Annotated in this window: 42 protein-coding genes and 1 tRNA gene (1 of these 43 running past the window's edge); 19 read left to right on the top strand and 24 right to left on the bottom strand. The window is 44.7% G+C overall.

All coding sequences use genetic code 11. The features are described from left to right. Positions 1–217: hypothetical protein (locus BMX95_RS35300; RefSeq protein ID WP_218149827.1), on the bottom strand; the 217-nt coding region annotated here is incomplete at its 3' end. 13 nt (positions 218–230) lie between these two features. On the opposite strand from BMX95_RS35300, the gene BMX95_RS11470 reads away from it, so the two are divergent. From BMX95_RS11470 to BMX95_RS11485, 4 genes are all read left to right on the top strand, one after another. Further along, positions 231–980 (top strand): hypothetical protein, encoded by a 750-nt coding sequence (locus BMX95_RS11470; RefSeq protein WP_133053912.1) that lies wholly within the window; start codon positions 231–233, stop codon positions 978–980. A gap of 82 nt (positions 981–1062) precedes the next feature. After that, complete coding sequence (locus tag BMX95_RS11475) at positions 1063–1314, top strand: hypothetical protein (RefSeq protein WP_081200540.1); 252 nt, start codon at positions 1063–1065, stop codon at positions 1312–1314. A gap of 268 nt (positions 1315–1582) precedes the next feature. Then, on the top strand, positions 1583–1843 hold the full coding sequence (locus BMX95_RS35830; RefSeq protein WP_081200641.1) for a GIY-YIG nuclease family protein: 261 nt from the start codon (positions 1583–1585) through the stop codon (positions 1841–1843). Further along, a tRNA-Val gene (locus BMX95_RS11485) sits at positions 1837–1910 on the top strand. Before BMX95_RS35830 ends, BMX95_RS11485 begins: the two co-directional genes overlap by 7 nt. A 36-nt stretch (positions 1911–1946) precedes the next feature. Here the strand turns inward: BMX95_RS11485 and BMX95_RS11490 are convergent. The 3 genes from BMX95_RS11490 to BMX95_RS11500 form a co-directional block, all read right to left on the bottom strand. Further along, the gene (locus BMX95_RS11490; protein WP_081200541.1) at positions 1947–3083 is read right to left on the bottom strand and encodes a tetratricopeptide repeat protein; all 1137 of its coding nucleotides are present in this window, start codon (positions 3081–3083) and stop codon (positions 1947–1949) included. A gap of 118 nt (positions 3084–3201) precedes the next feature. Then, positions 3202–5994 (bottom strand): bifunctional aconitate hydratase 2/2-methylisocitrate dehydratase, encoded by a 2793-nt coding sequence (locus tag BMX95_RS11495; protein ID WP_081200642.1) that lies wholly within the window; start codon positions 5992–5994, stop codon positions 3202–3204. A 214-nt stretch (positions 5995–6208) separates the two neighbouring features. Further along, a complete protein-coding gene (locus BMX95_RS11500) occupies positions 6209–7759 on the bottom strand; it encodes an alpha/beta hydrolase-fold protein (RefSeq protein WP_165758921.1) in 1551 nt (516 codons plus the stop codon). A 134-nt stretch (positions 7760–7893) separates the two neighbouring features. Between BMX95_RS11500 and BMX95_RS11505 the strand changes: the two genes are divergently transcribed. Beyond that, positions 7894–9420 carry an ArnT family glycosyltransferase gene (locus BMX95_RS11505; RefSeq protein WP_081200543.1) on the top strand — a complete coding sequence of 509 codons (1527 nt, stop codon included), beginning with the start codon at positions 7894–7896 and terminating at the stop codon, positions 9418–9420. A 49-nt stretch (positions 9421–9469) separates the two neighbouring features. Here the strand turns inward: BMX95_RS11505 and BMX95_RS11510 are convergent, their stop codons facing one another. The 9 genes from BMX95_RS11510 to BMX95_RS11550 all read right to left on the bottom strand — a co-directional run bounded on the left by BMX95_RS11510 (position 9470) and on the right by BMX95_RS11550 (position 24242). Continuing rightward, a complete protein-coding gene (locus tag BMX95_RS11510; RefSeq protein WP_081200544.1) occupies positions 9470–10006 on the bottom strand; it encodes a hypothetical protein in 537 nt (178 codons plus the stop codon). A gap of 40 nt (positions 10007–10046) precedes the next feature. Beyond that, positions 10047–10394 (bottom strand): hypothetical protein, encoded by a 348-nt coding sequence (locus tag BMX95_RS11515; RefSeq protein WP_081200545.1) that lies wholly within the window; start codon positions 10392–10394, stop codon positions 10047–10049. A gap of 142 nt (positions 10395–10536) precedes the next feature. Beyond that, a complete protein-coding gene (locus tag BMX95_RS11520) occupies positions 10537–11124 on the bottom strand; it encodes a hypothetical protein (protein ID WP_081200546.1) in 588 nt (195 codons plus the stop codon). Between the two features lie 213 nt (positions 11125–11337). After that, complete coding sequence (locus tag BMX95_RS11525) at positions 11338–11895, bottom strand: hypothetical protein (RefSeq protein ID WP_081200547.1); 558 nt, start codon at positions 11893–11895, stop codon at positions 11338–11340. 14 nt (positions 11896–11909) lie between these two features. Then, complete coding sequence (locus BMX95_RS11530) at positions 11910–16523, bottom strand: DUF6443 domain-containing protein (protein WP_218149828.1); 4614 nt, start codon at positions 16521–16523, stop codon at positions 11910–11912. Positions 16524–16646: 123 nt separating this feature from the next. Then, positions 16647–17693 carry a hypothetical protein gene (locus BMX95_RS11535; RefSeq protein ID WP_081200549.1) on the bottom strand — a complete coding sequence of 349 codons (1047 nt, stop codon included), beginning with the start codon at positions 17691–17693 and terminating at the stop codon, positions 16647–16649. Positions 17694–17699: 6 nt separating this feature from the next. Continuing rightward, on the bottom strand, positions 17700–21566 hold the full coding sequence (locus tag BMX95_RS11540) for a hypothetical protein (RefSeq protein ID WP_081200550.1): 3867 nt from the start codon (positions 21564–21566) through the stop codon (positions 17700–17702). A gap of 34 nt (positions 21567–21600) precedes the next feature. Further along, entirely contained in the window at positions 21601–23094 is a 1494-nt protein-coding gene (locus BMX95_RS11545) for a coiled-coil domain-containing protein (RefSeq protein ID WP_081200551.1), read from the bottom strand. Positions 23095–23906: 812 nt separating this feature from the next. After that, complete coding sequence (locus BMX95_RS11550; protein WP_081200552.1) at positions 23907–24242, bottom strand: YkvA family protein; 336 nt, start codon at positions 24240–24242, stop codon at positions 23907–23909. A gap of 233 nt (positions 24243–24475) precedes the next feature. Here BMX95_RS11550 and BMX95_RS11555 point away from each other — a divergent pair, with 233 nt between their 5' ends. From BMX95_RS11555 to BMX95_RS11565, 3 genes are all read left to right on the top strand, one after another. After that, complete coding sequence (locus tag BMX95_RS11555) at positions 24476–26941, top strand: glutaminase family protein (protein WP_081200553.1); 2466 nt, start codon at positions 24476–24478, stop codon at positions 26939–26941. A gap of 118 nt (positions 26942–27059) precedes the next feature. After that, the gene (locus BMX95_RS11560) at positions 27060–27614 is read left to right on the top strand and encodes a DUF1877 family protein (RefSeq protein WP_081200554.1); all 555 of its coding nucleotides are present in this window, start codon (positions 27060–27062) and stop codon (positions 27612–27614) included. Positions 27615–27800: 186 nt separating this feature from the next. Continuing rightward, positions 27801–28841 carry a LacI family DNA-binding transcriptional regulator gene (locus tag BMX95_RS11565; protein WP_081200555.1) on the top strand — a complete coding sequence of 347 codons (1041 nt, stop codon included), beginning with the start codon at positions 27801–27803 and terminating at the stop codon, positions 28839–28841. A 153-nt stretch (positions 28842–28994) separates the two neighbouring features. Here the strand turns inward: BMX95_RS11565 and BMX95_RS11570 are convergent, their stop codons facing one another. From BMX95_RS11570 to BMX95_RS11605, 8 genes are all read right to left on the bottom strand, one after another. After that, the gene (locus tag BMX95_RS11570) at positions 28995–30992 is read right to left on the bottom strand and encodes a RagB/SusD family nutrient uptake outer membrane protein (protein WP_081200556.1); all 1998 of its coding nucleotides are present in this window, start codon (positions 30990–30992) and stop codon (positions 28995–28997) included. 12 nt (positions 30993–31004) lie between these two features. Next, entirely contained in the window at positions 31005–34130 is a 3126-nt protein-coding gene (locus tag BMX95_RS11575) for a SusC/RagA family TonB-linked outer membrane protein (RefSeq protein WP_081200557.1), read from the bottom strand. A 920-nt stretch (positions 34131–35050) separates the two neighbouring features. Further along, on the bottom strand, positions 35051–35497 hold the full coding sequence (locus tag BMX95_RS11580; RefSeq protein WP_081200558.1) for an SRPBCC family protein: 447 nt from the start codon (positions 35495–35497) through the stop codon (positions 35051–35053). Positions 35498–35562: 65 nt separating this feature from the next. Next, the gene (locus BMX95_RS11585; protein ID WP_081200559.1) at positions 35563–36393 is read right to left on the bottom strand and encodes a helix-turn-helix domain-containing protein; all 831 of its coding nucleotides are present in this window, start codon (positions 36391–36393) and stop codon (positions 35563–35565) included. Positions 36394–36461: 68 nt separating this feature from the next. After that, positions 36462–37274, bottom strand: coding sequence for a universal stress protein (locus tag BMX95_RS11590; protein ID WP_081200643.1), 813 nt, complete (start codon positions 37272–37274; stop codon positions 36462–36464). Between the two features lie 188 nt (positions 37275–37462). Further along, positions 37463–37897, bottom strand: coding sequence for a carboxymuconolactone decarboxylase family protein (locus BMX95_RS11595; protein WP_081200560.1), 435 nt, complete (start codon positions 37895–37897; stop codon positions 37463–37465). 12 nt (positions 37898–37909) lie between these two features. Further along, complete coding sequence (locus tag BMX95_RS11600) at positions 37910–38797, bottom strand: EamA family transporter (RefSeq protein WP_081200561.1); 888 nt, start codon at positions 38795–38797, stop codon at positions 37910–37912. Continuing rightward, positions 38794–39438, bottom strand: coding sequence for an FMN-dependent NADH-azoreductase (locus BMX95_RS11605; protein WP_081200562.1), 645 nt, complete (start codon positions 39436–39438; stop codon positions 38794–38796). The genes BMX95_RS11600 and BMX95_RS11605 overlap by 4 nt, the downstream gene beginning before the upstream one ends. 76 nt (positions 39439–39514) lie before the next feature. Here BMX95_RS11605 and pdxR point away from each other — a divergent pair, with 76 nt between their 5' ends. Next, the gene (pdxR, locus tag BMX95_RS11610; RefSeq protein ID WP_081200563.1) at positions 39515–40975 is read left to right on the top strand and encodes a MocR-like pyridoxine biosynthesis transcription factor PdxR; all 1461 of its coding nucleotides are present in this window, start codon (positions 39515–39517) and stop codon (positions 40973–40975) included. 144 nt (positions 40976–41119) lie between these two features. Further along, entirely contained in the window at positions 41120–41596 is a 477-nt protein-coding gene (locus BMX95_RS11615) for a hypothetical protein (RefSeq protein ID WP_081200564.1), read from the top strand. Positions 41597–41601: 5 nt separating this feature from the next. On the opposite strand, the gene BMX95_RS11620 is transcribed toward BMX95_RS11615, so the two are convergent. Beyond that, positions 41602–42354 carry a helix-turn-helix domain-containing protein gene (locus tag BMX95_RS11620; RefSeq protein WP_165758924.1) on the bottom strand — a complete coding sequence of 251 codons (753 nt, stop codon included), beginning with the start codon at positions 42352–42354 and terminating at the stop codon, positions 41602–41604. A gap of 72 nt (positions 42355–42426) precedes the next feature. Here BMX95_RS11620 and BMX95_RS11625 point away from each other — a divergent pair, with 72 nt between their 5' ends. The 7 genes from BMX95_RS11625 to BMX95_RS11655 all read left to right on the top strand — a co-directional run bounded on the left by BMX95_RS11625 (position 42427) and on the right by BMX95_RS11655 (position 52027). Continuing rightward, positions 42427–43047 (top strand): hypothetical protein, encoded by a 621-nt coding sequence (locus BMX95_RS11625; protein ID WP_081200566.1) that lies wholly within the window; start codon positions 42427–42429, stop codon positions 43045–43047. A gap of 102 nt (positions 43048–43149) precedes the next feature. Next, a complete protein-coding gene (locus tag BMX95_RS11630; protein ID WP_081200567.1) occupies positions 43150–44091 on the top strand; it encodes an alpha/beta hydrolase in 942 nt (313 codons plus the stop codon). A gap of 52 nt (positions 44092–44143) precedes the next feature. Beyond that, positions 44144–45061: a helix-turn-helix domain-containing protein gene (locus BMX95_RS11635; protein WP_165758925.1), complete on the top strand. Its 918-nt coding sequence runs from the start codon at positions 44144–44146 to the stop codon at positions 45059–45061. A 315-nt stretch (positions 45062–45376) separates the two neighbouring features. After that, the gene (locus BMX95_RS11640) at positions 45377–46441 is read left to right on the top strand and encodes a FecR family protein (protein ID WP_165758926.1); all 1065 of its coding nucleotides are present in this window, start codon (positions 45377–45379) and stop codon (positions 46439–46441) included. Between the two features lie 28 nt (positions 46442–46469). Next, positions 46470–49835 carry a SusC/RagA family TonB-linked outer membrane protein gene (locus tag BMX95_RS11645; protein ID WP_165758927.1) on the top strand — a complete coding sequence of 1122 codons (3366 nt, stop codon included), beginning with the start codon at positions 46470–46472 and terminating at the stop codon, positions 49833–49835. Between the two features lie 23 nt (positions 49836–49858). Beyond that, a complete protein-coding gene (locus tag BMX95_RS11650; RefSeq protein WP_081200570.1) occupies positions 49859–51229 on the top strand; it encodes a RagB/SusD family nutrient uptake outer membrane protein in 1371 nt (456 codons plus the stop codon). A gap of 42 nt (positions 51230–51271) precedes the next feature. Beyond that, complete coding sequence (locus BMX95_RS11655; protein ID WP_081200571.1) at positions 51272–52027, top strand: class I SAM-dependent methyltransferase; 756 nt, start codon at positions 51272–51274, stop codon at positions 52025–52027. Here the strand turns inward: BMX95_RS11655 and BMX95_RS11660 are convergent. Beyond that, positions 52001–54190 (bottom strand): pectate lyase, encoded by a 2190-nt coding sequence (locus tag BMX95_RS11660; RefSeq protein WP_165758928.1) that lies wholly within the window; start codon positions 54188–54190, stop codon positions 52001–52003. The two genes, BMX95_RS11655 and BMX95_RS11660, sit on opposite strands and share 27 nt — an antisense overlap. 374 nt (positions 54191–54564) lie before the next feature. After that, entirely contained in the window at positions 54565–56571 is a 2007-nt protein-coding gene (locus BMX95_RS11665; protein ID WP_081200573.1) for a S41 family peptidase, read from the bottom strand. A gap of 620 nt (positions 56572–57191) precedes the next feature. Between BMX95_RS11665 and BMX95_RS11670 the strand changes: the two genes are divergently transcribed. Both BMX95_RS11670 and BMX95_RS11675 read left to right on the top strand, forming a co-directional pair. Beyond that, entirely contained in the window at positions 57192–57569 is a 378-nt protein-coding gene (locus tag BMX95_RS11670) for a DNA-directed RNA polymerase subunit alpha C-terminal domain-containing protein (RefSeq protein WP_081200574.1), read from the top strand. A 60-nt stretch (positions 57570–57629) separates the two neighbouring features. Further along, positions 57630–57671 carry the beginning of a helix-turn-helix domain-containing protein gene (locus BMX95_RS11675; RefSeq protein ID WP_081200575.1) on the top strand. It continues 330 nt past the right edge of the window, so 42 of the gene's 372 nt are visible here — the first part of the coding sequence; its start codon is at positions 57630–57632; the stop codon falls past the right edge of the window.

The raw sequence follows: 57671 nt of genomic DNA on the forward strand, positions 1-57671 counted from the left end.
AATTCTTTTTCCTGATCCTTTTCCAATGTTTCTCGTCCGTTTTATTGGCTGCAAAACAACGACTTTCTCCTAATTCCCCCAACTTTTCAATCTGATCCGATGTTTCATTAACTGTTGTAGTTGAAAATAATTTTCTATTTTGTCGGCGGATAAATCTAAAGGAGGAAAAAGCCTGGTGGATTTTGGCAAGCGATTGATTGATCGTTGTTAGGAACAAATAAATTTCATGTATGAAAATTTGTCCGGTAATATTATCCTTTTTCTATGCTGGAACTGTTTTTTCACAAACAGATTATAAATTCACATCTGATTATTTTATATCAAATAATATTTCTCTAAATGTTCTACGACCACCAAAGGGCTATTCGGTTTATTATAACTGCGATTCGATGCTTTTTGTAAGAGGAGATTTTTCAGATACGATAAAGATTTGGACACCAGGGCTTGAATGGGCCCATAGTCTTGAACAATTCAAGGGGGTAATGACTAATCCTGAGTATGGAAAAAGCATTTTTGCAAAATCTATTTTATCGGATGGAAGGATTCTGGTTGATACTTATATAGAGACTAAGTTCATTTTTAAAAGCGATTCTCTATTTGAATTAGAAGACACAATATCTAAGCCATCAGAATATTTTGACTTAACAGTTAAGCACGTACAAGGCCTGATTGACGATGCAACTTATAAAGAAAAAAAGGACAGTATCGAATTAGTCTACAATGGCAAGCATGCATATATAGCAAAACTGATTTTTGCGAAGAACATGTTTAAGCCAGGTAAGAAAAAAGTGAAACTGCCGCGGAAAGTGAATTATCTGAAAGACGAAATCCAACTTGAAAAGCAATGGATAGAGGATGGAAAGAATTGTTATCTAATCCGGATTAACAACATAGAAAATGGTGATAAAACAACATATGCCTATGCCATTGATGAAGACTTGAAATTTGTTTGGTGGCAGGGATGTAAAAGCAGGCATTAAGATCCAATATCTTTGGTTATGTTAAGAAGGCGGTTAGAAAAGTCACAATCTGTAACACTGGGGCAAGCAATAAATTAAACCAATGACAGGGAATTGGCATGAATCAATTTATTCATATTTAAAAGATGGTAAATCATATATAGATTTTCGAACTATTCTATTCAAGATGAAAGAAGAAGGGATGTCTGCGCAGGATGCTTTCCTGATTTTTGAAGAAATCTGGAAAAAATTGGATAGCGAAGCAAATGAAAAGGACCGTGATGTAATTGCAGAAGTTACAGATATTATTGTAGGCTATTGTTACCCACGTTGGTATGTTTGGGACAAGAAATAATGGCATTAACAGTAGCGGTTATATCATTTTTTAATACCTGCGCGGATGTAACTGGTGGAAAGCCAAAGGCATCCCGGTCACAAATTCGGTCACAATGAGCGATTTACCAAGTGATATATAAGTTCTTGTTAAGTTATAAGACACTGTTAAGCAGCTAGGTGATAAAATGATCCTTTGTGGCATCTGCCTTACAAGCAGAGGGTCGGCGGTTCGAGCCCGTCAACTCCCACAGAAGGTTAAAGGTTCACTGATTAGTGAGCCTTTTTTTATGCCTTTCTACGTTTACATATTACGCTCTCCATCGTTAGATCGTTACTATATAGGTCACACAGGTGATGATTTGTCGCAACGACTACGAAAGCACAATTCCAATCACAAAGGATTTACTGGCAAAGTCGATGATTGGACGATCGTCTATACTAAAATGTATCCAACAAAAACAGCCGCATACCAGGCTGAGCGACAAATAAAGGCATGGAAAAGCCGTAAAATGATAGAACAGTTAATTGCTGGAAATAAAGAAATTTAGCTCAGTTAATTCAGAGCATCCCGACCTACGGTCGGGAGGGTCGGCGGTTCGAGCCCGTCAACTCCCACAGAAGGTTAAAGGTTCAATGATTAGTGAGCCGATGTTATTTGCCGCCAAAATTTGATGATGCAGCTGCGTTCATTTTACCATCCAGCACAAGTTTTACTACTTTTTCCAGGTCGTCAAGAGGAATAGCGTCTGTTGACCAACCATAAGGATAGGTGATGTGCCCGCCTGTTTTTTTGTCCTCTTCGCATAGTAGATATGCTGCGCCATCTTTTTCAATTTGAATTGCTTTTTCAACTATAAATCGCCTTTCGACCTTGTCACCAGCTTTGCTTAGAAGGAATACTTTGTATGAAATATCTAAAGTTTTTTTAGTGTCGATAAGTGACCTTCTTATTACCGCAGTTTGTCCTTTCCAATCAAATTGAGCAATGGCAAGCGTTTTTATTTCCATGTCCTGTTTAGGCAGCTTTCCATTTTCAAAGGCAGTTTTCAAAACGCCAAACAGGCTGTCTGCTTTTGCATACTCTTTTGCCGCGTTGTACGACTTCATTAGTTTGTAATAAAGCTCATAGTTGTCCTTTTCAAAATTTACGGCCTGTACGTATGCGTTTGCAGATTTCAGATAGTTTTTTGTATGCGAGTATTCAAGTTGGCCAATGCTTTTAAGTGCCTCCACGTAATAACTGTTTTGTTGGGGTACACTGTCCAGTGCTTTGTAATATAATTCCAGTGCTTTATCGAAATTCTGTTTTCCATGGTAAATATATGCCACCCAGTAAAACGGTTCACCGTAGGTATTGGGCAGTTTTGTAGCTTCTTCGAAACATGCCAACGCTTTATCTTCCTGCCCCTGATATTTATAGATCAGGGCCTTTTGGTTCATAAATTCCTGGCTGGAAGGGTTCTTTGTTAATGAGATCTCCACTTCTTTTAACGCTTCATCATATTTCTTTAGATAACAGAGGGAGAGTCCTTTATAAAAATGAACGAAACCGCTGTCAAGTCCTCTTGCCAATGCTTTATCGTAACACTCAATTGCTTTATTGTCGTTCCCGAGCTGAAAAAAAGCGTAGCCCACCTTATATAATTCGTCAGGTGTTAATTTGTCTGCTTTCTTTTCAAGTTTAATAAGTTCTTTATAGTTTCTGCTGTTGTAGAGGTCTGTTGCTGTCTGTCCGTATGAGAATGAATAGATCAGGGTCATCAGCATGAAGGGCAGGGTTATTTTCATAGTTGTTTTTTAAGGGTTGCACATATTTTTAGCGATCGTGCCGGGTCCAAACAAAAAATGCTGCAGGAGTTTTCTCCCGCAGCATAAATATAATAAATCCGTTTTACGGATTATAATACTAATAAGTAAGACTGTCTTTGCTTGTAGTTAAGTTCTTCAGCGGCGGTGCGAACTTGGTCAGATCGATACCTGTTACTGCAGCTTTGTATTCGTTCATATTTGGAATTCTTCCAAGGATTGCAGAAAGCACGACCACTGGTGTAGAGGCAAGAAGAGATTCTCCTTTTTTGCGCTCAGAATCTTCAACTACTCTTCCCTGGAAAAGGCGGGTAGAGGTTGCCATAACCGTATCGCCTTTAGCTGCTTTTTCCTGGTTACCCATACAAAGGTTACAACCCGGACGCTCGAGGTACATCATATTTTCGTATTCAGTACGTGCTGCGCCTTTGGGAGCATTGTCATTGAATTCAAAACCAGAATACTTCTGCAGTATTTCCCAGTCGCCTTCGGCCTGAAGTTCATCAATGATATTGTAAGTTGGAGCTGCTACCACAAGCGGAGCACGGAACTCAACTTTACCTTGTTGTTTTTCCAGGTTTTTGAGCATTTGGGAAACGATCTTCAGATCACCCTTGTGTACCATGCAGGAGCCAACGAAACCAAGGTCCACTTTTTTCTCGCCACCATAGTAAGAGAGTGCGCGAATGGTATCGTGGGTATATCTTTTAGAAACGTCTGCGTTATTAACGTCAGGGTCAGCGATCATTGGTTCAGCGATCACATCCAGGTCAATTACCACTTCAGCATAATATTTAGCATTTGCATCTGGTGTTAACGCAGGTTTTTCACCTGATTTAATCTCTGCGATCCTTTTATCTGCTCTATTGATCAAACCCTGAAGAACCTGCCGGCTGTTATCCATGCCCTTGTCAATCATGATCTGGATCCTGCCTTTCGCAATTTCCAGTGATTGGATCAGGGTGTCGTCTTCAGAAATACAGATAGAAGCTTTTGCTTTCATCTCTGCCGTCCAGTCTGTAAAGGTAAATGCCTGATCAGCAGGAAGTGTTCCGATGTGCACTTCAATGATACGGCCCTGGAAAACGTTCTCACCACCAAATTTCTGCAGCATTTGCGCCTGCGTAGCGTGTACTACATCCCGGAAATCCATGTGATCCTTCATTTCTCCTTGGAAGGTTACTTTCACTGACTCCGGAATAGGCATAGATGCTTCACCGGTTGCCAGTGCCAGCGCAACGGTACCCGAGTCAGCGCCAAACGCAACACCTTTCGACATCCTTGTGTGTGAGTCACCACCAATGATGATAGCCCACTCATCAACCGTAATATCGTTGAGTACTTTGTGAATTACATCGGTCATGGAATGATATTCGCCTTTGGGGTCACGGGCAGTAATAAGTCCAAACTCATTCATGAACTTCATGAGTTTTGGAATATTTGCCTGCGCTTTCTTATCCCAAACCGAAGCGGTATGACAACCTGATTGGTAAGCACCATCAACAATTGGTGAAATAACAGTGGCTGCCATAGATTCCAGTTCCTGAGCAGTCATCAGACCGGTGGTATCCTGAGAACCTACGATGTTCACTTCTACGCGAACATCTGAACCAGCGTGTAATATTTTACCTGGGGTGGTACCAACAGCATTTCTGTTAAATATCTTCTCAACAGCTGTAAGGCCCTGCCCTTCGTGAGAAATTTCTTTTGAAGGAGCAAATACCGCGGGAATATCAATGCCGAGCAGTTTAGCCGAAATGGTCTGGATCTTTTTACCGAATACGATAGCATATGATCCGCCAGCTTTGATGAACTCCATTTTCTGCGGCGTAAGCGCCTTGGAAATATCGATCAGTTCTTTATCGCCATTATAAAGTTTCTTCTTCTTTGTGTTGATCGTAAGCACGGTGCCGGTAGCAACGGAATAAACCTGCTCAAGAACAGGTTCGTTATTTTCATTGCGAACGATCTTCCCATTGGCGTCTGTCTTTTTCACCCAGTTTTTGAGGTCAATACCAATTCCGCCGGTAACATCAACTGTAGTAAGGAAAATGGGAGAAATTCCGTTAGTACCGCCAACAATAGGGGCTATATTTACAAATGGAACATAGGGACTTGCCTGTTTGCCCGTCCAAAGCGCCACGTTATTAACGCCAGACATTCTTGATGAACCCACACCCATGGTGCCTTTCTCAGAAATCAGCATCACGCTTTTGTCGGGATGTTGTGCCTGTAGCGCCCTGATCTCGGCCTGGGCCTGAGGGGTAATCATACATTTACCATGCAATTCACGGTCTGAACGTGAGTGCGCCTGGTTGCCCGGAGAAAGCAAATCAGTAGAAATATCACCTTCGCCGGCAATAAAAGTCACTATTTTAATTTCTTCAGGCACATCGGGCAGTTTTGTGAAAAACTCAGCCTGCGCGTAACTTTCAAGTATATCTTTAGCTATTTTATTTTCGTTTTTGAATGCCTCTTTCAGGCGGTCTGTATCAGCATCATAGAGGAATACCTGTGTTTTAAGAACTTTTGCTGCTTCTTTCGCAATAGAAGCGTCATTTCCCAGCGCCAGATCGAGCAACACCTCAATTGAAGTACCACCCTTCATGTGTGATAACAGCTCAAAAGCAAAAGCAGGGGTAATTTCTTCAACTGTGGCTGTGCCAAGAATGATTTCCTTTAAAAACTTAGCTTTTACGCCTGCAGCACTCGTAGTTCCGGGCAACACATTGTAAATAAACGTATTGAGAGAATCTTTTCTGTGTACATTTTTGAGATCTCTAATTTGCGCGATGATTTCACTTAGTAATTCGCCGCTATCGATCGGCTTCGGATGAAGATCCTGACTTTTTCTTTCTTCAATTTCCTTAAGGTACTCATTATAACGACTCATATGATTTTCTTTTTCGGGAAGCAAATTAACCGATGATGCCGAGATTACAGCTTCTTTTTTTCTTATATTTTTTTGAGACAACAGTTTGCTTGTTGTCTAATCCTGAAAAAGGCGACCAGGTTCCCACCTTTAATTTCTATTTTTGTTACAAGTATTTATCCACCAACAACTTACGTTTTAAATGCGCATAAGCAGTCCCTTAAATTGACATTGTTCATTTATCACTATACAACATCTCTACAGGAATAGCTAAATCCTCTTTTCCTTCCGCCTTCAGGTAAATGGGTACCAGCCCGGCTTCTCCCCTTTTATGAAAGTATTCAATTCGAAATGGATAAAATCCCACCTGTAAAGGAAGCAAATACATCTCGCCTTCTTCACGAATAAAATGGTTGCCTAATACTTTTTGGTTATTTACGTAAACTCTTGAGTGATCATTTCCACCACCCATTTCCAAAATATAATATCCTGCCTGTTCTATCTTAATGTAGCCGGTCAGGATACAAACAAAATTCTTATCGGTGGCCAACTTGTTTACATCAAAATCTTTATCCGCAATCCCCTGCTTTACCGGCTTGCTTTTTTTAAGATCAGGAAAGGAATCCCAGGTGCCCTGGTAGCAGGTATAATACAGCCCCCCCTGTTTTACCTTTTTGGGTTCGGCAATCGCCTTTAGGGTGTCGCCAACAACAAAACTGGCACTGTCCTGCTTATCATAGGCTGATCTTACCCCTATAGATTTCACTATAATTTTTGAGTCCCGAACAAGCGAAATCCGCGTTTCATCTCCGTCAAGGGTAGGTGAAGATAAAGTGGGTTCTGTGCCGTTGGTAGTAAAATGCAGGTACCTGTTGGCCATCAGGTTGAAACAGGTCAGGCTGAAGGGAACATTTTTCAGTACGATACCTCCTTTGGGTTTGATGGTAATCTTTCTGGAAGTAGCGTACCCCCCTGTTGAGGCATAAAAGCCGCCGTAGGAAAATTTTAGTCCGTCCCAGAATCCTTTGAAGTTTGCAGAATAGTGTGTCTCATTACGATAGGCAACGCATGTCCAGTCGAGCCCTTTGGGTGCTTTTCTGCGAAGCACACTATCCATTGCAGCTACTCCCATCTCCTGATAAGCGTTCCCTTCTCTTCCGGCAATATAAAGAGTGTTGCGAAGCACTTTATTGCTGTCCAATTTGCCAGCAGCTGTTTGGGTTAGCAAAAAATCGTTCCACCATAAACTGGGGTCAATCGCTATGTACGAGGTAAAAAGGTCGGGATCATTTAAAAAAGCGTGTATCACAAACAGTCCACCCAGCGAACCGCCATACAGTACATTTCCATCGTTTGAACCATTATATTTCTTATTAATGTATGGAATTAATTCTTTTTTAATAAACGAAAGAAAGCTCGTCGCACCTCCGGTATTTTCCCGGGTTTTTGTGGGTGTAAAATCCCTGTCGCGCATATTCACCCCGTTTGGTTTAGGATTGGTAATGCCCACCAGGATCATATTTTTGGGTATAAATCCTTCCCATTGTAGCATACCCCACTCCAATGTAATAAACCCGGTTATATCATCCAGACAGTACAATATTTCATATTTATCAGTGGAGGCGGGGTTGTAATTTTTAGGAAAGACTATGTGTAACAGCCGCTGCTCCTGTAAAATTTGGGAGTAAAGCGAATCAACTTGTGTTACCTGGTCTTGAGCCTTAGCCTGTATGTTTACAAGAAAATGCAGGGAGAAAGCCAGCATAAGAACCCTTAAGTTTTTCATTGGCAAATCAGCTTTTTGATAATTCATTCCCTTTCAATATCCCACTTTTTTCTAAAAAGTTGAAAGACTTTGCGTATGAAATTTCCTAAGCATATATATAATTCAGAATTTCTTCAAGTTTGAAAGTTTATTTTATGAGTCCACCTTTTTTGATTTTAGACGAATACTACGACTCATTGATCACTAAAAACATAAGTAAGAAGGAACTGGTTATTTTTTCAATACTCTTGTTTCTTTTTATTATAAGATTGGCCTTAATTGGTTTTATGGGGCTTATGCCTCAGGACGCCTATTATAGTTTTTATAGTGAACATTTGGATCTCTCCTACTATGACCACCCTTCGGGAGTGGCATGGATGTTATGGCTTTTTACTTCCTTGTTTGGGAAAAAAGTCTTTGTTGTAAAGCTTGCTTCAACTATCGTTACCTTAATAACGCAAGCTGCTTTTGCGACCCTGGCAACTTGTTTTCTCGATATTAAACGCGTTCTGCTGGCTGTTATATTTTTGTTTTCAACGGTAATGATATCGGTATTATCCCTGATAGCAACACCCGATGTTCCATTATTGCTTTTCTGGACGCTTTCACTTATCGCCTTATTTTTAGCTATTTTCAGAAATTATAAGAAATTGTGGTTAATAGCGGGTGTTTTAATGGGACTGGCATTTAACAGTAAGTACACCGCTGTCTTTCTACCGGCTGGGTTAATTATGTTTCTTGTTTTAAGTCCGGATTACAGAAAATTACTTAAGTCTTATTGGCTTTATGCCTGCCTGCTGCTTTTTATTATAACCGCAATGCCTGTTGTTATTTGGAATTACGATCATGGGTTTGCTTCATTTAAATTCCAGTCGGTTAGCAGAATGTCGGAACCCCGTAGTAGTTATTTTAGTATAACAGATTTTTTAGGTGTTATTGGCCATCAGGCATTTTTACTTATTCCAATATTATTCTTTTCTCTAATGGCAATATTCTGGTTGCTTTTTAAAAAGTACCGATTAAAGATAAGCGCCATTCCTGCAGAACAGCTATTTCTATTATCCTTCTTCGCCCCTGTTTTTTTATCTTTTTTGTTTGTTTCTTTTTTTTATTGGGTAAAAATCAACTGGCTGATGCCTGCTTATATCAGTGGAATAATATTGGTCGTCATCTATTTAAAACAAAAATGGGTGATGTACCAGCTTTATTGCTCCTTTGCTATTCATCTTGTAATGGCTGTTGAAATCATCTTCTACCCGGTTAAAGTCAAATCAGACGATACCTGGGTTGGCTGGAATGAGCTGGCCGCAAACGTAAACAGCATTAAGAAACAGTATCCCGGCTATTTTGTCTTTTCAGCTGACGACTATAAGACATCAGCCGTATTAAATTTTTATTTCGATGAAATGGTTTACAGCAAAAATATAATTGGCGAACATGCATTACAGTTTGATTATGTAAATACAAATATTCAGGCGTTAAAAGGAAAAAATGCGCTTTTTATTGATTCTCATCCTGACTTATCAAACTGCGGGGAGCATCCCTCCGTTTTGAACAAATACTTTGACCATATTACTCCTCTGCAACCAATCATCGTAAGGAAGAAAGGAGAAGTGATCAGGGTATTTTGTGTATATGCATGTATGAAATATAATCCTTCAGGAGTTCTGAAAGGCAGCTAATAGGTGTTCTTTTGGAAACGAAAGTCGGCGGGTATAAAATGCAATAGAACTATGGATAATAAAAGCAAATGATCTGACGAATATCCCCAGAGATCCGGCTGGCCATGAAGAAGGGCCGGCCACGAGGTGCTCCCAGCGCCGAGCCTTGGCGTGCAAACGTTACGTTATCCCAGTTTTGAAAGGTGGATACAATCGTCTCCGTTGTATCGGATAGCTGAGCCAGCGTGCGTTGGTGAACGGTAAGTTTCTGATCGGTGGCATATTGAAACTCGTAATAGGGTTCGCTTGGACCATCAGGCCAGATTACACCAGTTAAATCACCTCCAGGTAAAAATTCTTCAAGCATATTCCAGTTCCCGTTAAAGTTTACGGCGGGATATGTTTTTTTAATCTCCGCCAATACTTTTGCATGAGCGATATGGGCCATGTGGATTTGGGCCATATAGGCTGCCCGGCGATCAGGAGCCATGACGGTAGCAACATAGTGCTTTTGAGCAGCAAAAAGAGCGGACCAATTAGAAGCTTCCTGGGCATAGCCCCAAATCGACGCCAGTAATAGTGTAATAACAGAAAGTACTTTTTTCATCGGCTTTTTATTAAAAAATAACTACTTGATACTTAAAATCTCAATTGGGCTTATATGAAGGTATAGCTGCAGCTCCGGGAGGTAAAGAATGCAGCCAATCGTTATAGGCTTCTTCATTTGTAATATCAAGCCTGATTTCATTTTTTTCTGCGGAACTCCTATTTATAAAGTTCTCAGTTAAATATCGAATATTAATAGTAACATCTCTTCCAATTTTTATAATTTGTTCTTCCAAATCCTCGCCAATATGATTTACTAAAATGTGGGGATAATAATCACATTTATATTCTTGGAGAAGAATACTATAGATTAAACCCAACGCTTGTTCACTACCGAAATCGCCCTCTGCGGTACTAACAGACACAAATCGAAAAATATGTAGTTTCATAGTCTAAAAATTAAAGGGTTCCGGTTCGGTCTTTGTTCCATTTGGTAAAACGCTATTGATAACCAGGATTTTTAACTCCCGTCCAAAGGCCGTAATTTCAGCATCCCTAAGGCATTCGGAACGGACGCCCCAACCAACACAATTAATAAGCTCCATGAACTACAAGTCCTAAATTCTTCCAACCTTCACTCGTATAGTGAAAAATTTGAACACCGAAGCCGGATTTAGCAACATGGTATTGCATAATGGCATACTTGCAGGAGCTATCAAATACAGGCCTGGAATATGAAATAATTAACCTTTTCGGTGGCGGAGTGTGGTGGTATTTTTTAACTAAACGTTTGAAATACTTAATATCCCTTTTCGTGTAGCTCCGTTTCCCAGTCAGCACACTATCGACATTCAGTTGTCCATTTTTGGATCTGACAATTATGGTACTATCAAACTGCTGTTGCTTCCATGTAGCATTGTGCAATTTGCTAATGTTCTCGATAATAGAAAAAAAGACAGATGTATCCACATGCTCTTTTAATTCATTTAAATATCCACTAGTTTGTTGAATAATATCCCATCTATCTAACGAAATAGAATTTAATGGCTTAATAAAAAGAAATTTCTCCGGAATTGCAATAGTAAGTAGATCTCTTTCAGATTGGCAGTATGAGTTAACGTGAACCCACAAAAAAATGAAGGAAACAAAGAAATTTATTTTTGAATTTAAATGTGTCATTATTATTAATTTGGGACTATTTTAATTCTACTATTCGTACCAGGATCTTTACCGCTTTGCCTTCCTCCTGATCATTCATTACTTCCTCAGGGCCTCCATGGTTCCGCCCTAAATTGGTGACCTTTTTCATGAAGACGTGGGCTTTGGTTTTGTGTAAGGGCATTTAAAATAAAAAAAAGAAGATCCTCTGTACCTTTTTAGACAGCACCTAAATCAAACAACCCATCTGACCAAAACACCGAGTTCATGCCACTGATTGTTTACAAAGTGGAATATCATAGCTCCCCACTGCCCCCTCGATCTATAAGCTATTACAGCGTAATTGCCGCTTTTATCAAAGACCGGTCTACTATAGGCCACAATATTTCTTTTTTCAAAAGGAAGACTGTTGAAGTGTTTCAAATTAGGTGTTCGAGATGGCGGAACTTTTTTTAATACGTTTTTTACCGTCCGCTTTGATATCTTGTCGTTTTCCTTTTCAATTAAAATTACATTTTCAATTTCGGCCTCGGACCAATCCGAAGTATCCATGTGAGCACTGTTAGCAATAATCTCTAATATTACTCCTGTATCTACTATCTCTTTTAACTCTTGTATATTTGAACTATAACTCCACATGTCATCTTTAAATAGATACAATGTTTTTAACGGATTCCTGAAAACTATCTTTCCTGGGGCCATGGCTAATTCAACCAATCCCTTATATTTTTGTTGGCAATATGATTGAATGGAAAAAAAAGTCCCGAATAATACTATTAGAAGTTCTTTCATGTTATCTGTTTTAATTATTCAATCGCAGATACCTTTTTTAATCTGCCTACCGTTCCTTTTTTTTCTTCGTTACGTTCAGCGTTATGCACCCTTTCTGTTTCTTTATCGGACAAGTAATTCGATTCCATAGTAAAGGCAGGCATATTAATTCTCCCTATCATTGCTCTTATACCGTTATTGTCTACTTTAGAAAGTGTAAATATATATACACCAGACTTTTGCCGTTCTGCATATTGATCGTTCATAATTGTTCCTGGATCCCCGTGTACTCCTGTAAGATTATGGCCGATTTCATGCAAACTGGATGCCTCATATACTTGCTTTTCGTCAATTCCCAATTGGGCAAAAGCTTCTGTTTTCTTGGTATCGAGTGTGATTTTCCTATCGTTTGATGATGCCAAGCCTGTGCTTTTTCCGGACTCACCGGCTGTAACAATATTTCCATAACTATGTAATTTTCCGTCTTCGTTTACCTGATTCTCCGATGCACGATCACCCGCTTCCTGGGCATTATCTACTCCTGTTGCGGTAAGGTTAAATTTTACATGAATCACACCTTGTTTCGTTTGTATTTCAAAGGCCTTGCCTCCATTATTGTATTGTTCGATTGCTGCCTTAAACCCAGCAACTTGTTTGTCATTTAAACCATAGTAATAATAATTAGCTGTTACTAAATATGGATCTTCCTCTGTCCCCGAGCCAGTCACCACACCATCTTTACCACTAGGATCCGTGATATTAATCGGGTCATTAACGGCATAATTATATGGTGAGGTTTCAATATATTTCTGTGCATGTGGATCCGGAACATGCCACCTCCCAATCTGCGGATCATACATGCGCGCGCCATAATCATACCACTCTAGCCCACTACCGTCACTGAATTCTTTATCTTGCTTTTCTTTACCGTTAAACTTGTATTTGTTTTCCGCGCGATTAAAGGCTTTTGAACACAAAGCCGCCATCGTCAACCCAAAAGGATAATAATGGGTTTCTTCCAGCAACGGCCCGGAGCGGTGTACCACTGAAAGGTTATCAAAGAACACATCCCGGTTCCCGGTTTCATTGCTGACATATACATAAATGTACCCATTCTTTGTGATCGGGATCGCGGATTGCGCAAGCGTATTAAGTACATCAGCATTACCAACAGGAATGGCGCCAGATTGTGGATAGGTGCCTACATAATTAAACTGTTCATCCAGCAAGATCCAATTCAGGTACGCCCTTGGTTTGGTCGCGCTGCTGGTATCACGGTTATTCAAAAAAGAATTGATCGGCCCAATAAGCGGACTTGAACCCGTATTGGCCAATTCAGTTAACGTAGCTTTGGTTTCACCGGCTACTGAGACCAGACCGCCGGCTAAAGTACCAAGGATATCACTTACAATCGGGTTATTACCTGTACCAGAACCAGAAGGGCGGTAAAAGGACTTTACGCCAATATCGATCGTGTCACCACTCATCACCCGCAGCGTTAAAGATGGGCCAATCTTATTGCCACTACCATTGACCTTGGACACCCAGGCGTTGGGATTGGTGAGGGCGGTATCCACCGGGTAGCCGCCAGGCACTGAGCCTGTACTAGTAGCGGTAAGTGTGACATTATTAAACAGTGCATTTTCCTTCGAACGGTATGCCTGTTCCATGGTGGCCAGATAGCGGGCCGTATCTTTTTGTTCCGTCAATACCATCCGGGTATTACCCAGTTGGTCTTTCACAAAATAGTCCATCACCATCAGGTAAGTGCTGTCACCACCTGGTAGCATCTTTTTATACCGGCGTATGCGGCCCTCATCATGTCCTATCAGTTGAAGCGAATCACCCTCATAAAGAAAGGGTCCGATATAAGTACTGTGTTTAACGGGCTTACCAGTTTCTGCGATGATCTTTTCCAGCTTATTGCCCATCGCATCATAAACATAAGAGATAGTTCCTTTGGGCGTTATAATCCGTGCTGGCAGGTTCAGGTGGTTATAGATCACCCCTTCACCTCCCCCATTGGCCACGAGGTCCTTGTTATAATCGCGGGTCATACTGCCATTCCCGTCATAGGTATAATCGACGGTTGTTGCCGTTTTGCTTCCGCCCGCAGGATGTGTGGCTGACGTACGAAAATCGCCCAGTTTCGTGTTGGGGTCGGAGACAGAATCGATCACATTCAACAACTTGTTGCCGGTAGCGTAATAGTTATATTGGAGGTTATCGATCAACGGGCTGCTATTGAGTTTTAAACCCCAAACTTTCATACTCAGGATATTTCCGTTTTCGTCATACCCGCCGTAAGTTTTCGAGCTGTTATCGCCCAGTGCTACATCAAACTTCGTCGTCGAATTGTCCACATATGTACTACCATTAAACTGGCTATAATCGGCACTTACCAGCCGTTCTGCATCGTCATAAACGTAACCGAAGGCCCGCCGTTCATTATCGCCTTTGCTGCGCCAGCGAACCCCTGCAATCTTCCCGTCTAAACGAGGGCGGTCAAACCCCCAGTCGTAGGACAAGTCAAGGCCAAACCACCGGTTGTTAGAAGTTCCTAAAGCGTAATCGCGGTTGATGCCCTTTAACCAGCCATGGATGTTATAGATGTAATCCAGTTCTTCAATGGGTGCACCCGGCTGGCCAACTGTTTTTTTCTTCAGACGGCCCAGTGCGTCATATTGGTTAAAAACAATCAACCGCTCATCTGCCGCAACATCATTGATTGTTTTCAAGATTTTCAAGACCCGACCGCCGTGGTCGTATTCCAGTTTGGTCTTTATTCTCCAGGTGCCTGTAGTACCCGCTGCGGGGTTGTTATGGGCGTAGTAGCTGCAAATGATATTGCCCGAAAAATTATACCGGTTGGTAATTACTTCCTTCCCGGTTTTATGGTTGTCACTCTGTACCTGCACCAGACGGCCCCGGTCATCATAGAAACTGGAGGTGGCCAGAAAATCTCCCGCGGCTATATTGTTTGGATCAGGAAGCACTCGTACCCGGGTAAGCGTGATCAACCCTTTGGTAAATACTTTTTTCTGCTGTGCAGCAGTTGGTACAAATTCGAAATTTTGATTGTTACCAGAATCCAGTTTGGTAATATCAGTAGTGTCATAAACCACTGAAGGCAACGCACTGTAATCGTCATAATAGGTACTACTGAGCACGACCATGCTATCTGTTGGAACTGGAAGCGGGTTTCCGGCAACCGTAACAGAATCCGTACTTGCGGGTGCAGGCGGCGTATCTTCAATTTTGATAATTGTTGGAAAACCACTCGTCCGAAACCCCGGCTTCAGGATAACCGATTTTTTCGCGCTGATAACGGTGATAATCAATGGTACCGAACCGGCAGGCCTGGAGACGACGGGCGTATTGGTAATGATGATATTCTTTAAAGTCTGGTTGCCCATTGTAACCCGGTTATGGATAAATTCAGCGGGTTGCCCGGTCAGAGAATATTGCAGTGTCGAACGGTTGCCTCCATTGTATGTAAATATTCCTGTTGTAACAGGTCGGTTCAGCTCATCGTATAAAGTGACCAGCCACCGGTTCAACTGCCGTAAGTTGGCATCTTGCGAAAAAACGGGCCGGTCATAGCTGTCATAGACTGTATACTCCCAGCCACGACCTGGAATCTTTTTTCCGACCAGTCGGCCCCGTTCGTCATATTCATACCGGTAACACAACTCCTGCACGGTGCCGCTTCGTCCTCCGGAAGCCCCAAACGACCATCCATTCAAGACCAGCCAAACGGTGGCTTTTGGGGAAATAACAAAACGAAGCCTGCCAAAATCATCGAATACATTATACGTGTCGAGCCCATGGCTGCCAGCGTCATTTAGGGTGGTCTGCGCCGTGATACGAGTAAGTACCGTACGACCTTCAGAGTCTTTAAATTCGATTTTGGTATTTCCATTTCCCTGACCACTATGGTAAGTGATTTTATACAGGGTCCCAGGAGGATAATAGCCCGGTGACACTGGTATGTTGCTGGTGGAATCGGATGCATCATAAGACAGGGTATCATAGCCTATGTTCCAGACTCGTACTAAATCCGATTCATTGTTGACCGAATATTTAATTTCCTTTCCGCTTCCCAGCATACCATAGATACTGGCGCCACCACCACTACTTACCCATGAATTGCCGGGTGGTAATTCCCGGATTTGCCGGTTCAATGGTGACCGTTCAAAATAGGTGAGTGAATACTTACTTTCACCAATACAGCCGGGATTGCGGCTGCTGTCGCTAAAAAACGTCCCCATGGAAGAGTAGGGCTGGTTTTTGAAACTGCCATCATCTGTATGACTTCCGTTTATTTGTACGTAAGTTGGGTACGAAAATGTTTGCAGACCGAGGTCGTCATAATTAATGGATGACACAAGATCTTTAACTTCCGGCGATAATTGACGGATCACCGTTTGTAACGGTCTGCCCAAACCGTCCGCATATTCGGTCATCTCAGAAACCCGGGTGTAGTCTGCATTTTGGAACGCCGCTGAATCTAAAAAGCGGCCCTGTGCTTCCCGTGTACGGATATAGTTGATTAAGACGGAACCATACGGCATAGGTGAAACGGTTGTCGACGTAGCTGCAGGAGGCCCCGTCATCACTAAAGGTTTGCACGTATAGTTATACTTCATGGGTTGGGCATTAAGCTGTACGACACTAACCAAGAGCCAGAAAAAAAGCCCGATACCTATATGGAGCAATCGAAGTGGATTCATGATTTAAATGCGTTGGTTAAGAAAAGGAATCAAACGGCATTATTGCTTGCGTGCAGCTTTGAGGCGCATTAATTCGCGCTGAAGCCCCTCCATGTCTTTTTGCTGCTGCAACAGGTATAGGGTGAGTTCTTCAATCTTTTGCAACAGCGCCGCCTGCCCTTTTCCCAGTTCCCAACCTTTTTGAACCACCATTGCTGCGGATGGAAGGCCCGGCAAATGCCCATACTGGTTAATGTATGCCTGCACCTGTGGGAGCGTCAGCAGCTTGTAATTTTTTTCAAAGACATAATCCGGCCATATATCTGCATCTACTTTAATCTCCCGCGCCCGAATTCTTCCGTTGGCAAACAAGACGGTACTGTCATCATTAATGTTATCCGTGCCAATGCCCAACTTTGAAAGCACTGCATTTCCGTTCGATTGGATCTTTGCTTTTACTGTATTACTGGTATCCGCAAATTGAAGCAAATCATACAGGGTATTACTTCCCCATTTAGAGACGAGCCCACCTTCAAACTGTCCCCGGTTTTCCAGGTAATATTCCATTTCGGTAATTGTAAGAACCGCGGCGGAGGGAGCAAACGCTTTGATCTCAATCTTTGAAGTAGGGTTCACCCAGTCAGGTATGTGCAGGCGCAGACGTATAAATGGTGACGTAGTTGATACATTTTCCCAATCGGCATATTGAAAGTCAGCAAACTCACCTGTAGAATCGTAAAACCGTACATAGAGGCTATCGCAGCTATTCGACTCATAAAAATTAAGGTACAAATAACCTTTCGGCTGAGCCACCGAAAGCCCACCTTTGCCCTTCAGGTCGATAGTTAAGGTGGCATTGCCTGCAGCTGCTACCGTAATTGCAGCCCGGTCAAAGTCCCCATCAAACAAGCGTCCGGAATTACCATTTTCAACTGTGCTGCCCACCCGAAAGCGGGACGTTGCGCTATACAGCACATTTTCATTTAAGTTGTAGGAAATATTTGTTTGCCCATAATGTCCTGAGGCATTAAACACAGGATCTACCTGCGCCATCGTGGCAGTGGTGAGCAAAGTGATGATGCAAAGGGCTATATATGTTTTGGACATGTTTATTTAGTTTGATTGTATTTGGTATTTGTATTCTATCGTTTTGAGAATATTCTTTTCAGTGTCCCGTACCCGTATGAGCCGCCCAAAGCTGTCGTAATCATAATAGGTAATCTGGTTGCGGGCGTCGCAACGGCTACTGATACCTGCAGGTAATTCGTAAGTGAAACTGACCATTTGCGCCATCTTTGGATAAAGCCGCAGCTCATCAATCACTCCTGTTCCCGACAGCGTAACTGATCCTACCCCGCTGATGGTGTGGAGATAGCAACGCCAGCCGTGAATAGTCGCCCCCTCCTGGGGAATACCTAATGTTCCGCTAATGGAGAAGGGACTGGTGTTTTTTGTCCAATACGACAGGTAGTATACAGCTGTGTCAATCAGCCCTGAATGCAATATGCTGCCCGAAGACAACTGATAGGATTTCCTGCCAGTTACCGCCTGGGTATCCAGCCGCGCTGCGCTGCCCACTGTCCAATTTCCGGTACCGTCTGCTTCAAAGGAGGTGCAGGCGATCACCGAATCCGCTGCGCCAATGGTTTCAGCGATTGGCTGCGTTTTTTTATAATCCCAGATATAAGAAACAGTAACACTACTTCTTGGGTGGAGATCCGCCACTTTACCATTTAAATACAGCATCCAGGCCTCGTCGCGGTAACGGGAGTCTTTTATGACAGCGAGGTTGTTGTTGGCTTTTGACATCATGAAATTCGTATCGGGTACTCGCAGCATGATGACCTGCTTGTCCCACGGGTACGCATGCGCAGTAAGGTCTGTTGCATATCTATACAGGGTGAACGCTGATGAGAGTGTCTTGCCATTTCTATAAGTGGCGATTTCCATAAGGGGATTTTGATAATCCTCCTGGAGTTGAAGTACTGGTTTGAGTGTATAATCTGCCCCGGACTTTGCCGAAACGAGGCAAACCGTTCTCGCTGAGTCTGAAAAAGTTTTGCGTCGAAAGTTTACCAGTTTTTGCCGGTCCAGACTTATATAGCGTCTGTACTGTTGGAACACGCCATAACGGCAATTACCATCTGAGCAATTAGCCAGTGGGGTCACCATATTTGCGGAGTCTGTGCGAATCTGGTTCATGTAATAAGCCGTACTATCATCCGGTGTACAACCTGGCGTTATGTAGTCAAAAGCGTACTGGCTGTAGGTCGTCAGGGTATCATGGGTGGTACTGATTGTCACCTGCCGGCTGGGAGAATAATGAAAGGGGCTGCTATAATATGTTGTCTTCGTTACAGTGGCAGACAGGTTCGAATCTGGCGCCAGCCCCGAACGCATTAAGGGCGGAACATAGGTCGTTTCTTCCGTCGAGTCTCTAAACTTACGAAATGATGCCAGGCTATAGGAGCTGAACGTATGGATGTTATTTATGTTCGTTGATATGAAACCAGGTGTGGTAAGCCGTTCTTGTTGATAGCCCGGATAATGCCAGATATCTTTCACAATATGGCCACTGGAATCATAATATCCTTCATACTTTAGTTCGCCCCTCATTGGTTCAAAGGGAAGCGGGGCTTCGGGATAATTGGGAATGCCCGTATTACAGCTAAGGGGTTGTTTTACATATCTTATACACACGTCCGAAATTTTTGAATCCCAATACGCGCTACCATAATACCGAAACCAGGCTTTTCCGTTATTTGGCTGCGACACATACACATCGTTGTAGCCTATGTGATTACCGCTTTGGGTAGTAGCCAGGGGCCTGAGGCTGCTGGGTGATTTAAACCATGCCAGCTGCGTGCTTACATCGCACGAAGCACAGCCGGAAGGGGAACAGTTTCCCTGTCCGCCCCATACCGTTCCAAATGCATCGTTGCGAATGATCTGTATATAAGTAGGCCGGCTATAGAGAATACCGGTTGAATGCCCGCCCGGATTTTGGTTCAGGCGATACGAAAAATTGGTTGTGGTCTCAATTCCACTTACCGTGTCTGCATTGGTCATTGTTTTGATCCTAAGGCCACCGACCATCATGTTGCCCGACACCGGATGCGGCACCCACTCATGGATATCCATCGAGGCCCCGTTACCACTACCTATGGGCGAATTTTTTAGCGTTACAATTCTATAATTGCCGGCGACCAAGGTAAAATCATCCTCCTTTGTTTCGCCGGTATTAGCGTTCAATCCGTCTTCCCAGCCGTCGCTGACCCGATAGATGCGTACCTGCGCTGAGCCCCCCTGTGAAGAATTTGTAAGTGTTACATGATAGATGGCGCTGTTAAAGGTTACATATACGGTATCTGAAGCCGTGCTTTGTGTATAGCCCGCATTGCGGGCCACACGCATTTCATAGGTGGCCGTGTCGTATTCACACCAGGTATCGTGCGGTTCAAAGTCCATGATGGTATAGCCCCCTGTGGGATAGTCGATCCGGCTCAATGCACCGCCGCGCATCGCCGGCCAGGCTGCATCACGGTTAGCGCCATCGACCTTGGTTAAGCTTGTTGACTGGAATTTTATGGTCGGTATTAAGGTCTGATTATTATCGACACCGTTAGCAAAACCCCAATGATCTATGCCAAAGGTGAGACGACGCGGCACCGGTTCTGAGAAATAAGTAAACCGGTGTGGTGGAATAGCAATCAAACCATCACATGCTATTTCCTGGATGCTATCCAAACGCAGGCGGTACCGGTCGTGCGATAAGCTGGCAAAACCATATGTAGTACCCAGTACACCATTTAAACCGCTCGTAGAATCATACCAGTAAGAGGTGTACAACGAATCCCTTTTACAAATGGTTCCGCTGGCATTACGTATGGTAATGCTGCCCAAGGCCCTGCTTTCTGTATTGGCTGCATCATAGAGCGATCCGTCAGTCAAAAAGCCACCGGAAAGGTCTAATCTGGCAGAAGTAGCCGGAGTAAACAAAAGACTACCTCCGACATACGAAATTTTTGATAGACGCACCCCGTTAACAAAGTTCTTCACCAAACTATATTCAATATTTGACGGGCCGCCAAAATAACTGACGAGGGTGCTGGCTATTGGAAAGGTAGAAAGTGTATGATAGCTATATGATTCAGATGCGTATTCGAAGGTGATCGAGTCGGTAGCATCGGCAGTCACCATTTTATTCAAAAACCAGGAGCTTACCGCTGCGTTGGCACTGGCATAGTTATACTGCAAGGTGCCGCTAACGGTAATCTCGATGGGATCTACTGGTCCATGATTACCTGTTTTGCCAAAATAGTATTTAATACCATCCGGTGTAGTGATGATAAAACCACTAAAACCTGTGCCCACCGCAAAGTCGGGCTGAATTTTAAAATCGGCTCCCGGCACAAGAACAGGTATGCGATCATCATTAAAATAAAACTTGCCTGTGTAGCTCCCGAAATTAAAAAAATACAAATCCGGTTCTCCGTCTTTTCTGCCCGCCAAAAACTGGTTGTCATCGGCTATGTAACCATCGGAAGTAACTCCGAAGCTTCCAGGCGAATAACGCCATAAGTAGTTATGGTAGCCATAATCGCTGTAATACCCGTTTGTACAGCTATTACTGATTGCAATACCCCGGTCATCAGGTGCTCCGCGTACCGTGCGGGTGATTACCCCACCGGCATTTAATGCCCAGCCAGCGCCCACCCAGGATGAATTTTCCTGAACTTTAACCCCGCCAGCATGGTAACTGAGGGTTATGGGTAGTTGTAGTGGGCCGGATCTGATCTGATGGACCGGAATAGAAATATTCGGTGTCCCGGTATGATAACTGACCGGCACATCGGCAAACTTCCCCAGGGAAGCGGCCGTTGGAGACGCGATCATCACATTGCCCATGTTGCTGGTTGTATCCTGGGCACGGGCAGCGGAGATAGCTACAAGTAGAATGGTTAAAAGCAGTATTCGCATATAGTGTATTGTCGCTGGTGTATAGGAGCGGTTGTTACTTTATATTATAACCTACACGAAACTTAATGGGCTGGGTCCTCGGCACGGCCTGATAACTTAGAAAGTCAAATAACAATTGCAGCTTTGTCTTTTTGAAAAACCGGCTTTTAATGGATACCATTTTTGAAATACCTACCAGGCCGCTTTTTTGCCAATTATAAAATGCATCTGTATGAATGGAAATAGTACTGTCGTTATGTAAAGGTTGGTAATTGTATTCCAAACCTCCGCTGGCATAAAAGCTGCCTTTCAGTTTTACGTCAATGAACGATCGAAAGCCGATTCCCTGGTTGGTGATATGGATATGTTTGATATCCTTCCCCCACCCCATTTTATAGCTGGCACCAATACCTATGGTGCTTTTGTCGTTGAGCTTATACCCTACAGACAAACCAACATCAGTAGTAATTGGAAAGAAATTGTTTTTTGCCGTTTGCAGATTGGTACCATATTCAAATCGCTTCCAAAATGCCTTTGTCTTTTGTCCGTTAGGTTTGAAATCAGGCAATTCCATGTCGGCGCTGTTGGTACCCAGCTTTTGCAGTTTGTCTTTGAATGAGGAAAGCTTCACCTGGGCTGCCTGTAAATTTTGTTGAAGGATCTGCGTTGAATTCGGTCCCGCTGCCGATAACTGGGACTGGATCAATTGTTGGGTTCCCGCACGGGTTTGAAGACCGCCAATATTACCAGGAGCACCATAATCCGCCGGAATGGTAAACAATCCGGCAAGCTCTCCATGCGTCTTCATAAACTGCTGAAAGGCTGGCAGCTTTCTGAGTAAACCAAGCCCTTTTTCAATAAGCCGGTCTGGGGTATTTAGCAGTGCCTTGTATTCGGCTACTTGTGCATTATAATAGTAGGCCTTTTGTTGAAAGTCTTTCCAATCTTTAGTAAGGCCGGCGGGGAGTTTGGTAAACTTTCCTGCCGTGTTTTGTAACTGATCTAAGGATAAGCGCATTTGTTCCTTCCGTTGCGCGATAAAACTTTTCACTTCGTCTGAAACCTGCAACCGGGCTTGTAACTGTTTCAGTGCGCCTATACTGGCGGAAATTTTTTCATTTACCTGTGTAGATCCATTGAGCAAAGTCTGTTGTTGGGATAAAAAGGCAAGGCTTCCATTTACAGAATCTACCAATGGCAGGTACATGCCCTTTGGAGTTGGAAAATCTGTAGTGGATACACTTTGCACTTTAGCCATAAGTTGACTATAGAAGCCTTGTGTCTTTTGCAACGGTCGCATGACGTTGCCTTGTACCTTATTCAGTTTACGCTGGATTTTTTGTTCGGCTTTTTCCAGGCGGCTAAGATATTTTTCCGTTTGCCCGGTGAGCTTTTGATCGAGGTCTGTATATTTTTTTTCAATTCGGGTAATATAGGAATCAGGCAGTGTGGCAATACTGTCAACTTTGTTTAAGGCTACAACCTGGCCATTAATCTTCAGTATACCAACATACAATAACGTCCCTATAAAAAGCAGGCAACTTTTCATACAAGCAAACGTTTAGGTGAATTACTCCTTTTGTAGCAATTCCGTACAGCAGGAATGCTTCAATCAGGTATGTATAAGGACAATAGGTACCGGTAACATGGGGACGGGATTATCGATGATGCCGCTGAAGTAGGTTAGTGATAATCTTCTAACGGTAAACTGACACTGTTCTATCTAGTTAAAACAATCGAAATCACAAGAAGTACTATAACGTTTCAAAATAAAGTTCAGCACTAAGTATTTTTCTTTAGCGCTTAATACCGCCGTAAGAAGAAATAGAAAAAGGTGTTTTCACGGTTTATCTTACCTCATTGCTTTCTCGGGCGCAGAAAAGCAAGAGAGGCATCAGGGTGAATTCAAAGAGATGGCAACGAGGAGGCATCGACGAAGCAAAGAGAGGGCATATCGCTATAAGGGGGGGGCGTTAAACAGGCGTTTTGAATGAAGATTCTGTTACTCCCTTAGGAGAATGTACAGGAGTTATAGTTATTTAAAATACTAAATTTTTTAATGATAGCCCAAAAATAAAACAGAAGAAGAGAATAATGTAGTATTAAGTCTTTGGTATTGTGAAATGCTAAAAATCAAGCTCATTGGAGGACTGGGCAAAAAAAAAGCCTCCCCCTGGGAGGCTGCTAAACTAATCAAATACCATTAAACCATTAAACCTTATCCTATGCCATCAAGTTAGCATTTTTTTATAAGCTTACTTTCATTACCAGCATGAAGAACAATAAAATTGATTTCGGTCAACCGGATGCTAATAGTTGAAGGCGTTTCAATATTTCTGCGGGCAGCAGGTCATTTCAGGTTTACCCTAAAAACTTACGTGCCGACTCTTCTGCTTTTTTCCTGATATCATTGGTAACATAGCGCCCTATTGAAGTAATAGCTACAGCCATTGTTGCCACGTCATCGAGCAATCCGGCACCGGGAATAAAATCCGGTACGGCATCGATTGGGAGAATAAAATAACCCAGGGCGGCAATCGCAACTCCCTTTGCCCAAGTTGGCGTTTCTTCTGCCTTGAAAGCATAGTACAGCTCAAAGGCAGGCTGCAACACTTTGGCGCCGGCTTTTTTAGCGTGCTTTTTCACTTTTGCCCAAAAGTCATTTTCATTATAGTGGCTGCTGTAATCCTGTTCCATAGAGTAAAGTTTTAGAATTGTTTTTCTTTCACTAATAAGTAGCTGCTGGATGCTTTTTGTTACACCCCTAATGAAAAAAAAGGTAATTATTTCAACTTTCTCCGCAACCAGAAAAACATGGCCGGATATATTTGATCATTTTGGAACAAATCGTACAAAGATTGAAACAAAATGCGCTATCAGAGAATTGCTATTTATTTTACTTTACTTTTTCATTGAACAATGATATTTACATGACGAGATTTGCCATTCTTAAAACATTTGCTGCCAGTGTAGCAATATTTACAACCATCCGGATCTGTGCCCAGGAGAGACAAGCCCCCGCTTATCCGCTCATTACGCACAATACCTACTTTAGCATCTGGTCAACTACCGATCAATTGAATGCCTCCACCACCCAACATTGGACTGGCGCCGACAATTCCTTATTAGGATTGATCAAGGTAGACGGTCGTATTTTCCGGTTCATGGGCAGGGATAAGCCCAATTATAAAACCGTCGTTAGCGCTACAGATGAAGCAGGATATACCGTTCGCTATTCCGAAGCGCAGCCACAAGGCGACTGGACGTCGGCAAACTTCAACGATGCTGACTGGAAATCTGGCCAGGCGCCCATTGGCGACAACGAAAAGACCGCAAAAACCAGTTGGAGATCCAACCACATCTGGGTAAGAAGGTCTTTTACTATAACAAACCTCTCCGGCATCAATGAGCTTTTCCTGAAATTGAACCACGACGACAATATCGAAGTCTTTTTGAACGGGAAAAAAGTATATAACAAACTGGGCTGGACGAACTCCTTCCGATTTCATCCCATAAATAAAGCTGATCTTATAACCGGCCGGAATGTTATTGCCATCCATTTGGAAAATACGGCCGGCGGCAGATTCCTGGACTTTGGACTGGTGGATAAAGCCAAAGACAATTCAGACAACATTGCTTTAGCCGAACAGAAGCAGGTTGCCATCACTGCCACCCAAACCAGCTACGATTTTACCTGTGGCAATATTGATTTGAAACTGACCTTTACCTCTCCCCTGCTGCTGAATGACAGGAAGTTGCTCGCGCGGCCTGTTTCGTATATTACCTATGCCATAAAGGCCAATGATGAAAAGAAACACAACGCCACCATCTTCCTGGGCGCGTCCTCAGACATCGCCGTGTACCAACCGGCGCAGCAAGTGTCTACCCGGAAATATACTGCCGGCGGCTTGTCCATTTTAAAGACCGGCACCCTGGAACAACCTGTACTGCAAAAGAAATCGGATGATATGCGAATCGATTGGGGGTATTTTTATGTAGCCGTACCCCAGTCGTTCGGCGCCCGGCAGTTTATCACTAAAAGCGCAGACGCCGCCCGGGCCTTCGATAACGGAGCTGTAGCGTCAACCGCTGCTACCGGAAAATCGCTATCGCTGAACACCATAATTCCCATCAGCGCTGTAGGCAAAGACCCTGTTGAGCGACACGTGCTGCTCGGTTATGACGAGTTGTATTCCATCCAATATTTCAATACGAACCTGCGCCCCTGGTGGAATAATGATGGCAGACAAACAATAGAAGGTCAGCTGACTGCTGCGGCGAAAGAATATAAGACAGTTATGGAGCAATGTACAGCCTTTAACAAGGAGCTGAACAACAAGGCCACCAAAGCTGGTGGCGACAGGTATGCTCACCTTTGTGAGCTGGCTTATCGTCAAAGCATCGCAGCGCATACGCTGGTAAAAAGTCCCGAAGGAGAAATTCTGTGGCTTTCCAAAGAGAACAACAGCGGCGGCTTCATCAACACGGTAGATGTTACTTATCCATCGGCCCCGTTATACCTGCTTTATAACCCCGATCTGGTTCAGGGAATGCTTAACGGTATTTTCCATTTCAGTGAAACCGGTAAGTACAACCATCCCTGGGCTGCCCATGACCTGGGCACCTATCCTATAGCAAACGGTCAAACGTACGGCGAGCCGATGCCGGTAGAAGAATCAGGCAATATGATCATATTGACAGCTGCCATAGCTAAAGTGCAGGGAAATGCCAATTACGCAAAGCTGCACTGGAAAACCCTGACCAACTGGGTCGACTACCTGACAAAAGAAGGGCTTGATCCCAAAACGCAACTTTGTACAGATGATTTTGCCGGTCACCTGGCACGGAACGCAAACTTATCGGTAAAGGCAATCGTTGCCATCGCCTGTTATGCGCAGCTGGCAGAGCAATTAGGCGAAACCGGTACTGCAAAGAAATACCGCGCAATTGCTGAAAGCATGGTTCCCCAATGGATAACAATGGCAGATGCCGGTGATCACTACAGCCTCACCTTTGATAACAAAGAAACCTGGAGCCAGAAATACAATCTGATATGGGATAAAGTGCTAAACCTTCATCTTTTCCCACAGAAGGTATATGACACGGAAACCCAGTATTATCTTACAAAACAGCAGAAATTTGGTTTGCCACTGGATAGCCGGAAAACCTACACCAAAAACGACTGGATTCTGTGGACGGCCACTTTTGCGCCGCAGCAGGATCAATTTGAAAAACTGATCACACCTGTTTACCACCATGCACTTGAAACTGAATCACGCGTTCCCCTAAATGATTTCTACGATGCCATTACGGGCATTCGGGAAAACTTTAAGGCCAGAAGTGTTGTTGGGGGTTTCTTTATGAAAATCCTGGCCGATAGCATGCAGGGGAAATGATTCAGCAGACTCCACACTAAAAGCCTAAAGGTTCACTGATCAGTGAACCTTTTTTGTGTCTTTCAACGTTTGTATATTACATTTATCTTCGCCCGTAACAACCTAAATTTACAGACAGATGAGCATGAACCTGGAACTATACACTATTTCGGATTCAGACATAAGGGATATTGTGGAAGAACCATTAAGGCTTGAAATGTTACATTATGGACAAATTTTAGACCCGGAGCAATTAGACGATTTGGAGGAGCCCCATAAACAAAGCATTTCCGGTTGGTTACCAAAAATCAAACCGGACATCTTTTATATTGAAGGAATGTTTCAGTCATTACATTATTTACTCACGCTGGAGACTGAATGGGGTCTGGGAGCTTTTCCCTTGAATTTCTTAACGGGAAAAAGACTCGATATCGGGGAAATAGGTTGGGGCAAGGCTACTTTTTATTACGCTGATGAGGTAAAAGAAATAACAGAAGCCCTGAACGGTTTAAATTATGACGAATTGAGAAAAAGATACAATGCTGACTTCTTTAATGAAAAAAAGATCTACCCCAGAGGATATACATGGATGCCAACTGATGAAGAAAGCCTTTTAGATAAGCTTAAGGAAATAACCGAATTTTTCGGAAATGCCAAAGATAACAATCTCGGAATTTATAGGGTTTTGGTATAAGTGTTTTTTGTTCATATATCCGGCTTCATCGTTTAGGAACAAAATATCGTTGAGAACAGCTGCTGTTGGTACAATTTTGTAGCTTTTTGTGTCAACTTTGTAGTATGGGGGCCGGAACGCTCGTCCAGATTCCATTTTTTTATTCAAAAAAAGCTCGTTTTCTTTGATAAACATCATCCTGTTACAATGGCTGAAAACCGGGAAGTAACGATATACGACATCGCCAAGCACCTCAACATTTCTGCAGCGACAGTGAGCAGAGGGCTGAACAACAACCCTGCTGTGAGCAAGAATACCAGAAAAAGAATTGCGGAGGCGGCACTCAAGCTGGGTTATCAGTCCAACACATTTGCCAGCAGCCTGCGCAGCAAAAGCACGCATACGCTGGGGGTGCTGGTACCCCGGCTCAACAGCCATTTTATGTCGTCGGTACTGGCCGGCATGGAAAAAGCGGCCAATAAACACGGGTACAACCTCATCATTGCGCAATCGCTGGAAGAGGCCCAAAACGAAAAACTGAACGCCGACACCATGTTCAACAAGCGGGTAGACGGGCTGCTGATCTCGCTTTCCTACGATACCCGCACCCTCGATCACCTGGAGCCTTTTTTCAAGCGTAACATCCCGGTGGTGTTCTTCGACCGCGTTCACCCCCATGCGTCCAGCATTTCGGTTGTCATCAACAATTACGACGCCGCTTATAAGGTCACCAGCCACCTCATAGAACAGGGCTGCCGCCGCATCATGCACCTCGGTGGCAACGTGCTCAGAAACGTGTATAAAGACCGTTTCGACGGCTACCGCCAGGCGCTTAAAGACCATGACCTCCCCTTTCAGGAAAAATGGCATTGGGTAAGTGCGTTGTCTGAAGAAGACGGTACCGCAGCGGCCAGCCACATTCTCGATATGCCGGCTTCCAAACGGCCCGATGCCGTGTTCTCAGCCAATGACACCTCTGCCGTTTATTGTATGATGGCCCTGAAGGCAGCCGGCTTCCACATCCCCGATGATATAGCGTTTGCCGGTTTTAACAACGACCCTATCAGTAAAGTCATAGAACCTAATCTCACCACGGTTGACTATTCAGGCGAAACCATGGGCGACATCGCCGTAAACAACCTCATCAATCACCTCAAAGGCGTGAGTAATCTTTTTAGTACTAATTCTATTACGTTACGGGCTAATTTGATCATAAGGGCTTCTTCTTTGAAAGGCAGTAGGCAGTAGGCAGTAGAAAGCTCACGAATTTCAAATCATTTCTCTTACCTCTTACTTCTTACCTCTTACCTCTTACCTCTTACTTCTTACCTCTTACTTCAAAAAAGAAGAGGCTATCCGCCAATGCGAACAGCCTCTTACTCAAACTATGCTGTATACTATCTACTGATAACCCGGATTTTGATAAGCAGCTTTTTCATCGGCTGTCATTTCCATACCATCTATTTGTGCCTGCGGTATCGGCCGCAGATAATACTTAGGCTCAATGGTACGGGTTACGGTTTGTGCAGTGTGGTTGCTATAAGCAGTACCTGCAATTTCATAAGTGCCGCCAATGTCCTTCCATGTTTGGGTACGCACCAGGTCGAACCAGCGTAATCCTTCGCCGAAATATTCACGTGAACGTTCTTCCAGGATATAATTAATATCTATGTTAGCAGGAGTAGCAGTAGTCATTGCTACACTGTTATCGGCAAGGAATGCAACGTTGTCCCTGTTGCTGAATTTCCATTTACCTGCTCTTGCACGAATTACATTGATCAGTTCGCGGGCAGTTTTACCAGCTGCCGGCGTAGCACCTTTTACGGCAGCTTCAGCAGCTATAAAATAGAACTCGGAAAACTTAGCGATCTTGAACGGACGGGTACTGGTTGCATTAGGCTGGCCAAGACCACCGGCATTGTCAGTTCTGTAAACCCCCAGTTTCCATAAACCAGGATAAACGATCCGGCTGATGGCCCGGGGTGAGATCACAAAATCTGCCCGGTTCGGCAATACGCCTGCACCTACAGCATTAGAGCTTCTACCATCGAACGATGCACCTTTGCTTGCTGAATTAGCCGGCGGATACGTAATATTGGACGCCAGCGTCTCATCATCCAGGAAGGTAAGAACGGGTTGTCCCGGTGTAACGGCCATCTCATTGGCATTGTACAGGGTCGCATTGGCGATGCCACCTTTAGGCCAGTTGCCTCTGTACACGGCAGCAAAGGCACCATCGTAACGGGCATCCAGGGTTTTGTCGGCAAACGTTTTGGTAATAGCGCCAACAGTCGGGGCCATCCGAATATACGGGCGGCCTAAAGGCTGGGCGGCTTCACGTTGTACGGAACTTATTGCTGCACCGTTACCGTTTGCATCACCAGAGCTTCTTATAACGGTATAGTTGAAAGTCACCATCCAAACGGCTGCGTTTTTTCCATTGCCCGATTCTGTATCGAAGCAACTCAAACAGGAGCCGTTATAAAATTCATTTTCCTGTGTATGGTCGGCATACAGCAACATTTCTTTATTGCGGTCATTGCCCCCTACGTGCAGGTCATAAAACGTACTCTCAAGCCCATAGGTACCGGGACTGTTAATCCCTTGCACCGCTATATCATAGGCTTTCTGAAAATAATATTGTGCATCGTGGCTGTCCGGATCGGTTCTGTTTGCTGCCGGATACGTTGGAATGTTGTTGGGGTTTTGTAGCCACCAGGCATAGGTTAAATACGCTTTTGACAGGTACAACCGGGCCACTGTTTTGGTCACGCCACCGGTCACTCTTGGCGCATCGGGCAAATCATTGATGGCCTGCAACAGGTCGGGGAAGATCGCTTTGGTATATACTTCAGGAACCGTGTTGCGCACAGATTTGCGATATGGGGTTGAATTGAATTTCAACTCACCGGCACCCAGATCAAGCGGCACACCGCCAAATGTTTGCACCAGGTAAAAATAGTCGAAAGCCCGGAAGAACCTGGCCTCTGCGATCACCGCAGGCGTTATGGTACTTACAAAACCTGCATTTTCGATAATACCACTGGCGGTATTGATGTTGGAGAATGCTGGTCCCCATAATACATCCGACCGGCTGCTGGTTGGCGTTAAACTACCTACCCCGCTCAGGTCAACGTCTTTAAAGTTCTGGTCAGCACTCTGGGCATAGGTATATTCGTCGGTACCGGTTTCCAATGAATTATAAAAATAGGGTTGTCCGAATATATAACGCAGGTGGGCATATTGGGAGGTAATACCGCCCAGGATACCTTTTTCTGTTTTAAAGAAATCGGGGGTATAAAAACTACGCGGCTCTTCCTCCAGCACTTTTTTACACCTCGAAAATAACAGCATGGCACATGCCGAAAGCGTAATTGATTTTATAAGCAGCTGTTTCATATTCTAAATAATTTAAAAGGTCAAATTAGCACCCAAAATATAGTTACGGGTAGATGGTGTATTGTAACCAACAGTAAGAATGCGTCTCAACAGGTTGTTATTGGAACTGATAGCACCGGCTGAAGACACATTCTCATTACCATACGAGTTGGTCTCCGGATCCAGACCCGATTCTTTATGGAATGCTGAGAACATGACAAATGGATTTTGTACGGTAGCGTACATCCGCAGTTTTATATTGGATCTTTTAAACAGGCTATGGTTGAAATCGTAGCCCAGGGTAATGGTGCGGATCTTCATAAACGAACCATCGAAGTAACTGAGCGTAGTGCCATATTTTGGGTTATCACTGCTCACGATACCACCGGGTTTGGGATATTTTGCATTGGTGTTTTCGGGTGTCCAGTAATCTACATCGATATTATTACGACGGCCGCTCAACAAATTCAAATAACCGCTGGCACCATGAATGGTGCTGTAGAGAATACCGCCATGACGGTAAAAACCTACCACACTCAAATCAAAACCTTTATAGGCTAAACGGGTATTGAAACCGCCCTGCCAGTCAGGGTCTACGTCGATGATCTGTCTGTCGGCCGGACCAATAGCGCGTTCCGGTGTACCATCCGATTTATAACCACCGGTGTATTTTACTTTGATCATCCCGATGTTGCCACCAGGCTCCAATGTATTTAAATAAGCATCGTCTTTCTGCCACAGGCCTACGCGTTCGTAATCATAAATGGCATTGATGTTATGGCCTACAAACCACCAGTTTGCTTCGTCCCGGGTTTGTCCGGAAGCAAGACCTGTCAGTTTGTTCTTGTTCATATAGAAATTAACCCCTGCATCCCAGGTAAAACCATTTACATTGTCGAGAATCGTTCCATTCAATCCCAATTCAAAACCCTTGTTCTCCGTTGATCCAATGTTGGTGGTAAAACCGGTCACGCCTGATGTTGGCGGCAGGTCAAGACCAAGCAGGATGTCTTCTGTTTTGGTAATATAATATTCAATGGTACCGGACAAGCGGTTTTTCAAGATGCTGAAATCAAGACCAATATTGGTTGTTTTGGAATACTCCCAGCCAAGGTTGGGATTAAGCAATTGCGATAAATACAACCCGGTTGAATAGGAACTGCTTCCGAAATTGTAAGGTCTTGTATCCAGTTTACCCAGTGTGGCATAGGGCGCAATGGCCTGGTTGGAGGTTTGTCCAAAACCAGCCCGCAGTTTCAGGCTGTTGAAGAAATCGAGGTCCTGGATAAATGATTCGTTGACCAGGTTCCAACCCACAGACACGGCCGGATAGGTATGCCATTTATGACCTGGCGCCAGCCTCGACGACGCATCGCTACGCACCGTAGCAGAGATCATGTACTTGTTATCGTAAGAATACATTACACGTCCCATGGCCGATTTAAGCCCCCATAACTGGTAGTCCTGGTTGGCAGGGTCTACGGTGATCAGTCCGGTTGACTGGCCAATGTTATAAAACTGAAAGTCATCGGACAGGATATCGCGGCCTGCCATGTTAGAGCGGTTGTATTTACTTTGTTCTACAGAATACAGGGCCACTACATTGAAGGCATGTTTTCCAAAAGTGCGATCATAGGTAAGCAGGTTTTCCAGCGTCCAGTGAAGCGTTTTTTTGTTATCAACAGATGCAGAAGAGGCCGTGTTTGGATTGAGCGCATCACCTACGCCTGCCCCGGTATAGGAACCACTATCCGCCTGTATATAATCAAGCCCCAGGTTCGCCCGGTACTTCAGGCCGGTAATACCCGGTATCCTTACTTCACCATACAGCGCATTGTAAGAAGCAAAACCACGTTTTTCAGACACCCACTGATCATTGTTACGCAGGTTCTCCACTACATCTTTCGTATAAACGTACTGGTTGTCGGCAATCATGCGGATGCCTCTTCTCAACGAGCCGTCTGCATTGTATGGAGAAGAAATAGGCGTCATGCTTAATGTATTATATAAGCCTACCTGTCCGCCTTCGGTTTGGTTGTAGTTGGTATTGGTAGTAAAGCCGAACCGGAAATTCTTTCCTACGCCCTGATCTATTGATCCGCGCAATGCATACCGCTTATATTGTTGCGTGGGTATTACACCCTGGTTATTATAATAACCACCGCCAAAATTGTAACTGCCGGTTTCTGTACCACCTGAAAGACTGATATTATGATCGGTTACAATACCGGTTTGATAGAACAGGTCCTGCCAGTCGGTATTTACGTCGTCAGCTTCATCCTGTCCGTTCTGGTACTGGCCAGCTGCTTTACGCAGGGCTACAAACTGTGGCCCGTTCATCATGGGGTATTTGGCAAATACTTTTTGTGCGCCCACATAACCGCTGTAGTTGATACGCGGTTTTCTGTTCTTGGCGCCTTTTTCAGTGGTAACCAGTATAACGCCATTGGCACCACGGGAACCGTAGATAGCGGTTGCCGAAGCATCTTTCAGCACATCGATGCTTTTGATATCATTGGGGTTGATGTCGGCCAGAGAACCGATAAAAGGAATTCCATCCAGTACGATCAATGGGTTGTTGTCGGCACTCAGTGACCTGGTACCACGAATACGGATCTGCATGGTGGAACCGGGTCTGGTAGAAGTCTGAGCGATATCTACCCCGGGTAAACGACCTTGCAGGGCCTGTGAGATATTGGGTGATGGCACTTCCCGCATTTTTTCGCCGCCTATAGAGGCAACGGAGCCGGTAACGGCTTCTTTGCGTTGTGTACCATACCCTACCACTATTACTTCACCCAAATCGGTTGAAGCCGGTATCAGTTGTATATTTAAAATTTCGTTGCCATCGCCAACGGTAACTTCTTTTGTAACAAACGTAACGCTGGTAACAACCAGTATGGCTCCCTTTGAAGCCTGAATGGCAAAACTGCCATCGGCGCCTGTATTGGTTCCGGCACCGCCACCTTTTACTGTTACAGAAGCGCCCGCCACCGGCTGGCCGCCGTGGTCGGTTATTTTACCCCTGACAGTTGTAGTTTGAGCAAACGTTGGCGCACCTGCGAAACAACATAGCAAAACCAGCAACGTCATGGCAAGCACTTTTTCCCACAGCAGCCTTTGCGGACTGATCTTTTTGGGAAGGTCAATTTTATTCATAGTAATCGTTTTGGTTATAGACAATTTTTAATTGTTGTTATAATGGCTGTAGCGCGGCAAATAGCATCCCGGCTGCTGTTTTAAACAGCAGTGCACCTGGTATGGCAACGGGCCATAGGTCATTGAAAACAGCAGACAGGAAGCAGGAAAGTTTTCAGCAAACTATCCCGGCACCTGACATACGAAGAAAATATTATAGATAAACTGGTTGTGAAGAAGGCAATTAGTGTGTAGCATATGGCAATTTTTAAGTCGGTTTCAAGCGTTAGGCAGGGCAATAGGGAGCGCCCGGCAAAACGAAAATAGGAAAAAAACCAAAGAAATGAAACCGATTACATTTTTTTAATCAAAAATTTCAACCTGCCTATCCTGATCCTGGCAGTTGGTTCAATCGGCAATCGTTCGCAATTTTCTATTTAACTGTATAGTAAGGTTAATATTGTCTTTTTTCATGACTATTTGTATTGACTGCAACTTTAGCAACCGATTGCAAAAATATTGCATAAATGAAGGGCAGAGGGCAGAAGGCAGAGGGCAGAAGGCAGAGGGCAGAAAGAAAGGCAGTAGGCAATAGGCTATAGGCTATAGGCTATAGGATATAGCTTGACGCCTAACTAAAGGTGAAACCAAATACAGCAAAACAAAACGCTGAATGCTCTTTAGAGAAATTCAGCGTTTTGCTTTTATTCAATTTTAAACCGTCAACCTGTTTTTGCCTTTAACTTTCAACCTTAAACTTTAAACTTTCAACTTAAAGCCCGTGTATTACCCGGAAGCTGTATTCCATTTCCTATTGCCTTTCATCTCTGCCCTCTGCTTTCTGCTCTTTTCCCATTACCTTTCATCTCTGCCTACTGCCTACTGCCCACTGCCCACTGCCTTTCTTTCTGCCTTCTGCCCTCTGCCTTCTGCCCTGCCCATTACTTCGTTGGCTTTCTAAATACTCCTTGTCCGGTTGTGAGATAAGCCTGCAGGCTTGTTTTTATCCAGTGCGTCCAGCCCTGCTCACAATCCTTGTAACACTCTATATCGGGCGTAAGGCCTTCATGCGTGAATTGCAGCTCTGTATTACCATTGTTTTCATGCAGGTCAAAGATCAGCCGGGTGTTGCTCCATTCTTTTTTGTTGGTAAACCAGGGCATAAAACAATCTGAAACAGACCAAACCACGCGTTTACCAGGTACCAGTTCTGTTACGGTACAGTCGAAGAAAGCATCATTACCCATTGTTATCTGAAAGGTGTCGTTTTGCTTTTCGGAATTACCGGTAAGGTTCACGCCCCACCACCCGGTTATATTGCTGATCTTTTTGATAGCTTCCGATGCGCTGATAGGTGCAGAAAAACTGCTGTTAAAATCGTTTGCCATTGTATTTGCTTTTATAAGAGCAAAGCTAGGGCGGCGGTTAACGGAAGTATTGTACGAATCGGAACTCAGCTCGTATAATGTTTGGTAGCGAGCTCATTGAGGCTGTTTTGGAGATCGGTTGGGGTGGAACCGGTGAATCGTTTAAAGGCCCGGAGGAAATGGGACTGGTCGTAGTAATATTCGTAGATGTATTCTTTTAAATGATGCAGGTCGGCGCCGGTTGAATAAGCCTGGTAAAACTGTTTGAACCGGATGATTTCAGCCAGGTTCTTGGGGCCGGTTCCCAAATGTTCGGTAAACTTTTTATGTAACCAGCGTGAACTGTAGCCGGTTTCTTTTTCCAGCTGCGCCACGCTGATCAATCCTTTGGCTTCGAAAATACGATTGATACAAAAATCATAGATCAGGTCGGACGTTGCGTTTTCCAGTCGTTTGATCAGGAAATCCTGCAACAATTGCAGTTTCAGCGTTACGGAGCCCGCCTCGCCCAGTTTCGTTTGTAGTTGTTCTATCTGACTGCCCATCAGATCGGCCATTCCTATAATCTGATTTTTGACTTCGCCATACGGTAACTGAAATAAACGATACGCGCCGAGGGGATTGAATTCAACCACGATGGTGTCTGTTTGCGTATCTTCTTTGGGGTCCAGCATAACAGCCGAATCAACAAGACCGGTAAAGGACAACTCATTTTCTTTTTGGATGAAGGTCTTGTCTTCCACCCGGGCTACGAGGCCGTTCCGGCTGGTAAAGGCGAGTTTGAAATTGGCATTGGGAACAATCAGCTTTCTATCCAGCACGGGCAAACGTCCTGAGCTTTCAAACACCCACATTTTCGCCACATACGGGCTTAATAGCGGGTGTGGCGTAACCGGATTGAAGCTAAACGTTGTCATTTGTTTAAAGATACAACAAAGGCCCGACTTACGTCAGGCCTTTGAACCTATAAAAAAACAAACGCAAATCAAGAAGGTAATGACAACAACGGTACGTTGTTGCCGGAAGCCATCATCCTGGTTTTGCTACGGTGTACCATAGAATCCCAGAAACCGTATTTATACGGCGACATAATGAGCAGATCGGCATTTGTTTCCTTTATCTCGTCCTGGATGGCATTGATGATCTGGCGCGATTGCACGTTCTTGTAGTAGTAATTGATGCCCGCCAGGTTTTTATCTATAGCTTCATGATCTGCTTCGGCCGCCTGTAATTCCTCGATCGTATCTTTCACATAAAACACTTCTACGGTGGCGCCAAAAGCAGCCGCTATTTCATGTACATTTTGCAGTACCTTGTTTTCCACGCCTTTTTCCAGGTCGCACGCAAACAGGATCTTTTTAATGGGATGATATTTGGCGCTTACAGGTATAGCCAGCAACGGGAACTCCAGCTTGTGAATGGTGGAGGTAGTCGTATTACCCAGCAGGTCCTGTTCAACAGATTTGTTAGCCATACCCATAACCACCACTACCGGTTTGTACTGATTGATACAGGTTACCAGGCTGTCATAAAAATTACCCGAAGCCAAATATGGCTTCACGTTTACATTGAACTTTTTGCTCAGCGATTCTGCGGCTTTGTCGAGGTTCTTCCGGTATAATTCCAGCACGCTGTCGATATCATCACTGGAAGCCCTGGCATTTAAAAGATGGATGGAAATTTCGCTGTAGTTAAAGAGGATCAGTTCGTGGCCTTGTTCGGCTGCCACCGCTGCAGCATATTCAGCCGCATTTTCAGCTTCCGCTGAATAATCGGTGGCTATCAGGATTTTTTTCATAAAGAGATGAGGATTGTTCCTGATAATAACAGGGCCTGACCGGAATTGTTTACCGGTTTCCATTTTTTTTTGTCGCAAATACAATTAAAAATAAAGAAGAGCCGAACGCAAAGTTTATTTTTTACTATATAAAACAGGCCGCCCCCATGAATCGGGACAGCCTTTTAAACAATAGAAACAGAAAAACGTTAAGCCGGCATTAATTGGGTGGTGATACCGATCCGGTTCCAGGCATTGATGGTAATGATGGAAAGAATAACCTGCGCCAGGTAGGTCTCCCCCAATAGTTTGGCGGCCTGCTCATAAGTAGCATCACTTACATGGTTAAGGCTTATTAAGGTAACCTCTTCCGTTAATGCCAGGATGGCCCTTTCTTCTGCTGTATAAAAAGGTGCATCGCGCCAGGCATTCAGCCCATAGATCCGTTGTTCGGTCTCCCCTGTTTTACGGGCTTCTTTGGTATGCATGTCAATACAAAATGCACAGCCGTTTATTTGTGAGGCCCTGATCTTGATCAAATCCTTGTGTACTTTGGTCAGTGGTGAACCCTCGATGAATTTTTCCAATCCGAGAATGGCTTTGTAGCCCGCTGGTTCTACCTGATCGATTTTAATTCTTGTCATATCCTGTTGATTTTATTTTATTTTTTTGGGGATGTTCATCCAGATAACTGCGGCAAGAATAAGGGCCACTCCCATCCACTGGCTTACGAATACCTGTTCCCCCAACAGTACACCGGCCATTATAACAGCGATGGGTATCTCAATAGAAGCCAGAATGGCGCCTAATCCTATCCCTGTCAGCGGCATGCCACGCGTAAACAATAATGGGGGTAGAATGGTCCCGAAAAGCGCTACTACCAGGCCCCAGCTGTAAAATATACTGCCGGTAAATTCCGGGTTTATTGCGTTGTGAAAAACAAGGAGAATTACAACCAACCCGCCCAGGACCATAAACAGACTGCGTTTCAGTGGCGGCAGCCTTACCTCCAGGTTATTGGTAGAATACATTGTTGCGGTATAGCAAAGCGCCCCGAGGATCCCGAATACTATGCCTTTCCAGTTAAAGGAGATCGATTGGTTGAGTACGTTCGTGGCCAGGAGGGTGCCCATCATCACGATCAATACGGATAACATTTTCACCATACCCGGTAACTTTTTTTGAATGATCGCTTCCATCACCACCCCCATCCATACCGACTGGGTCAACAATACGATGGCTACACTTACCGCGATGTACTTCACCGACAGATAATAAAAAATACTCGTGAGCCCGAGTGAAGCACCTGCAAGAGTTAACCGCAGCCTGCTTTTTAATGACCCACTGGCAGTATGGGTTGCTGGTGGCCGCCGCAACAGGGTAAGGATAAACAATCCCGCAACACCCAGGCTGAACTGGGCGATGGTGACTTCTGCCGTATTGAACCCCGCCCGGTAAGCAAGTTTTACATAAGTGCCCAGCATGCCGTAGCAACCCGCGCCCAGCGTAATTAATACAACGCCTTTTAATTTATCGTTCTTCATGGCTTCAGTACATCTTCAATGAGGGATCGTACCTGTTGGTGTGCCCGGTCGACGGTTGCCAGCAGCACTTCTTTATTCAGTGATGTACCATCCACTGCTACCATATGGATATCATCGATGCCCATCATGTTGAACACGGTTTTCAGATAGGTCGTTTGAAAATTCAGCCGGGCATTAGGCTCACCGGTTTCATATCCCTGGCTGCCTCTTGCTACCAACAGCACCAGGGACTTATGTTGTAGCAACCCAACATAAGGTTCTGCCGGATTGAAGGGATTTATTCTAAATGTTTCGTTGAGTCGCATCACCTGATCGATATAGGCCTTCACCGTACTTGGAATAGACCAGTTATACATGGGGGTGCCCAATACAATGATGTCTGCCTCCCGTAATTCAGCTATGTAAGTATCGCTGGTCCCTAATACCTCTTTTTCCCTGTCAGTTCGCGCTGCAACCGGTTTTAGATTGGCAGCGATCCAGTCTTCCGTTACATGCGGCACGTTGGCATTGCCCAATTCCCGCAAATTGATCACGGCATCAGGGTGCTTTTTGCTCCAGTAGTTGGTAAATACTTCTGTGAGCGTTCTGCTGTGTGAATGCGCTTTCCGGGCGCTTGCGTTGATGACCAGTAACTTTTTCACTTTTCTTATTTTTCACAAAGCTATCCGGTTACTGGGCTATATTTGTAGCCCAGTTCTAACATAAACCACAGCCCAGATGTTACCATATAAATCATTGATCCAGCTTGACAGAAACTCCCCGCTGTCGCTGCATATACAGGTATGTAACAGTTTTATTGCCCTTATCTCCAATGGCACGTTACAGCCTTCCGCGCTCCTGCCCAGTTCGCGTGTGCTGGCTGAACTGATCGGCATTCATAGAAATACAGTAAAGCTGGCCTATGAAGAATTGATCAGTCAGGGCTGGGCCGATTCTGTGCCCCGGAAAGGCATCTTCGTACTTTCGAAACTGCCCGTCATTTCAAGAAGAAGATTGCCTGAACCCCAACGCGAACCGCGGCAACAGGATCCTTTTAAATGGAAAAACAAATTCGCCGGGTTCACCCCCGGCAGGAATTTGCAAACAGCTAAACTCACCATCGATGATGGCTTCCCGGACGTTCGGCTAACACCCATCGATGAACTAATGCGGGAATACCGCAGCATTTCCAGAAAATCGTATGGCAGGAACTTTTTAAAATATGGCAGTGCCAAAGGCTCCGAACACTTACGTTCTTCCATTGCACACTATTTATACCACACCCGGGGCATTACCGTTTCTCCTGAGAACATACTTATTACCAAGGGAAGCCAGATGGGCATTTACCTGGCCGCACAACTGTTGCTGAACAATGCAGACAATATTGCCGTAGGAGTATCTAATTACCTGCATTCAGACAATACGTTCCTGCATCAGGATGCTAAACTGATCCGTATTCCCGTCGATGAATATGGTATGGACATAGACCACCTGGAGAAAGTATTACGACGTAGAAGTATAAAAGCGGTTTATGTGATCCCCCATCACCATTTTCCCACCACGGTTACCCTGAGTATGGAACGCCGCCTGAAGTTGTTGAAACTGGCAAAAGAACACCGGTTTGCGATCATAGAAGATGATTACGATTTCGATTTTCATTACGAAAACAAGCCTTACCTGCCGCTGGCAAGTATAGATCACCACCAGAACGTGATTTATATAGGTTCAGTTACTAAAACAGTAGCGCCGGCGCTGCGTATTGGTTTTATGATCGGTCATACCCCGTTTATAAATGCAGCCGCCTCCTTACGGGAGTTGATCGACAAACAGGGCGACACCGTACTGGAGGAAGCATTTGCCGTGTTGTTCGACAATGGGGAAATGGAACGGTATTTCCGGAAAACCATTAAGATCTACAAGGAACGCCGGGACCTGTTTTGTAAGATCCTGCAGGCGGACTTCTCCAACACGATAAAGTTTAAAATTCCGGAAGGCGGGTTGGCCGTATGGGCGCAATTCGATCAAAAAATAAACCTGGGTAAACTGGCTGAACGGGCAGTAAAAAATGGGCTGTTGATCGACGACGGCAATTTTTACAAAAACGAATCCTTCTCCGCAAATGGCCTAAGGATGGGATTCGCCTCGCTGAATGCCACCGAAATGGTTACAGCACTCGAAAAACTGAAACAGGTAATATAAACAGCAAAAAGCCCTCCCGGCGATTATAACTGTTGACATTGATACGCAAACCGTTTGATTTGCAAGGCTTCCTGTTACAGACCGGTAACGTGGTATAACTTTTTCAGGTAATGTATACGATTTTATAACCTATAATTATTTACTATGAAAGTTTCATCTGCGTTGGCCGGAGGATTGGCTGGTACCCTTACTGTAGCGTCCCTGCATGAAGCCATGAGAAGAATTAGCCCCACTGCACCCCGAATGGACCTGCTTGATATGGACCTGTTGCGAAAAGGTTTAACAAAAATGCATAGAAAGGTCCCGGCAGACGGTCAACTGCAACGCTGGGCCGTAGGTGGTGAACTTCTTTGTGATACCGCCTATTTTAGCATGGCAGCAGCGGGTGGTAGAAAAAAGGTATGGTTGTGCGGCGCTTTATTAGGACTGGCAGCTGGCATCTCTGCTGTAGTGTTACCCAAGTCAATGGGACTGCCAACAGAACCAAGTAATAAAACAGTTGCCACAAAGTTCATGACCATTGGATTATACTTTCTGGGTGGCTTAGCCGCAGCAGCTGTGGCGCAACTCGTAGATCGTACCGACAAAAAAAATGAATATATAGAAGATGTTTATGAGTAACCGGATCACCGGCCGCTCTTAAGCAGGGCGGTCGGACTTAACCCAAACATTCTTTTAAACGTGCGATTAAAGTGCGGCGCATCCGCAAACCCGCCACCCAGCGCTACATGTGTGAAATTTGCATGCCTGTCAAGCCTTTTTAAAGAAGCCATCAATTTCGACCAAAGTATATACTTGCGAACAGGTATCCCTACCTGTTGTGTAAACAAATGGATCAGTCTGCCTGGTGAAAGATGAACTGCCCCGGCCAGGTCTTTTACGGAAACCACTTCCAACTCCGGCTGTCTGAGCAATTCCAACACCTGCCCAATTCGTTCGTCTAAGGGTTCGGGTGTATGTTTATGAGCAATTGAATGGAGAAAATGATTTGTCAACTGATAAATTTCATCGGTTGGATTATGTCCCGCCAGCAACGATTTTAATTGACTGAGGTATTCGTCAACCGACGCCAATGCGGCAATTCCACTTTTACCCAGATATTCTTTTTTCAGGGCGGCCCCTATATCAGTTTCCGGATCAATATTGATCAACACAAAGGAACTGCCATGGGTCCGGCATTCATGTGCCACATCAGAATTTATGATGACTGCCTGATAGGAACCCTGCCCTGATTTATAGACCACATCAATAGGCGATTCCAGCGCGATAGCAATTTGTATGGCATGATGGGCATGCACTTTGGTATCTGCACCCCGGCCGGCATACATAAAGTAACCTGGCCAGAAAAGCACCAGGGGGAAGTTTTTGTCCATGCTCATACCCGCGAAAATAGCCAATTCGTACAAGCCTGCGAAGACAGGAAGCAGGAGCTTTGCAAAAACAGACACACTATGTATGCAATTAATCATGCGGCCACCGCCTTACTTATTAAAAAGAACAAACCGGAATTGCCTTTATGGCCGCTGCTGATAGCAGTTCAGCTGGTGGAGATCCTTTGGGTTATTTTTAATTATCTGGGTATTGAACATTATACAGTGTTGGCAGGCCACCTGCACCTGGACTTTCTCCCCTACTCCCATTCCATTTTTTCAGGGGTGTTGCTGGCAGCAATGTCCTATCTCATCATTGCCAAAGGTTATGGCAATCGAAAACTGGCGATTGCCTTTGCCATCGGCGTATTATCACATATAGCAATAGACCTTATTTTTCATGAGCATGACATTCGCCTTTCGCCGTTTGCCTATTATCCCGTATGGGGATTGGGCATCATTAAATATCCATTGGTGAATTTTATACTGGAACTGTTTTATGGAATTGGCTGCTGGTGGTACTTCAGGGGCAATAAGCGTTTACTGGCTGTTATTATTATTTTCAACCTTGCCGATCTGCCCGCCATGTTTGCTTCCGGGGACATGTTAAATCCCTTGCAGTATTACCGGTTCCTTTTACCTACGTTTATCCTGATACAAATGTTGCTCACCTGGTATTTTGTCTGGCGCTATGCCAGATAAAATACAGCACCTACTTCATTTTGGATACAAATACCAGTATTCTGAAAACACCCGCCAGCTGGCACTGATTGAAATTTGTGTCATAATAAAACAACAGGCATTATGACCATAACAAATCAAACAGAGGTAGTAAACAATCCGGTTACGTTCAAATCAAACGGACTCAATATTGCAGGGATGTTATACCTGCCAGCTGATTTTCATTCATCCACACAGCCGCGCCCGGCCATTGTAGTAGGCCATCCCGGCGCCGGAGTAAAAGAACAGGCAGCAGGATTGTACGCCGGGTTGCTGGCAGCAAAAGGCTATGTTGCACTTGCCTTCGATGCCGCCTGCCAGGGTGAAAGCGAAGGATTACCCCGTAACTACGAAGACCCGGAGCAAAGGACAGAGGACATTAAAGCCGCCGTTACCTTCCTGTCTTCCATGCAGGAAATAGACGCCAACAGGATCGGTGTGCTGGGCATTTGTGCATCTGGCGGTTATGGCGTCGCCGCCACCGCTACCGACCACCGGATAAAAGCACTGGCCACCGTTTGCGCAGCCTGCATTGGGCACCAGTTCAGACAGGGCGGCGATGGCCAGCAAAGCCCTGCAGTGATCCAGGCCCTGCTCGACCATGCAGCAGCAGACCGCATCGAAGTAAGCAAAGGCAAACAACCTGGTGAGTTTCCCATATTCCCTGCCACTGCCGAACAGGCAAAAGAGTTGGGCCAGCACGTATATGAAGGCTGGGAATATTATTGCACCGAAAGAGCTTATCATCCCCGTTCCGCAAAAACATTCACCTGGAAAAGCGTGGAGCTTGCAGCCGGTTTTGACGCCTTCCGTTTCGCCGGTCTGATCGCTCCCCGCCCGCTGCTGATGATCGCAGGCTCGGAAACAAAAACATTATGGATGACGCAGGAAGCTATAGAAACCGCCAAAGGCCCTAAAGAACTGTTTATCATTGACGGCGCTACCCATGTAGACCTGTACGATAAAATGGAATATGTAGCTCCCGCAGTTGCCAGGGTCCTGGATTTTTACAACGCCAACCTATAGCATTCATCATATCGCCTCCATATTTGCAAACCAATTTTCATACATTTAAAACATGAAGCAGATGGCCGCCGTTCCTCAGCATATCAATTCCATTTCTGAACTACACCGGTTGCTGGGTTTGCCGAAACCCCTGCATCCAATGGTTAGCCTGGTGCACAACTGCAACGTAAGCATCGTTAAAGATCAGTTTCCCAAAACACTTTTACTTAACTTCTACAAGCTGTCATTTATAGAAGACATGCGTGGGAAGGTAAAATACGGCCAAAGCTATTATGACTTTGAGGAAGGCGGAATGGTGTTTGTAGCGCCCGGCCAGCTGCTCACCACAGCGCCTGACGCAGATGAATACGCAGGTTTCAATCTTTTTGTGCATCCCGGTTTTTTGCGTGGTTATTCCCTGGCCACAACCATTGAAAAATATCATTTCTTTACATATGCTGCCAACGAAGCATTACACCTGTCGGATAAAGAGCGAACAACGATCATTGCTCTTTTCCGGACCATCGAAGACGAACTGCAATCAGGCATCGACAGCTCCAGCCAGGATGTGATCATTTCGCAGATCGAGTTGCTGCTCAATTACAGCAATCGCTATTACAAGCGCCAGTTTACCACCCGCAAGGTGTTGAACAATGACCTGCTTGCTAAACTGGAACAGGTGCTGGATGCCTACCTTAACAATGAGCAGGCCCTTACAAGCGGATTGCCAACCGTGCAATACCTGGCCGGCCAGTTACATGTATCGCCTCACTATTTAAGCGATATGCTTCGTACCCAGACCGGCCAAAATGCGCAGCAGCTGATACACCATAAAATTATTGAGCGGGCAAAATTATTACTAGGCAATACCAGCCTTAGTGTGGCAGAGGTAGCCTATCAGCTGGGGTTTGAATACCCGCAATCATTCAACAAACTATTTAAGCAGAAGACGCATGTTTCGCCACTTGAGTTTAGGAAGACATTCAACTAAAAATTTAAAATCAATCAGACTAAAAGATGTACCAATCACATGATACATACAAGCACCTGCGATTTTAATCAGATAAAATTCCCGGTATTTGTGTTTTTTTTACCTGCAAATTTCGTTGCTTTGCTGCCTTAATTTTTTCGCGCACATCCCAACCATTCACCCCAGGAGATTCCAGGCAATGTTTCTCTGTTTTTTAAATTCTAACGAAACACCATTATGCCCTGGAAATTTATTCTTTTTAAACAATCATCCAAAAGAGATAAATCTGAAAATCATACAGACCCATGCAAAGAATCAGTCAGCAAAGCCCGGCAAATGGAAGACAAGTATGAATCGTTTATGAACGCCTCACCGGCTGAACAGGAAAAAATGTTTGCTGAACACAAAGCAACATCGCCCAGGGACAAATTCGATCTGTACCCAGATTGGGAAAGTATTAATAAGAAGTTTGCCACAAGCAGCAGGCCGCCAATGAATCTTTATAGCATGATGGCTGCAGCTGCCATGATCGGCATTTTACTAGCCCTTGCCTATTTATTTTTTACCGGGCACAAACTGAAAGAACCCACACAAGGGATTGCCAGGGCAAAAGGGCCTGAACTTATTTTAAGCAATGGGAGTGTCATTGACCTCGATAATATACCCAATGGCGCTTTTACAGCAAAAGGTATACATTATACGAAAACAGATACCAGTTTAATGTGTCGGCTACTGGAGCCATATCAGGTTGCGATCCCGGATACCCATAAATTAACGGTTCCATCAGGCAGGCGGTACCAGGTTACGTTGGCAGATGGTTCAATCATCTTATTAAATGCTTCAAGCCAATTGCATTTCCCTGTTCAATTTTCTACCAATGAGCGATGGGTTTACATGCAGGGCGAGGCGTTTTTTAAAGTAAATGCCGACCGGGTAAAACCATTTTTCGTTAATGTAAACAACGAAGTGTATACGATCGCCACCGGTACCGCTTTTAATATCAGGGCATATGAAGGCACCGAACATATCAAAGCCACGCTGATAGAAGGCCATTTATCCGTTAAAGTATATAGGAGCAGCAAGTCAACAACGTTACAAGCCGGACAGCAGGTAAATTATAAAGATGGAAAGTTTGTAAGCCCCGACCACCTGGACTTAAACCAGGTAATTGCCTGGAAAAAAGATATATTTCATTTCAACAACAGCTCTATCGATGAAATTATGGAAGAAATTGGGCGCTGGTATAATGTGAAGATCCAATACGAGGGAAAAAAACCATGTACTTACTTATATGCAGTACTAGACAGATCGATGTCTCTTGAAGCGATAATCGAAACTATGTCACTTATTCAGGTACACCTCAGATTAGAAGGCGACACCCTGATCGTATCGTCGCTTTAACACCATGCATTCACGCCGAATAATTACAATGCTGTTTTTCCTGCTTCCATGTTTGCAAGGGTTGTCGCAATCCATCCAGCCCGGGCAGGAAGACAAACGCTTTACCCTCTCGTATAACAAAGTACCGTTCATCCAGATCATTAAGGACATCTGCAACCGATATGACTATGTTTTTGTTGCCCGGGCCAATGTGATTCCCAATGAGTCAGTGAGCCTTCATGTTAAGGATGCCACCTTGCAACAGGTGTTTGAGGCATTATGCGCCAGGGTTCCGGTTACCATTCACATTATAAGTAACATGCTATGCATTGTTAGAAAAAAGGGGGAAGGCGTTGTGACGGACATGAACAAGAACCGGATATCAGGAGCATCGGTTACCAACTGCCGCACCGGAAAAGGCGTTCATACCGATTCAAGTGGACGATTTTCGTTGGAGGATGTCGAACCTCACGATACGCTTTTAGTTACCCATGTCAGTTATGTACCCACACGTTACCTGGTTAAAGACCAACCCATCATTAATATCAACCTAATAAAAGACGTTAATGTACTTCCCCTTGTTGCTGTATACAGTACCGGTTATCAGGATATTCCGGTTGAGCAGGCAACGGGTTCTTTCAGGCAGGCAAATATACAACAGGCTGCAGCCCCTTCTTATTTTAACCTGCAGGAAAGTTTTGCCAATAACTTAAGCGGTTATCTGCCTGAACTGAAAACAACCACGGGTCCACACCTTAACATAGGCTCGCTACGCGGGCGGAATACGCTTATCAGCAATGCACAGGCACTGGTACTCGTAGACGATTTCCCTTTCTACGGCGACCTATATATGCTGAACCCTGATGACATAGAAAGTATCACTGTTGCAAAAGATGCTGCCTCTACAGCCATATATGGTACCAGGGCCGCTAATGGCATTATTCTGCTCAATACTAAAAAGGCTAATTGGAAACAACCTCTCCGGATCTCGTTCAATAACGTGGTAACCGTCAACAGCCGGTCTGATATAAACTACACACCCACCATTCGGCCAGGGGACTTTGTATCGTTGGAAGAAAAGCTGTTCTACGAAAATTATTTTTCGCCTGCAATGCGTCAAAATGCTGCTATTTCACCTGTAGCAGAAACAATGCTAAACTATGAAACCGGTCGTATCACTAATGAAGAAAAGGAAGCCAGGCTGAATGTACTCCGCAGCCATGATGTCCGGTCAGATATAAAAAAATACTTTTACCAGCCTGGTCTAACCCAACGTAGTGGCATACAGGTGTCAGGCTATCGGGATAGCCTGGCTTTTTTTGGTTCAATGAGTAATGGCACTGCTTCTTTTAATGAAAGGGGCAATTCCCACATCCGTACCACCATGCTCGGCAATTTACAGTACCGTAACAAAAAATGGTCAGTCGCCACCGGGCTATTTTATTCCGGCAATATCATCCGGAACAACTTTGTATCTCCCCCCGCCGGCCCTGCTTACTTGTCACTGGCAGACAGTGAAGGAACACCTTTGTCAATACCTTACCTGTACAGCAACAAATTTGTTGACACTGCCGGCAGCAACGCTTTACTCGACTGGCATTACCGGCCCTTACAGGAATTGCATAATGCAGATAGTGTCAGCAGGTATCACTATACGATGGCCAACACCAAAATCAGCTACCAACTTACTCCTTCGTGGCAGGTACAGGGTTTGTATCAATTTGGCCTGTTAGGGTTGAACCAAAGAACAGTGTACAACCTCGAAACCTTTTATGCCCGGAACCTGATCAACAACTTTACACAGATCAACCCGCAGGGTATTGAAAGACCCATTCCACTCGCCCCCATTCAGGATTTACATGAAACCATAACCCGCATCAATAACTGGCGTTTACAATCAAACTACCACCACCGGTGGGAGAAATTGGAACTGACGGTAATAGGCGGTATTGAATCACAAAACACCAGGAGCAGCATCGATAGCAGACGCATCTATGGCGCTGACGCCCCTGAGGGAGAAAGGGACCTTAATTATCAAGCCTTCTATCCCCAATACTGGAAACCTGGTTTGCGCATACAGATCCCCTATATAGGGGTACACAGTGATTCAGCAGATTATTATTTCAGCTATTTTGGAAATGCCTTTTATACCTGGTCAAAGCAGGTAACCTTCTCCTTGTCTTTTCGCCAGGACCGGTCAAACCGGTTTGGCATGAATATAAACCGGGAGTTTACTCCTTTATGGTCGGAAGGTATACTGCTACACCTTAATAAGTTCCTTTTTTTCCCAGCCAGCTTCCCTTATATAAGTCTGCGTGCAACCATTGGCAAAACCGGTAACGATGGGTTAAAAACCTCCTGGAGCACTACTATCAGGCAGATGAACGATCCTGCCACCAATTTGCCCCTGGCATACATCGATAACCCCGGTAACCCTAACCTGTCATTTGAGGAACTACTGACATTAAATATTGGTCTGGATGTAAAAACGCGCGACAGGCGTATTCAGCTGAGTCTGGATGCATACCGGAAAAAAGCCCATAACCTGTTAAGTTATAGTATGGCCAATCCCACTTCGGGTGTTTCGCTGGTAAAATCCAACAGTGGCCGGTTAAATGGTTTTGGTATAGATGCCAATGTGCATACTATAAACATACAAGGACCTTTGACCTGGGAAACGAATGGCTGGTTAAGTTATACCACCAATAAGGTACAATCACGGGAGCTCTCATTAAGTGAGGCCTGGCAATATACCGACCCTTCCACCTATGTTCCCCGCAAAGGATATCCGGTGGAGGCCATCTTTGCCTTTCGCTCGGGCGGGCTCGATGGCAAAGGTGATCCGGTTGGTTACGAGGATGGCTACCGGAGTAAAAACTATCTGAATATACTTTCCGCTGATCCACGAACATTAAGGTATATCGGTTCTGCCACCCCCACCCTGTTTGGCTGTATTACCAATACCCTGCAATATGGAAGGTTCCTGCTTTCATTTCAGCTGGCATACAAATTAAAATATTATATCAGGCGCGCTTCCTTATTTGTTTCCGACCTGGACCAGGGAATTGTGCACAGCGATTATTATAAACGCTGGCAACAACCTGGTGATGAATTATACACTACGGTACCTGCGCTGGAATTCAATTTTGACGCATTAAGGGAGCAGTTTTATAAATACAGCGAAACATTAATAGAACGGGGTGACCATATCAGGTTACAAAACCTGCAGCTATCATATAACTGGGGAAATAAAGGTTTATCGGCCCTGAAATTAACGCGGTTAGAAATGGGTATCACGGCTAACAATCTGGGTATTATCTGGCGCGCAAATACTAAAAAGCTTGACCCGGATGTAGTGGCAGGCATGCCGCCGGTTCCCCGTAGCATGACCTTTTCTTTTAAGGCTCATTTTTAACCTGTTTATAGCATCAACATAATATGAATTACTTTCAAACCATATTGTTACTGATTGGTATAACGGGCAGCACCGCCTGTAGCAAAAATAAAAACCTGGAGACTGATCCTTCCAGCAGCATTACCACCATCAGGACACTGGCTGATTGTCAAAGCCTGTTAAACAATAAAGATCTTTTTAATGAAACACCTGTTTTGGGTGAAATTTCCGCAGATGATTGTTATATAGCTCCCATCTTTTTGAATTCCTTAAGTATACCGGAAAAAAATGCGTATACCTGGCAGGTTGAGATTTTTGAAGGACAAAAAAATGTCGCCGACTATTCCACTCCCTATGCACAGGTTCATATTGCCAACCAGGTACTCACTGCGTTGCCCCGGATAAAGGTGAGCAAGGTGGAACAAGCTGAAAAGAACAATATTGAAGGGACCGCTTATTTTTTCCGGGCGTATGCTTTTTTTAACCTGCTGCAATTGTTTGCTCCCCCCTACGATATTACCATAGCTGCGTCATCGCCCGGCATTGCCCTGCCGCTGACGCCAGATATCAATACCATCTATTCAAGGGCTTCCCTGGAGGCAAGTTATAAACGCGTAATTACAGATCTGCGGCAGGCGAAAAGCGGATTAATAGACAAGGTGTATCGTGACCAACCTTCTAAACCCGCAGCCGATGCGATGCTGGCCAGGGTATTCCTGAGTATGGGCGATTACCTCCAGGCAGGCGCCTATGCCGACAGCTGTTTACAGAACTATAATACCCTGATGAATTATAATTTGCTTGATCTGTCATTGTCCCTTCCCATTCCCAATTTGAACGATGAAATTTTGTATTACAGCAACATCCGCAACAATAATGGCATTTTCCTGAGGAGGATTTCCCGGTATTCTTTTGTTGATTCCATATTATATGGTTCTTATGCGGTCAATGATCTTCGTAAGAAGGTGTTTTTTAACAGGGATTCCACTAAAGTGGTGGGATACAAAGCCAGCTATACCGGAAACCAGTTCGCTTTCAGCGGACTGGCCACCGATGAAGTATACCTGATAAGCGCTGAATGCAAAGCGAGGGCTGGCGACCTGCCCGGTGCCTTGCAGGATCTTAACACGCTATTGGCAAACCGGTTTAGTCCGGATACGTTTCAACCTTACAGTGCAGCCACACCGCAGGAAGTATTAAAATTCATTTTGGAAGAACGAAGAAAAGAATTGGTATACCGGGGACTGCGTTTTACCGATCTAAGACGTTTAAATAAATCAGGGGCAGGCATAGTACTAAACAGGGTTGTAAATGGTATGATATACCAACTCTCCCCTAACGACCTTCGGTATACTTTACCAATACCAGATGACGCGCTTGACGGCAGCCTGATTGTTCAAAATCCCAGACAGTAGTGCATAACAAGAAAGTTTCCTGATCATTCGTACCTTTATTACATGGACAATACCCAACGTTTCAGCAACAGAGTAGAGAACTATGTGAAGTACCGCCCGCATTATCCCCCTGCTATTGTAAACTATATACAGCAGCAGTTTGGTTTTAAAACAGGCACTATTGCCGATGTGGGCGCCGGCACGGGCATCCTTACCAGCCTCTTCCTCGATGCGGGTTATGCAGTGTATGCTGTAGAACCCAATGCGCCCATGTTAGCTAAAGCAACTACGCTGTTGCAGGATTATCCTGGTTTTACGGCGGTACCGGGTACAGCAGAAAATACCACCCTGCCAGAGAACAGTGTAGACGCGATAATGGCAGGACAAGCATTTCATTGGTTCAACCCGGAAAATAGCAAAGCAGAATTTACCCGCATTCTGAAACCGCAGGGACTGGTGATGCTGGTATGGAACGAGCGCAACACCCAGGCACCATTTGAGCAGGAGTATGATGCTTTGATCAATAAATATGGAAAGGATTATGTACAGGTAAAACACCGGAATATTGAGCCTGCTGATATTGAGTCCTTTTTTGCACCGGCACCCATGGAGTTGAAAGTATTCGACAACCAACAGGTGTTTGACTTCGATGGTTTGAAGGGTCGATTGTTATCTTCCTCTTATATGCCCCTGCAAGGCGAAGCGGGTTACGAGGAAATGCTCACCGCACTCAACAAACTTTTCGACAAATACCAGCAGGCGGGAACTATTACCATTACCTACGATACCCGGTTATATGCCGGCAAGTGGTTTAACTGAGTTGCAAAAACGCACTTCCCGGATCTGCCCTTTGAACCAGTCTTTTTTATTCAATCGAACACCTAAAGAAATATTGCCTTTTGTCACTAAGGGGAAATCCATGTCGCTTTCCCCTTCTTTTTTGCCATCGATAAAGGTGTACATCTTTTTACCATCATACACCAATGCAACCCGGTGCCAGCTGTCTGCCGGGTGTAATTTGGTAGAATCGATCAGGGTAATGCCCTTTTTCGTTTTTCCGTTTTTTAGAAACCCATCGAGGTACCATTGTTTGTCTTTTGTCAGGCGGAGTTCGAGTGTTCCCCGGTTCAGGGAGCTGTCTTCGAAATGAACGAACCTTGGCGCCACCGGTCCGTCGCTGTCTGGCTTGAACAACACTTCAATGGTGAAGTGCGACCAACCTGCAAGCGGAATTTCAGGCAGTACCAGGCCATCAGTAATACCATTGAAATAAATGGAGCTATCGTTCCCTTCCACTTTGGTTATGGGATCGCCCAGCACAACCGGATTGAATCCACCGACTTGTTTAGGATCATTCAAATGCCAGATAACATTTTTATCGGATGCTTTATTATTTGACCGCAGATAACTGATCAGCACCTGCATATTGCGGATGTATTCGGGGGTGGAGATATATTCCTGGTCAGACAGGTCGCGGTAAGGAGAAGTATCGGTGGTATCGCCTACATTGGTGGAAGCGTAGGCATCGGTAGCTTCCTTTCTTTCTCCATCCCCTGCGTAGGGATTGCTTTTCATGGCATGTTTCACCAGCCAGCGGTTCTGACTGTCGAGCCCATCTATAATTGCTTTCACCCTTGTTTCGCTTACTGCTTCATTTTCCGCGTGTTCAACCCGGCTGAGGTGATAAAACGCCTGCGGCGTACCTGTTGCATCAAATGGAGCAGGAATTAAGGGAGAATGCTGCGACGCTTCTTTGGGTGACAGCGCACTTATTTTCGCATACTCTGTTTTCAGGTGCTGTAGATCCAGGTTGCTTTTCCCCGGCATATGAGACAATAAATTTGCATCGCTGGTATCTTTGTAATAATACCCATAGATCACATTGGAACCTTTGCGATGAACAAACATGGGTTTATCAGTAACCGGATCTACAAAGAGCGGATGGGTATATTTTCCGTTTTGCGTCATGCGTTCCGGCAGTCTTACCTTTTCCAGCCATTTGATGGCATCGGGGATATGCGCCAGGAATTTCCGGTCGCCTGTGTACTGATAAAACTTCAGCAGCAACAGGCAATTATTAAAGGTATAGCGGGGCACATAACCAGCAGGTTCGTAAGTTCTGGCACCTGCCACCTGCATATTCATATTGTACTGTTGTCCCCAGGCCCCATTTTTACCCTGTACCAGTAAATAGAAATTCATCCCCTTATAGATAGGTTCAAGAAACCTGCTATCTCCCAATGTTTCATAACACTGAATAAGAAACAATACGTTTTCCCAGATCACATCGTCGTTGAAGGTATAAAAGGAAGAATAGTCGGGATGGCCTGCTTTATTAAAATCGTGTTTAAGCGGGTATCGTTGCGGCCAGCCGCCATTCGGATACTGGCTTTTGAGGACAAAATCGATGGCTTTATCGAGCGCAGGTTTGTACCGGGGATCCAGTTTTTGCAGGTATAACCGCAGCAGAAAACGGGCCGCATCGGAGGTCACATCATCATCGTAGGTACTGTTGCCATAGTAGTGTTGAAACTCCTCTAACCGCCAGGCATTTTTGCCGATGGTGGCATACCATTTTTTGAGTGAGCGGTCGCCGGCAAAATCAATCAGGTAATTCCAGCCGCCTTCATTGCTCTGGCCCCAGATCATAGCCGCCCCTGCCCTTTCTGCCTGCTGGTAAAAGTATTCATTGCCTGTTGTTTCATAGGCATCCAGCAGCATGTGGCCAACGCTTACGGTGCCGCCGTCCTGCACCCAGATCATGGTTTTATAGGCCTCCATTTCTCCCCACCGCCTCGACAGATCGGGTAAATAATACCAAACATATCCGCCATTTGTACTTACGTTTTCCGACATAAACCGGGTGGCCTTGAGCATGGCCTGTTCGGCCTGTTGAGAAAGTGTTGACTGTTGGGCAAAAACTACATTACAGTACCCAATGGCAAGCAGGGCGATACACTTTATACGACTGGTGGCTGTCATAAAATCGTTAGAATATGTGAAGCAATCTTTTAAAAAACCTTTATAAATATAATACCAAAAAAAATCCTGTAACATTAAACTTACAGGATTCTTCTTTTAAGGAATCCCCTCCTGGGAGAGCCTGTCCCGCTTTGCGGGAGGAAGGGGTGGGTTTTTCTTTAGAATCCCCTCCTGGGAGAGCCTGTCCCGCTTTGCGGGAGGAAGGGGTGGGTTTTCTTTAGAATCCCCTCCTGGGAGGGGAAGGGGTGGGTTTTCTTTAGAATCCCCTCCTGGAAGGGGAAGGGGGTGGGCTTTCTTTAGAATCCCCTCCTGGGAGGGGAAGGGGTGGGTTTTCTTTAGAATCCCCTCCTGGGAGGGGAAGGGGTGGGTTTTCTTTACTGCATTTCAGTCATTGTTTTCAGCACCTGTTCCAGGTAGATGTCTCTTGCCAGGCTTTTTACCCAGGGCCCGGGTTCCTTTCCAGCCAGCTCCGTTACCTCCATCACTTTGCTGTCGGGCAATAGCAATGCTTTTTCAAACTGGCGGATTATTCTGCGACGCTGTACCAGGAAGGTTTTAAACTGTTCGGGCGTTAAGCCCTTTCCACGTGTATTCCGGAAATTCGCCAGAGAATCGTTGTACCGGCGAATACTGCGGAACGCGCTGTCCTTGCTCACACTTTCCGTTGCATGCGCCGCCAGCTGGTCTATATTGTTACCGGAATGAGTGGTATAAGCCAGCGGTTGTATACCGTCCCAGGTCATGGCAAAAGGCATGTCCCCTTCGTGGATGCCCTGTGTTTCATAAATATCCGGAAGCACGATATCCGGGATAACACCTTTCTGTTGGGTGGAACCGCCATTGATGCGATAGAATTTCTTTACAGTGAGTTTCAACGCGCCCTGTTTTTCCTGGCCCAGCTGCATTTCAGTTTGTACGGTGCCTTTACCGAACGTGGAACTACCAATAATAATCCCCCGTTTATAATCCTGGATAGCAGCGGCAAAGATCTCCGAAGCGGAAGCGCTTAGTTCGTTTACCATTACAGTAAGCGGGCCGGAGTATATTGCTTCGGGGCGGTTGCAGGTCACTACCTGCTGCATGCCATTGCCGGTTCTTACCTGTACTACAGGACCGCTGCCCACAAACAAGGCCACCATTTTAATTACCTGCACCACGGAGCCGCCCCCGTTGTTGCGCAGGTCGATGATGATGCCGTTTACGTTCTGTGCTTTCAACTTATTTACTTCCTTCTCTATATCATCGGCACAATGGGCGCCATCAGCATGCGCAAAATCATCATAGAATACGGGCAGATAGATGTAACCGGTTTTCCGGCCATCTTTTGTAATAACGGCGCTTCTGACGCCGGCTTCTTCCCGGCGTATTTCTTCTCTTACCAACGCTACCGTAGCGATGCTGCCATCCGCCTTGCGGACGTAAAGCATGGCTGTAGTACCTTTTTCACCTCTGATGAGCCGGGCCACTTCCCGCACTGACATCCCTTCCACTTCAGTAGGTACATCGTCCTTTCCCTGGGCTACCTTAACGATCTGGTCGTTGATGGCGAGCGCATTGCTCTTCCAGGCAGGGCCGCCGGCATCAAGGGAAGCGATGATCACATGACCTTCTTCATCTTCTTTTAAGAGGGCGCCAATGCCATAAAAACGATTGGCCATGCGCTGGTCGAATTCCTGTTTATCCAGTGGTGGAAAATAATCAGAGTGAGGATCTGTATACCGCACAATGCTGTTCAGGTAGTTACTGAAAAGCTGCTCTTCACTTTGCGCAAAATACCGGGTGAGTTTTCTGTCTAATTGTTTCAACAGGCTTTCGCTGGTCATCTGCTCCAGCTGTTTATCTGTTTTGCCGTGGGTAACATCGCCGGGTTTACTCAGTGCCCGTTGCTCCTGCAGGGCGGTTAATTTCTCCAGTACAATTTGTTTCAGGTAATTGTTCCATCTACGCTCGCGCTCTGCCTCATTCACCGGAAATTCCGCAGGTTCCTGATCGGGAAAAATACTATCCTTGTTATTGAAAATAAAGGGGTGGGTCAACAGCCGTCTGTAGATGGCAGCGGCTTCATTGTATCGCTTTGCATACAGGCTGGTTACGGCCGGAAAGAATTGTACGGAGTCGCCATGCAACTCATTATCCAGCGAAAACTTATAAGCGCCCAGCTGTTTGATATCTTCCTGCAGGAAGATGTATTTGCGATTATCAAGCGAATGCAGGTGTGCCTCCCATACGCCTACAGAGAACCCGTCATTGATCTTCGGCTGCAGGTAATGTCTTTGTTCCAACATAGTACCAACCTGCGTTAAAATACTACTATGTTCATCGGGAGGACCTGTGAAAGACTGCAGGATCAATAGGGCAATCGCTATAGTTACACTTTTCATTAAATACCAAACGGTTCCGGGGGCGATTTATTATTAAAATTGCCTGATTAACAATTAAATACCTATAAACCCGTTGCCGGGAGTAACTGGCTGACTGCTAGGCTAAAAGCAATTTTGCAGGCACTTGACCCCTTTTTCAGACAATACCGGCACCATTTTATTGCCTTTCGGCACCACCCTGTTTCACTTTTTTGGCAAACTTCGAATATGAAGCGGGTTAATTTTCAACTGCTGTCGTTTAACTATGCATCAAAATATGACTAAATAGGACAAACTATGATCTGCAACCGCAAGAATCTTTTGCTTTTGGTGTTAGCAGGTGGTAATTTGCGTTAGAGAATAGCGTAAAAATAAAGCAGGAAATAATCAACGTTACCAGGATAGGCCAACGATACAATAGTATGAATTTCAGTTTGCTACCCCTATACTTCCGGCCATCCTCCCTATAAAACATTAGACTGGTATCTACCTGGCGCAATGGTGCCACTTAATAGATTACCGTGCTGTACAACCAGCACCAATTTATCTTATCTACGGATAAGGTTTCCAGCCGGTCCGCGCTTGTTGTCTAACAAGGGCTTACACGGCGATTATTTACAACAGCTCAAATTCTACGTCCAATGACTACACGATACTTAAATATCAAATTCTCTACAAAGAAAAACAGCAAGCTGCAGGTCTTAAAAGTTAAAGAAAGCCTGCGGGACTTTGATTTAGAAAGCTGTAAAATTATAGCCCAATGGTTATCGAATCATATTAAGCTGCTTCAGGCAGATGAAAAGGCATTTAAAATAACGTTAGAGGACATGGGCTTATCTAACAGGGCCTATAATGTTATAAAGAAAAATGGGATCGATACCATTCACCAACTCCACAAATTGTCTCTAAATGAAGATAATATCAAGGTATTGGTAGGCGCTGGCCCGCTGGTATCGGCAGAAATACTTCGAACGATGCGTGCCCTTCAAAACAAATATATCTTAAAGGAGGTTCGTTAACTAACCTTATGTAGAACGACGTGCGATTAACCTTATCGATAATTATAAAATCGTTCTGCCATGCTTACCACGAGACCTTATTCTAATTATGTGCTGCTGGCT

Origin of the sequence: Niastella yeongjuensis (assembly GCF_900110245.1) — a bacterium.
GTDB lineage: Bacteria > Bacteroidota > Bacteroidia > Chitinophagales > Chitinophagaceae > Niastella > Niastella yeongjuensis.

Excerpts from the sequence above, each read along its gene's own strand:
- BMX95_RS11655 (WP_081200571.1), top strand. The coding sequence starts at position 51,272 with ATGGACAATACCCAACGTTTCAGCAACAGAGTAGAGAACTATGTGAAG.
- BMX95_RS11580 (WP_081200558.1), bottom strand. The coding sequence starts at position 35,497 with ATGGCAAACGATTTTAACAGCAGTTTTTCTGCACCTATCAGCGCATCG.
- BMX95_RS11540 (WP_081200550.1), bottom strand. The coding sequence starts at position 21,566 with ATGCGAATACTGCTTTTAACCATTCTACTTGTAGCTATCTCCGCTGCC.
- BMX95_RS11530 (WP_218149828.1), bottom strand. The coding sequence starts at position 16,523 with ATGAAGTATAACTATACGTGCAAACCTTTAGTGATGACGGGGCCTCCT.
- BMX95_RS11660 (WP_165758928.1), bottom strand. The coding sequence starts at position 54,190 with ATGACAGCCACCAGTCGTATAAAGTGTATCGCCCTGCTTGCCATTGGG.
- BMX95_RS11645 (WP_165758927.1), top strand. The coding sequence starts at position 46,470 with ATGCTGTTTTTCCTGCTTCCATGTTTGCAAGGGTTGTCGCAATCCATC.
- BMX95_RS11670 (WP_081200574.1), top strand. The coding sequence starts at position 57,192 with ATGACTACACGATACTTAAATATCAAATTCTCTACAAAGAAAAACAGC.
- BMX95_RS11625 (WP_081200566.1), top strand. The coding sequence starts at position 42,427 with ATGTATGCAATTAATCATGCGGCCACCGCCTTACTTATTAAAAAGAAC.
- BMX95_RS11560 (WP_081200554.1), top strand. The coding sequence starts at position 27,060 with ATGAGCATGAACCTGGAACTATACACTATTTCGGATTCAGACATAAGG.
- BMX95_RS11650 (WP_081200570.1), top strand. The coding sequence starts at position 49,859 with ATGAATTACTTTCAAACCATATTGTTACTGATTGGTATAACGGGCAGC.
- BMX95_RS11550 (WP_081200552.1), bottom strand. The coding sequence starts at position 24,242 with ATGGAACAGGATTACAGCAGCCACTATAATGAAAATGACTTTTGGGCA.
- BMX95_RS11630 (WP_081200567.1), top strand. The coding sequence starts at position 43,150 with ATGACCATAACAAATCAAACAGAGGTAGTAAACAATCCGGTTACGTTC.
- BMX95_RS11640 (WP_165758926.1), top strand. The coding sequence starts at position 45,377 with ATGGAAGACAAGTATGAATCGTTTATGAACGCCTCACCGGCTGAACAG.
- BMX95_RS11545 (WP_081200551.1), bottom strand. The coding sequence starts at position 23,094 with ATGAAAAGTTGCCTGCTTTTTATAGGGACGTTATTGTATGTTGGTATA.
- BMX95_RS11615 (WP_081200564.1), top strand. The coding sequence starts at position 41,120 with ATGAAAGTTTCATCTGCGTTGGCCGGAGGATTGGCTGGTACCCTTACT.
- BMX95_RS11470 (WP_133053912.1), top strand. The coding sequence starts at position 231 with ATGAAAATTTGTCCGGTAATATTATCCTTTTTCTATGCTGGAACTGTT.
- BMX95_RS11595 (WP_081200560.1), bottom strand. The coding sequence starts at position 37,897 with ATGACAAGAATTAAAATCGATCAGGTAGAACCAGCGGGCTACAAAGCC.
- BMX95_RS11590 (WP_081200643.1), bottom strand. The coding sequence starts at position 37,274 with ATGAAAAAAATCCTGATAGCCACCGATTATTCAGCGGAAGCTGAAAAT.
- BMX95_RS35830 (WP_081200641.1), top strand. The coding sequence starts at position 1,583 with ATGCCTTTCTACGTTTACATATTACGCTCTCCATCGTTAGATCGTTAC.
- BMX95_RS11620 (WP_165758924.1), bottom strand. The coding sequence starts at position 42,354 with ATGAGCATGGACAAAAACTTCCCCCTGGTGCTTTTCTGGCCAGGTTAC.
- BMX95_RS11490 (WP_081200541.1), bottom strand. The coding sequence starts at position 3,083 with ATGAAAATAACCCTGCCCTTCATGCTGATGACCCTGATCTATTCATTC.
- BMX95_RS11475 (WP_081200540.1), top strand. The coding sequence starts at position 1,063 with ATGACAGGGAATTGGCATGAATCAATTTATTCATATTTAAAAGATGGT.
- BMX95_RS11505 (WP_081200543.1), top strand. The coding sequence starts at position 7,894 with ATGAGTCCACCTTTTTTGATTTTAGACGAATACTACGACTCATTGATC.
- BMX95_RS11510 (WP_081200544.1), bottom strand. The coding sequence starts at position 10,006 with ATGAAAAAAGTACTTTCTGTTATTACACTATTACTGGCGTCGATTTGG.
- BMX95_RS11525 (WP_081200547.1), bottom strand. The coding sequence starts at position 11,895 with ATGAAAGAACTTCTAATAGTATTATTCGGGACTTTTTTTTCCATTCAA.
- BMX95_RS11495 (WP_081200642.1), bottom strand. The coding sequence starts at position 5,994 with ATGAGTCGTTATAATGAGTACCTTAAGGAAATTGAAGAAAGAAAAAGT.
- BMX95_RS11535 (WP_081200549.1), bottom strand. The coding sequence starts at position 17,693 with ATGTCCAAAACATATATAGCCCTTTGCATCATCACTTTGCTCACCACT.
- BMX95_RS11585 (WP_081200559.1), bottom strand. The coding sequence starts at position 36,393 with ATGACAACGTTTAGCTTCAATCCGGTTACGCCACACCCGCTATTAAGC.
- BMX95_RS11515 (WP_081200545.1), bottom strand. The coding sequence starts at position 10,394 with ATGAAACTACATATTTTTCGATTTGTGTCTGTTAGTACCGCAGAGGGC.
- pdxR (WP_081200563.1), top strand. The coding sequence starts at position 39,515 with ATGTTACCATATAAATCATTGATCCAGCTTGACAGAAACTCCCCGCTG.
- BMX95_RS11575 (WP_081200557.1), bottom strand. The coding sequence starts at position 34,130 with ATGAATAAAATTGACCTTCCCAAAAAGATCAGTCCGCAAAGGCTGCTG.
- BMX95_RS11600 (WP_081200561.1), bottom strand. The coding sequence starts at position 38,797 with ATGAAGAACGATAAATTAAAAGGCGTTGTATTAATTACGCTGGGCGCG.
- BMX95_RS11665 (WP_081200573.1), bottom strand. The coding sequence starts at position 56,571 with ATGAAAAGTGTAACTATAGCGATTGCCCTATTGATCCTGCAGTCTTTC.
- BMX95_RS11555 (WP_081200553.1), top strand. The coding sequence starts at position 24,476 with ATGACGAGATTTGCCATTCTTAAAACATTTGCTGCCAGTGTAGCAATA.
- BMX95_RS11565 (WP_081200555.1), top strand. The coding sequence starts at position 27,801 with ATGGCTGAAAACCGGGAAGTAACGATATACGACATCGCCAAGCACCTC.
- BMX95_RS11635 (WP_165758925.1), top strand. The coding sequence starts at position 44,144 with ATGAAGCAGATGGCCGCCGTTCCTCAGCATATCAATTCCATTTCTGAA.
- BMX95_RS11570 (WP_081200556.1), bottom strand. The coding sequence starts at position 30,992 with ATGAAACAGCTGCTTATAAAATCAATTACGCTTTCGGCATGTGCCATG.
- BMX95_RS11500 (WP_165758921.1), bottom strand. The coding sequence starts at position 7,759 with ATGAAAAACTTAAGGGTTCTTATGCTGGCTTTCTCCCTGCATTTTCTT.
- BMX95_RS11520 (WP_081200546.1), bottom strand. The coding sequence starts at position 11,124 with ATGACACATTTAAATTCAAAAATAAATTTCTTTGTTTCCTTCATTTTT.